The organism is Chelativorans xinjiangensis (genome assembly GCF_009812055.1).
Lineage (GTDB): Bacteria > Pseudomonadota > Alphaproteobacteria > Rhizobiales > Rhizobiaceae > Chelativorans > Chelativorans xinjiangense.
In genome coordinates this window covers 56,686-112,768 of record NZ_WQNH01000004.1, presented here as the reverse complement: position 1 = coordinate 112,768, position 56,083 = coordinate 56,686, and the positions used below count along the sequence as shown (strand labels likewise).

Sequence of the window (56,083 nt, the reverse complement as noted above, 5' to 3'; positions counted from 1 at the left end):
AACAGGCCGGCCTCGGTGCCGAAAGCCACCACTTCCGCCTCCGTCAGTCCCGTCAGTTCGGAGACGATGCGCCGTGCCTCCGATTGGGCGACCGGCTCCAGCCCCTCCACCTCGCCCACCACATGGGTGACGATGTCGGCCTCCTCGGAGACGATCTTCATCGCCGGGCGCAGAACCTGGTCGATATAGGCCTTTATATCGTCCTTCACGAACCCCGCGTCCCCCTCCTGCACCGGCCGCATCTCCCACTCCACCTTGCAATGGCCGGGAATCACGTTGCGCGCCGCGCCGCCCTGCATAAGACCCACCTGCAGCGTCGTCCAGGGCGGGTGAAAGCGGCTTTCCGCCGGCGCCCGCGCCTTCAGCTCCTCGGCGAGCGCCATCAGGCGCGAGACATAGCGCACCGCATACTCGACGGCGTTGACGCCGCGGTCCGGATCGGAACCATGCCCCTCGAGCCCGCGGAACTCGGTCGTGTATTCGTAGCAGCCCTTGTGCCCCTCGATGATGCGCATCGAGGTCGGCTCGCCGATGATGGCCGCGGCGGGGCGGATTGCGGCGCGCTTTAGTTCCTCCATCAGGGCGCGGGCGCCGAAGCAACCCACCTCCTCGTCATAGGTGAAGGCGAAGTGCAACGGCCGCTTCAGGGGCTTTTGGGCGAAGACCGGCACCATGGCGAGGCAGCAGGCGATGAATCCCTTCATGTCGCAGGTGCCGCGACCGTAGAGCCGGCCGTCCACCTCGCGCAGGGTAAACGGGTCGCCGGTCCATTCCTGCCCGTCGACGGGGACGACATCGGTATGGCCAGACAGCACGATGCCGCCGTCGCCTTCGGGCCCGAGCGTGGCGAAGAGGTTGGCCTTGGCGCCCGTCTCGTCATGGTGCATGGAAATGCGGGCGCCGGCATCGCTCAGGATTTCCGCCGCGTAGGCGATGAGCGCGAGGTTGCTGTCGGCGGAGACCGTCGGGAAGGCCACGAGGTCGGCGAGGATTTGCTTGGTGTGTGCGATGTCGGGCATGGGCTGTCTTGATGTTCGCGATGTCCGGCCGGTCGGCGCGAGAAGCCCCCTCTCTTGCGATTTCTAACACTTAGCTTCCGCTGCTCCAGCTAAGATGTTGAAATCGCTTTCTCCCCCACCAAGGGGGAGATAGGTGCGCTGCATAGAGGGGGCCGGCGCGTCCAACCAAAGGATACCTCAATCCTTCACAATCAGTTCCCGCGGCCGCTTGCACAACGCCTCGGCCGGCCCCTCTTCCTTGATCAGGATGCTCTCGGTGATCTCAAGCCCCCAGTCGGCCATCCACAGGCCGGGCATGAAGTGGAAGGTCATGCCCGCCTCGAGGATTGTCTCGTCCTCGCGGCGGAAGGAGATGGTGCGCTCGCCCCAGTCCGGCGGGTAGGAGATGCCGATGGAATAGCCGCAGCGCCCGTCGCGTCCGATGCCGGCTTTTTCCAGTTCGCCGTAGAGGGCCTCGGCCACCTGCCCTGCCCGGTTTCCGGCCCGCGCCACGTCGAGGCCTGCTTCGATGCCGGCGGCCAGCGCCTTTTCCGCGTCGAGCATGTATTGCGGTGGCGTGCCGAGGAAGACCGTGCGGCAGAAGGGCGTGTGATAGCGGCGGTAGCAGCCGGCGATCTCGAAGAAGGTCGCGTGGCCCTGCTCGAAACGCCGTCCGTCCCATGTCAGATGCGGGGCGGCGGCGTCGGAGCCAGTGGGCAGGAGCGGCACGATGGCCGGGTACTCGCCCCAGTCGTCGTCGACGCCGCGGATGGCGTCGCCGTAGATCTCGGCCACCAGGTCGTTCTTCTTCATGCCCGGCTCGATGCGCTCGACGATGCCGTCGATCATCTTTTCCGAGATGCGGGCGGCGCGCCGCATGAAGACCAGCTCCTCGTCCGACTTCACCGCGCGCTGCCAGTTGACCAGCCCGGTGGCATCCACGAACTTGGCGTCCGGCAACTCCTCGTGCAGCACCAGGTAGGCCTTGGCCGAGAAATAGTAGTTCTCCAATTCCACGCCGATGCGCTTATTGGCGTAGCCATGGGCGCGGATGACCTCGGCCAGATGCTGCATGGGGTGCAGCGTGTTGGCCTGCACGTAGTGGTCGGGGTAGCGCAGCACCCGCTCGTCGGACATGTAGCAGGTGCGTACGGCGCCGTTGCCGTCCATGGAGCGGCCCCACCAGATGGGGTCGTCATCCTTGAAGACCAGAACACCCTGATGGACATAGAAGGACCAGCCGTCGTAGCCGGTGAGCCACGCCATGTTGGAGGGGTCCTCGACGAACAGGATATCGATCCCTTTCGCTTCCATCGCCCGGCGGGTCTTGTCCAGCCGGTTCGCGTATTCCTGGATGCTGAAGGGCAAATGGGATGCGGGCATGCTACCTCCGGAACCGTGCCATTCTCGCGGCGCTCCTGGAAGCGCCACACCCGCGACCGCGGCCGAGTTGTGCACAAATGTTACTGTCTGAAATGTTCGGGAACTCTCGTGAGACCTGAAGCCTGACCTAAGGCCGTTGACAACCCCTCGATCCGCATGATGATGTATACATCAGGCACATCCGGCCAGCAATTTCATTTTTCACGAAAAACAAGGGGAAAGATCATGAGACGCTCGGTTCTGAAAGGAATGGTGGCGCTGGGGGCCGTCGCCGCCGTACTCGGCACTGCCGCCACCACGGCAGTCGCGCAGGACGCGCTGGAGCAGGCGCAGGAGTCCGGCTATATCCGCGTCGGATTCGCCAATGAAGCCCCCTATGGATTTGCCACGCCGGACGGCAAGCTGACCGGCGAGGCGCCGGAAGTGGCCAAGGCCATTCTGGCCAAGATGGGCATCAACGAGGTGGACGGCGTGCTGACCGAATTCGGCTCGCTCATCCCCGGCCTCAAGGCGGGGCGCTTCGACATGATCGCCGCCGGCATGTTCATCACGCCCGAGCGCTGTGAGCAGGTGCAGTTCTCCGAACCTTCCTACGGCATCGGCCAGGCCTTCCTGGTAGCCGATGGCAACCCGAAGAACATCGTCGACTATGGCACCATCGCCGAAAGCGGCGACCTGACGCTCGCCGTGATGGCCGGCGCCGTCGAAGCCGATTATGCGGAAAAGGCGGGTGTCCCGCAGGATCAGCTCGTCATCCTGCCGGACCAGTCGAGCCTCGTCAGCGCCGTCCGGGCCGGGCGCGCCGACGCGGCAGCGCTTACCGCCAACTCGATCGCCCGCATGGCCGACAACAACGAGGGTGTGGAATCGACCGAGCCCTTCGGCGAGGTGGCCGGGGAATCGGTGAAGGGCCATGGCGGCTTCGCCTTCCGGCCCGAGGACACGGCCCTCTACGAGGAGTTCAACAAACACTTGAAGGAGTTCATCGGCACCGAGGAGCATATCGAGCTCGTCTCCCAGTTCGGCTTCGGCGAAGGCTATCTGCCGAACAAGACCACCGAGGAACTCTGCGCCGGCGAATGACGCGCCTCCAGCCCAGGGACCGGCGCGCCTCCCCAGGGGCGGCGCGTCGGCAGGCAGATCCGCATAAGGCTCCTGCGGAGGGTGAAATACGGGGCCGGACGGCGGGGGCTATATACGCTTCCGCCAGTGCATCGGCCCGAAAACCGTATCGGTTTTCGGAAAGCACGATGCACAGATTCAATAACTTACAGCGTCCTTTGTGCGTCCTAAGGGACGCACGGCGCTGTAGTGGGGGTTGAGGGGTTCTCGCGATGCAGCTTCGTCCGCTCGCGGTTTGCGCGATCGTCTTCTTCACCGCAGGGTTGGCGGTCTCGAGCTTCGCCGGTTTCCGCGAATTCATTCCAGGCCTTCTGCAAGGCGCCGCGATCACCATTCAGATCACGATCGGCGGCTGCCTTCTCGCCGTCGTCATGGCGCTGATCGCCGCCATGGCCAAGATGTACGGGCCGCTGCCGCTGCGCTGGCTGGCGGTCGCCTATATCGAGGTGTTCCGCGGAACCTCGGCGCTGGTGCAGCTTTTCTGGCTGTTTTTCGTGCTGCCGCATTTCGGCGTCAACCTTGACCCGATGACCGTCGCCATCACGGCGCTGGGCCTCAATGTCGGCGCTTACGGCGCAGAGGTGGTGCGCGGGGCGGTGAACGCGGTGGCGCGCGGCCAGTGGGAAGCTTCCGTTGCACTCAACATGCCGCGGGCCCTGGCGCTCAGGCGCATCATCCTGCCGCAAGCCTTCGTCGCCATGATCCCGCCGTGGGGCAATCTGTTCATCGAACTCTTGAAAGCGACAGCGCTGGTCTCGCTGATCACGATCTCTGATCTGACCTTCAAGGCGCAACAGATGAACCAGACCACCTTCCGCACGATCGAGATATTCACCATCGTGCTCGTCGTGTATCTGGCCCTTTCGGTGCTGATCACCGTCGGCATGCGCACGCTCGAAACCTTCGCCGCACGCGGCATCGCACGGGGGAGGTAGACCATGTTCTGGGACTGGAACTATGTCTGGGAGATCACGCCGACGCTTTTGAGAGCTTCGGTCGTCACCATCCAGGCCACCCTCTTGGGCTTCGTGCTGGCGGCTGTGCTGGGGCTGGTGCTCGCCATCCTGCGCATGTCGAAGACAGGGTGGATCTCCGTGACGGCCGCCGGCTTCGTCGAGTTCATCCGCTCGACGCCGGTTCTCATCCAGATATTCTTCATCTTCTTCGTTTTCCCTGAATTCGGCATCGTGCTGCCGGCCATGGCCGCCGGCGTCATCGCGCTCGGCCTGCACTACGGCTCCTATTGCTCGGAAGTCTACCGCGCCGGGCTGGAGAACGTGCCGAAGGGCCAGTGGGAGGCCTCCACGGCGCTCAACCTGAGCCCCTACATCACCTTCCGCGACATCATCATCCCGCAGGCGATCCCGCCGGTGGTGCCCGCACTCGGCAACTATCTGGTGGCGCTGTTCAAGGAAACGCCGCTTCTTTCCGCCATCGCCGTCCTCGAACTCATGCAGACGGCGAAGATCCTGGGATCCCAGAGCTTCCGCTATGTCGAGCCCATCACGCTGGTCGGCGGCTTCTTCCTGGTCATGAGCCTGGTGGCGGCCGCCTTCATCCGCCAGTTGGAAGCCTATCTCAACCGTACCCTGCGCAACCCCGGAGGCGCACGATGACGACACCCATGGTCAAGTTCGACAATGTGACCAAGAGCTACGGCGCGCTGACGGTGCTCGATTCGCTCGATCTGGAGATCGCGCCCAACGAGAAGGTCGCCATCATCGGCCCGTCCGGCTCCGGCAAGACCACAGTTCTTCGCATGCTGATGACACTGGAGCGCATCAACGACGGCGTCATCTATGTCGACGGCGAACCGCTGACGCACATGCAGAAGAACGGCACGCTGGTGCCCGCCGACGAGCGCTATCTGCGCCGGGTGCGCGGCAACATCGGCATGGTGTTCCAGCACTTCAACCTGTTTCCGCACATGTCGGCGATGAAGAACTGCATGGAAGCGCCGATCCACGTGCTCGGCCTGGCGAAGAAGGAGGCCGCCGACCGGGCGGCGGAACTGCTCGACATGGTGGGCCTCGGCGAGAAGAAGGACCAGTATCCGAGCCAGCTTTCCGGCGGGCAGCAGCAACGCGTGGCGATCGCCCGGGCGCTGGCCATGCGGCCCAAGGTGATGCTGTTCGACGAGGTGACCTCGGCGCTCGACCCCGAGCTCGTCGGCGAGGTGCTGAACGTCATCCGCAAGCTCGGCACGGAGCATAACCTGACCATGCTCATGGTCACGCACCAGATGGGCTTCGCGCGCGAGTTCGCCGACCGCGTGTGCTTCTTCTACGGCGGCAAGATCGCCGAGCAGGGTGCACCGGACAAGATTTTCAGCAACCCGGAAGAGGAGCGTACGCGGCAGTTCCTGAGCGCGGTCCTGGAGGCCGGCTGATGCAGGATGCGCTGTCGCTGGCAGACGTTCTGGCCGCGCGCCGGAGGATGGAGGGTGTCGCCACCCTTAATACGCCGCTCGTCCCCTCCCCCTTCCTGAGCAGGATTGCCGGCAGCGACGTGCTCTTGAAGCTGGAGATCGCGCAGGCGACCGGCGCTTTCAAGCTGCGCGGGGCGGCGAATGCCGTTGCGCTGCTGCCGCCGGAGACGGCGGGCGTGACGTGCTGTTCCACCGGCAATCACGGGCGCGGCGTGGCGTATGCGGCGGCAAGGCGGGGTCTGCGCGCCGTCATCTGCATGTCCAGCCTGGTGCCGCGGTCCAAGGTCGACGGCATCCGCGCGCTCGGTGCCGAGGTGCGCATCGCCGGCAAGAGCCAGGACGAGGCGCAGGCGGAAAGCGACAGGCTGGTGCGCGAGGAAGGCCTGACGGAGATCGCGCCCTTCGATGCGCTCCCCGTTATCGCCGGCCAGGGCACCATCGGGCTGGAACTGATGGAGCAGCGGCCGGACCTTGAAACGGTCCTCATACCGCTGTCGGGCGGCGGGCTTGCCGGCGGCATCGGCTTTGCGCTGAAGCGCATGAAGCCGTCGATCCGCGTCGTCGGCATCACCATGGAGCGGGGCGCGGCCATGCATGCGGCGCTTCAGGCGGGCCGGCCGGTGGAGGTGACGGAGGTGGAGAGCCTGGCCGATTCGCTCGGCGGCGGCATCGGGCATGGCAACCGCCACACCTTGGCGCTTTGCCGCGATTGCCTCGACGACGTGGTGCTCGTGAGCGAGGAAGAGATCTACCGCGCCATGCAGGCGCATTATTTCGAGGATCGCATCGTCTGCGAGGGGGCGAGCGCGGTGGGCGCGGCGGCGCTTATGGCGGGCAAGCTCGGCACGGTGAAAGGCCCGGTCGCCGCCATCGTCACGGGCCGCAATGTCGACATGGCGGTCTTCACCGACATCGTGAACGGCCGCGATGTGAAGCTCGGCGACTATCTTCTCAAGGGCTCCTCTTATGCCGCGTGATATCTTCATCCTCACGGAAAGCGAACTGCGCAAGGCCGTCCGCCTCGACGTGAAGGCCGTCGATGTGGTGGAGGAAGCCTTCGCCGCGCTCGGCACCGGCAAGGTGATCATGCCGCCGATCCTGTCCATGGCCATTCCCGAGGCCAATGGCGAGGTGGACGTGAAGACGGCCTATATCCCCGGTTTTACCGGCTTCGCCATCAAGGTCAGCCCTGGGTTCTTCGACAATCCGAAGCTCGGCCTGCCGAGCCTCAACGGGCTGATGATCCTGTTTTCGGCCAAGACGGGGCTGGTGGAGGCCTTGCTGCTCGACAACGGCTATCTCACCGACGTGCGCACGGCGGCCGCCGGCGCCGTCGCCGCGCGCCATCTGGCGCCGCAGGCGGTGGAGACGGCCGGCGTCATGGGCACGGGCGTGCAGGCGCGGCTGCAGATCGAGGCGGCGCATCTGGTGCGGCCCTTAAAGAGCGTGCTCGTCTGGGGCCGGAACGCGGAAAAGGCGGCGGCCTGCGCGAAGGACATCGCCGACAGGCTCGACATCGAAGCCCGTGTGGAAGAAGACCCCGCCCGCCTGGTGGCCGAAAGCCAGCTCGTCGTGACGACGACGCCGGCGGAGGAGCCGGTGCTCAAGGCCGAATGGCTGCACCCGCGGCTCCATATCACCGCCATGGGATCGGACCAGGAGGGCAAGAACGAGATCGACCCGAGGGCGCTGGTTGCGGCAGACCTCTACGTTGCCGACCGCGCCAGCCAGTGCGAGAAGCTGGGCGAGTTGCGCTCGGCCATCGCCGCGGGGCTGTGGACGGGCGGAAAGCCGGTGGAGTTGGGCGGGATCGTTCAAGGTGAGCAGGGACGCACGGGCGAGGACCAGGTGACGATCTGCGACCTCACCGGCACCGGCGCGCAGGATACGGCGATTGCGACGTTTGCGCTGGGGGAAGCGAAAGAGGTAGGAGCTGGGAGCGTTATTGAGAGTTGAGAATGAAGGGCACCCTCCGCCCGACCGCAGGACCACGCCAAGATGCTCAAACTCGACGACCGCGACCTGAAAATCCTCTCCATCCTGCAAAAGGAAGGCCGCATCTCGAAGGCGGCGCTCGCCGAGCGTGTCAACCTCACACCGGCGCCCTGCTGGGAGCGGCTGAAGCGGCTGGAGAAGGCGGGGGTCATCACCGGCTACCATGCGGACGTGGCGCTCGCCCGCCTCGCCCCGCATGTCGTCGTCTTCATGGCCGCCGAGTTGGAGGGGCACCGGGCGGAGAATTTCCAGCTTTTCGAACGCTGGGTGCAGAAGGTCGACGAGATCGTCGGCTGCTGGGCCGTCGGCGGCGGCTTCGACTATATCCTGCAGGTCGTCGCCCGGGACATCGATGCCTATCAGCGCCTTGTGGATGGGCTCTTGGAGGCGCGCGTGGGGCTCGTGCGCTACTTCACCTATATCGTCACGAAGCCGGTGAAACAGCCGAAGGCCATGCCCCTTTCCTCACTTCTTGCCCCTGCATCCGGGCGCCAGAAGGATTGATCGGCAAGCGCCCGTAAATTCAGAAGAATCATCGGCGGCGGGCGGCGTTTCCCATGGAAAATTTGCCGCCGGAAACCCCATCTCAAGGGAAGAATAGAATCCGCCAGGGAGTGAGCCGATGTCTGCCCTTGCCGCCCTTGAAAAGACCGCCCTTTCGGACCTGCGCGACCCGCGCCTTTTCCGCGAATACGCCTATGCCAACGGCCGCTGGATCGCCGCTCCCGGCGATGCGGCGATCGACGTCCTGAACCCGGCGGACGGCGCCCGCGTCGGCTGCGTGCCGGCGCTCACCGCGGCGCAGGCGGATGAGGCGATTGACGCCGCGCATCGCGCCTTCGCCGGCTGGGCCGCGCGCCTGCCGCAGGAGCGCGCCAGCCTTCTGCAGCGCTGGCATGCGCTGATCCTCGAGGCGCGCGAGGACCTTGCCCATCTCATGGTGCTGGAGCAGGGCAAGCCCCTCTCCGAGGCGCGCGGCGAGATCGACTATGCCGCCTCCTTCGTCGAGTTCTACGCCGAGGAGGCCAAGCGCCTGAACGTGGAAAGCATCACCCCGCATCTGCCGGATGCGGAGATGCGGGTGTCGCGGGAGCCAGCCGGCGTTGCGGGGCTCGTCACGCCGTGGAATTTTCCCTCCGCCATGCTGACGCGCAAGGCCGCGGCGGCACTTGCCGCCGGCTGCACGGTGGTCGCCCACCCCTCCTCCGAAACCCCCTTCTCCGCCCTGGCGCTCGCCGAGCTTGCCGAGCGCGCCGGCTTTCCGGCGGGCGTCTTCAACATCGTCACCGGCAAGGCGGCGGATGTGGTCGGCGCGATGACGGCCTCGCGGCAGGTCCGCGTCGTCTCCTTCACCGGCTCGACGGAGATCGGCCGTCTGCTCTATGGCCAGTCGGCACCCACCATCAAGAAGCTGGTGATGGAGCTGGGCGGCCATGCACCCTTCCTCGCCTTCGCGGACTGCGACCTCGAACGCGCGGTGGAAAGCGCGATCACCGCGAAATTCGCCACCTCAGGCCAGGACTGCCTGGCCGCCAACCGCTTCTATATCGAGCGCCCCATCTACGAGGCGTTCGTCGAGGCCTTTGCGGAAAAGGCGCGGGCGCTGACGGTCGGGGCGGGCCTCGACGACCCGGACATCGGCCCGCTCATCAACGGGCGCGCCGTGAAGAAGCAGGAGGAACACGTGGCCGACGCGATCAAGAAGGGCGCAAGGCTTGTCGCCGGCGGCAGAAGGGCCGATGCCGGCGAGAATTTCTTTCTCCCGACGGTGCTCGCGGACGTGCCGGAGAACGCGCTTGTCTTCCGCGAGGAAACCTTCGGCCCCCTCGCCGCCTTCGCGCCCTTCGACCGTGAGGACGAGGTGCTTTTCCGCGCCAACGACACGGAGACCGGGCTCGTCGCCTATCTGCACACGAAGGATCCCGGCCGCATCGCCCGGCTTTCGCGCGCGCTCGAATTCGGCATGGTGGCGGTCAACCGCACCAAGATCACCGGCGCGCCCATCCCCTTCGGCGGCATCAAGCAGGCCGGGCTCGGCCGGGAGGGATCGCGCATGGGGATGGAGGAATTCACCAACGTCAAATATGTCTGCGGCGATACCCACTGAGGAGCGGCGGCGATGTTCGCAAATCCCTTCACCGACGAAGAACTGGGCCAAAGGCTGGAGGCCGTGCGCGGCGCCATGGAGACGCGCGGCCTCGACCTGGTGCTGCTCTCGACGCCCGAAAATATCTTTTATCTCACCGGCCTCGACCACTGGGGCTATTTCGCGCCGCACCTTCTCATCGTGCCGCCCGAGGGCGAGATGGTGCTCGTCACGCGGCAGATGGAACGCGTCTCCATCGAGAAGCAGGTGCGCAACGCCCTCTTCCATGGCCACGCCGACAACGAGACGGCCGCCGACCTTGCCGTGCGCTTCCTGAAGGATTCCTTCGCGGCGAAGGAGCGCTCGCGCGCGGTGCTGAAGGCGGTTGTGGAGGAGATCGAGGGGCAGGCGGACGACGGCGCCATGCGCATAGGCGTCGAGACCTGGTCGTCGGGCCATTCCTACGGCTTCGGCCATGCGCTGCGCGAGAGCCTGCCGGACGTCCACTGGGTCGACGTCACCGGCCTGGTCGACAACCTGCGGCTCGTCAAATCGCCCCTGGAGCAGGACCTGATGCGCCGGGCCGCCGCCATATCGGACATCGCGGCCGAGGCGGCCATCGCCGCCATCCGCGACGGGGCGAGCGAGCGCGACGTTGTGGCCGAGTGCCATGCCACGATGATCCGGGCAGGCGGCGAGGTGCCCGGCTTCGGCCCCTTCATCCGCCCGGGAAAAAGACTGGGCGAGGAGCACACGACCTGGGGCGACGGTGTCTACCAGGCCGGCGAGCCGGTGTTCATCGAACTGTCGGGCTGCGTCAGCCGCTATCATTCGCCGCTCGGCCGGCTCGTCCATGTCGGCTCCATCCGCGACGAGGACGCCAGCATGGCGGAGGTGTCGCGCGGGGCTTTCGAAGCAGTGCTCAGCGCGCTGCGCCCCGGCGTGCTTGCGCGCGACGTCTATGCGGCCTGGCAGGCCGTCGTCGACGAGGCCGGGCTTTCCCACTACCGCCGCCACCATTGCGGCTATTGCGTCGGCATCGGCTTCCCGCCGTCATGGACCGGCGGCAACCGCGTCACCGGCCTGCGGCACGATTCGGACCTCGAAATCCGCGAGGGCATGACCTTCCACATCCTCTCCTGGCTTATGGGCACGGGCAAGGGCGATTTCTTCGTCTCCAACGCCGTGCTGCTCGGGCCGGACGGGACGGAAGTGCTTACCAAGACGCCTCTTGGGCCCACCATCAGATAGGAGACGACCATGCTCTTGAAGAACGACCAGCTCGACCAGTGGGACCGGGAGACCTTTTTCCACCCCTCCACGCACCTTGCCCAGCACGCACGGGGGGAAAGCCCGAACCGCATCGTCACCGGCGGCAGCGGCATCTATATCGAGGACCGTGACGGAAAACGCCTGCTCGACGCCTTCGCCGGGCTCTACTGCGTCAACGTGGGCTACGGGCGCACGGAGATCGCCGAGGCCATCGCCCATCAGGCCAAGGAGCTTGCCTACTACCACGCCTATGTCGGCCACGGCACGGAGGCTTCGATCACGCTGGCGAAGATGATCCTCGACCGGGCGCCCGAGAACATGTCCAAGGTCTATTTCGGCCTCGGCGGGTCGGATGCCAACGAGACCAACGTCAAGCTCGTCTGGTATTACAACAACATCCTCGGCCGGCCGGAGAAGAAGAAGATCGTCTCGCGCTGGCGCGGCTATCACGGCTCGGGCCTGATGACGGGCTCGCTGACGGGGCTGGAACTCTTCCACAAGAAGTTCGACCTACCGCTTGCGCAGGTCCTCCACACGGAAGCGCCCTACTATTACCGCCGCCCCGACCTCGCCATGAGCGAGGAAGACTTCACGGCGCACTGCGTGGCCCAACTCGAGGCCCTCATCGAGCGCGAGGGTGCGGACACCATCGCCGCCTTCATCGGCGAGCCGGTGCTGGGCACCGGCGGCATCGTGCCGCCGCCGGCGGGCTACTGGCAAGCGGTCCAGAAGGTCCTGAGGAAGCACGACATCCTCCTGATCGCCGACGAGGTCGTCACCGGCTTCGGGCGGCTCGGCTCCATGTTCGGCTCGCACCATTACGGCATCGAGCCGGATCTGATCACCATCGCCAAGGGGCTGACCTCGGCCTACGCGCCGCTGTCGGGCTCCATCGTCGGCAAGAAGATGTGGGCAGTGCTGGAGAGGGGCACGGACGAGAATGGGCCGATCGGCCATGGCTGGACCTATTCCGCCCATCCCATCGGGGCGGCCGCCGGCATCGCCAACCTGAATCTGGTCGACAGCCTTGGCCTGGTGAAGAATGCCGGCGAGACGGGTGCCTATCTCGTCGAGACCATGAAGGACGCGCTCGGCGCCCACCCCCATGTCGGCGACGTGCGCGGCGAAGGCATGCTGTGCGCCGTCGAATTCGTGGAAGACCGGGACAGCCGCCGCTTCTTCGATCCGGCGCGAAAGATCGGCCCGCAGGTCGCCGCCGCCCTCCTCAGCGAAGGCGTTATCGGCCGCGCCATGCCGCAGGGCGACATCCTCGGCTTCGCCCCGCCGCTATGCCTGACACGGGCCGAGGCGGACAAGGTGGTGGATGCGACGGCGAAGGCGGTGAAGGCGGTGCTTTAGCGCCCCTTCCCTCCCCCTTGCGGGGAGGGTGGGCCCGCCGGCTTGCCGGCGGGGTCGGGTGGGGGTCGCGCGGCCGCGTGCCAGAGTTTCAATATCGAGGTAGTGATAAGCCGAATTTCAGAAGTTGGCGCGCGGCGCGGCCACCCCCCTCCGCCTCGCTTCGCTCGGCACCTCCCCCGCAAGGGGGGAGAAAAGCGCTACCGTACCGGAAGCGCGCCGGCGGCAAGCGCCGGCAGGTAGGCTGCAGACAATTCGGCATCGCTGAGCGCGGCCGGTTCGAGGCCGATGTGCCCCACCGTCTCGCCCTCCTCGAAGCTTATCCGGGCGTTGAACTTGCGCGCCAAGGCCCGCATCGCATCGTTGTGCGGATGGGTGGTGACACGTAGCTGGGTGTAGCCGAGGGCGCGCGCATGGGCGATGAGGCGCTGGAAAAGCTTGCTGCCGAGGCCGCGATGCTGCAGCGCCTTCTCGACGCTGAAGGCGATCTCGGCCGTGGGCGGATCGCTTTCCGGCCGCTCGTGCAGCTCCGCCGCCCCCAGGACGCGCCCGTCCTCGACATAGCCGACCACTGTCGCGCCCTGGCTGAAGCTGCGCGCGGCATAGTCTTCGAGAAAGGCGTCGCTGGCGACGCCATTGAAACGGTCGCGGCGGCTGTCGCCGTCAAGCCGCATCAGATGATCGCGGAAAAGGGTGAGCTCGGACGGCCTCAGGCGGCGCACCACGCCGAGCGGTCCTGATTCCTGTCTTGCCATACGTGCCATAAGTCGCACTCCTCGCGGGTTCCTCCCCGAGCCGTTCGACTCGGCGCGAATATGTGCAGTGCAACAAGGATGCGCAAGGGCCCCGCACCGCGCGCATTGCCGCATTGCGCGATCCGCATGGCTCGCATTTCGAGCTTTTTCCTGATAAAAAAACTCATGTTTTTTGTCATTCATCTCTGGAATTATTCTAAACTATGAGCCATATTAGGGTTCGCACGTGACGAAAGGGATTCCATGCGCCTGACCCGGCAAACCAACTACGCGATCCGCATTCTGATGTATTGCGCCGCCAACGAGGGGCGTTTGAGCCGGATTCCGGACATCGCGCAGGCCTATACGCTCTCCGATCTCTTCCTGTTCAAGATCCTGCAGCCGCTGGTGGAGAACGGGCTGGTGCAGACCGTGCGCGGGCGCAACGGCGGCGTGCGGCTTGCCAAGCCGGCCGAGGAGATCACGCTGTTCGACGTGGTGCGCGTGACGGAGGAGAACTTCACCATGGCCGAGTGCTTCGAGAACGACGGCACGGACTGCCCGCTGGTCGACGGCTGCGGCCTCAACGAGGCGCTGCGCAAGGCTCTCGGCGCCTTCTTCGAAGTGCTTTCCTCCTACACCATCCGCGACCTGGTCGAGGCCCGGCCCAACATGCGCGGCCTGCTCGGCATCGAGGAACGGCCAGCGCAGGCGGCGGCGGGTTAGGCGCAGAGTTGTAGGTCGGAGAGGCTGGCGCCCTGTCGCGCCCCCTCTGTCCTGAGCTTTGTCGAAGGGCCGGACATCTCCCCCACACGGGGGGAGATCAGCCTTCACGACGGCTTTCGCCAATCGCCAGCGTTGCAGAAGAAGTGTCGGAGCGAGCGGCCGACCAATCTCCCCCCTCGCGGGGGAGATGTCCGGCCCTTCGACAAAGCTCAGGACAGAGGGGGGCGCGACAGGGTGCCCACCTCCCCAGCCAACCCTCAAATCGCCGCCGCCATATCCCGCAGCGCCAGCACCGAGCGCCAGTTGCGCGCCGACATCGCCACCTTCAGTGTCGGCTCGATCTTCGGCGCGAAGAGGGATCTGCCCATGCCGTCCGGCGTGTGCAGGTAAAGCGCCCTGCCCCGGATGGCGAAGGTCTCCGTGCCCGTCGCCTTCTCCTGAAGTGCCGCCACCCTTTCGGCCTCCGGCACACGCTCCATCAGGAAGGCGTGCAGTTTCGTCGGTTCCTCGACGGCCTGCGGGTAAGGGTTCTGGGCGATGATTTCCTCCCACTCTTTAAGGCCGGCCACCAGGACGCTCTTGTGGAAATCCATCTTCTCGCGCACGAGTGCGGCGACCTTCGCGGCCACTTCCTCTCCCGTCATCGGTGAGGACAGTACGGCATTGCCGCTGTTGATGTAGGTCGCCACATTGGCGAACCCCGCCTCCGACAGCACGGCGCGGAGTGTCTTCACCGGGAGCTGCGTCGCACCGCCGACGCCGCGGAACAGGACTATATAGGCAGTTTGCTTGCTCATATCGTTGGGGTCATATCAAAAGGCTGGCGATCGTGTCGTTGTCGGTGATGTCCTGGTAGGCCCAGCCGGCCTCGTCGAAGCGCTTGGTCAGGACGGCGAAATTGCGCCGCTCCTTGGTCTCCAGGCCGATCAGCACGGAGCCGAAATTGCGCGCCGACTTCTTCAGGTATTCGAACCGTGTGATGTCGTCGTCCGGCCCCAGGAGGTCGAGAAAGTCGCGCAGCGCGCCCGGCCGCTGGGGAAAGCGGAAGATGAAGTACTTTTTCAAGCCCTCGAAGCGCAGTGCCCGCTCCTTGACGTCCGGCAGGCGCTCGAAATCGAAATTGCCGCCGGAGACGACGGCGACGACCGTGCGCCCCTTCAGTTCCTTGCGCGAAAAGTCCTTCAGCGCGTCGATGGCGAGCGCGCCGGCCGGCTCCAGCACCACGCCCTCGATGTTCAGCATCTCGATCATGGTGGCGCAGAGGCGATTTTCGGGAATCAATCGAACGGTTTGCGCCGGGAAGCTCTTCAATCGCTTGAAGGGCTCGCGGCCGATCTCGGCCACCGCCGCCCCGTCGACGAAATTGTCCACCTGGGCGAGCTTCACGCGCTTGCCCGCCGCCAGGCTCCTCTCAAGGCTCGGCGCGCCTTTCGGCTCGGCGAAGACGAAACCGGCATTAGCGCCCGTATCATGAAGAAAGCCGGTCACGCCCGCCGCGAGCCCGCCCCCGCCAACCGGCAGAAGCACGAGCGCACCGTCGAGCCCGCCGCCAAGCTGGCCGGCAAGCTCGTGCGCCACCGATGCCTGCCCCTCGATGATGTCGGGGTGGTCGAAGGGCGGCACCATGAGGGCGGCACTTGCGGCGGCGAAGCCGGCGGCCGCCTGGTAGCACTCGTCGAAATAATCGCCGACGAGGCGCACCTCGATGAACTCGCCGCCGAACAGCTTCGTCTTGTCGATCTTCTGCTGCGGCGTCGTCACCGGCATGAAGACCACACCCCTGCGGCCGAAATGACGGCACACGAAGGCAAAGCCCTGGGCGTGATTGCCGGCGGACGCGCAGACGAAACCGTCCGGTCCGACGCCGGCGGCGATGGCCTTGCGCATGAAGTTGAAGGCGCCACGGATCTTGTAGGAGCGCACCGGCGTCAGGTCTTCCCGCTTCAGGAACACGCGCGCGCCGGTCTTCTTCGACAGATAATCGTTCTCCTGCAGCGGCGTTTCGGGGAAAAGCTCCCGCAAGGCACCGGCCGCCTGCCCCACCCGCTCGACAAATGCGCTCATCTCGTCTCCCTTGCCTGATTTTCTTGCGCGCGTCTTCTTACGGCAAAAACAGATCGACCTTGCGGAAGGCCGTGACGTCGATGATGCCGATGTCGGAAATGCGTAATTCGGGGATGACGACGAGGGCGAGCAGCGAGTGCTGCATATAGGCGTTGTTGAGCGTGCAGCCCATGTCGCGCATGGCGGCGGCGAGCTTCGCCGCCTTCCCGGCCACCACCTCGGCCCGCTCGTCCGACATCAGGCCGGCGATCGGCATCTCCACCAGCGCCAGCTCCTTGCCCCTGGAGATCATCACCACGCCGCCGCCCACCTGGCCAAGCCGGTTCGCCGCCCTCGCCATATCCTCCTTGTTGGTGCCAACGACGATCATGTGGTGCGAATCGTGCGCTACCGTGGAGGCCATGGCGCAGTCCTGCGTGTAGCCGAAGCCGGAGACGAAGCCGTTGGTGACCGCACCGGTGCCGCGATGGCGCTCCACCAGCGCGATCTGGCAGACGTCGTTGCGCCGGTCCATCGCCACAACGCCGCCGGCGACGGGAAGCTCCGCGGAAAGCGCACGCGTCGGCGCCTGGTTTTCGATGACGCCGATGACGCGCGCCTTGACGCTGCGCGCGCCTTTCGGCGCCGGGATGTCGAAATCGTCGGCTACAAGGCGCTTGCCGAGCCGCACCGTCTTCTTGGCCGTCGCCGGATAGGCGTAGGCGGGGATTTCCGCCTCCAGCTTGCCGTCGCGGGCAAGGCGTACGCCGCGCGCGTAAACCTCGTCGATGACGAGCGCGGCCAGATCCGAGACGACGAGGAGATCGGCGCGCCTGCCCGGTGTGATCGAGCCCAGCTCGCGCTCCAGCTTGAAGTGCTCGGCCGTGTTGACGGTCGCCATCTGGATCGCCGTCACCGGCTTCAGCCCTTGCGCGATGGCGTGGCGCACGACGCGGTCCATATGCCCTTCCTGCACAAGAGTGCCGGAGTGGCTGTCGTCGGTGCACAGGATGAAATTGCGCGGGTCGAGCCCCTGCTCCGTCACCGCCTTGATCTGGCTTGCCACGTCGTACCAGGCCGAGCCGAGCCTCAGCATCGCCTTCATGCCCTGGCGCACACGGGCGATGGCATCCTCCATGCGCGTGCCTTCGTGGTCGTCCTCCGGCCCGCCGGCGACGTAACCGTGGAAGGCGCGGCCGAGCTCCGGCGAGGCGAAGTGCCCGCCGACTGTCTTGCCGGCCTCGACCGTGGCGGCGATCTCGCCCGCCATCACCGGGTCGTTGGCAGCCACGCCCGGGAAATTCATCACCTCGCCGAGGCCGATGATGTTGTCCCAGCCCATCGCCTCGGCGACGTCCTCGGCGCCGAGTTGAGCGCCCGCATTCTCCAGCCCCGGGGCGGACGGCACGCAGGAGGGCATCTGCACATAGACGTTGATCGCCTGCGCCGCCGCCTCGTCGTGCATCAGCCGCACGCCTTGAAGCCCCAGGACATTGGCGATCTCGTGCGGGTCGATGAACATCGACGTGGTGCCGTGCGGGATGACGGCGCGGCAGAACTCCGTCACCGTCACCATGCCGCTTTCCACATGCATGTGCGCGTCGCATAAGCCCGGCACCAGATAGCGGCCCCTGGCATCCACCACCTTGGTCCTGTCGCCGATGGCATGGCTGGCATCCGGCCCGCAATAGGCGAAGCGGCCGGCGGCGATGGCAAGGTCGGTGCCGGGGATAACCTCCCCCGAGTGAACGTTGACCCAGCGCCCGTTGCGCACCACCAGATCGGCGGGCTTGCGCCCCATGGCCACGTCGACGAGCAGGCGCGCGACGGCACTCCAGGGTTTCGGTTTCTTGGACAGGTCCGCGGCGGAAGCTGGCATGGTGGTCTCCTTCGGCCGCACTTTCGCAAACCTCCCGGCGCGATGCCACATAATTCAGGAGGCCGCATCAGGGCCGCATAATTCAGGGGGTTGTCAGCATCGTGCTTGCATCACGGCCGATGCAGCCCCACATCAACCGCTTCTAAAGCTAAATCCGGAGGGACACGGATGAACGTCGCCACGCAGACGATCAACCTCGCGGCCTACCTGCGCCGTGTAAAATACGAGGGCCCGCTGGAGCCGACGCTGGAGACGCTTGCCGCCCTCCACTTTCACCATCCCCTGGCCATCGCCTTCGAGAATCTCGACCCGCTTCTGCAGCGCCCGGTAAATCTCGACCTGGCTTCGCTTCAGGAGAAGCTCATCTTCGGTGGCCGCGGCGGCTATTGCTTCGAGCACAACCTGCTTTTCATGCATGTGCTTTCGACCCTCGGCTTCCAGGTCTCGGGACTGGCCGCGCGCGTTCTATGGGGCCGCCAGGAGGATGCCGTCACGCCGCGCGGCCACATGCTCTTGCGCGTCGAACTTCCCGAGGGCACCTATCTCGCCGACGTCGGCTTCGGCGGGTTGACGCTGACCGCGCCGCTGCGCCTTGAGGCGGGGCGTGAGCAGGAAACCCCGCATGAGCGCTTCCGCCTCGACCGCAACGGCGACACCTGGCGCATGCGCGCCGATATCGGCGGCGAATGGCGCTGCCTCTACCGCTTCAGCCTGGAAGAGCAGTTCCCGGTCGACTACGAAGTGACCAACTATTTCCTGTCGACCAGCCCGGCCTCCCACTTTCGGCATTCCCTGATCGCCGCGCGCCCCACGCCCGAGGGCCGCTATGCGCTCCTCAACAACCGCCTGAACGTCCATGGCGGCAACGGCTCGCGGCGCGAACTGACGGAAGCGGAAGAGATCGAGGCGGTGCTGTGGGACATCTTCGGCATCGACGTGCCGGAGGGACTGCCGGAGGCGCTGAAGCGCGAGGCGATCGCGTGAGAACCGGCCGCTGAACGCCGACGGTCCTCGTGGTCTGACCCAAACGGATGGTACCCATCCGTTTGAAAAAGCCAGCCCACAAGTTGTTGGTCTGGTGGGGCGATTTGCCCTGACAGATGGGTACCATCTGTCAGGATCGCAGCACTACGGACGGTCCCACTCCGGCGAAAAGCCGTAGTCGCAGAGGCGCCGCCCGGCGCTTCTCAGGCGGCTGATCGCCGCCATCTCGCCGGCGTCGAGCGAGAAGCCGAAGATGTCGGCATTCTCGGCCAGGCGCTCCTTGCGGCTGGTGCGCGGGATGACGGCGACATCCTCCTGCTCGAGGTGCCAGCGAAGCACGATTTGCGCCGGCGTCCTGCCGTGGCGCGCCGCCGCCTCGGCCACCGCCGGCTCATCGAGAAGCGCGCCGCCGCGATAGATGGGGCAGTAGGAGACCATGGCCATGCCGTTCTTGCGGCAGGCGGCGTGCACCTTGTCCTGGTTGAGATAGGGATGGTACTCGACCTGATTGGCCACCAGGGGCGCCTCGGACAGGCGCACCGCCTCCGCTAGAAGCCGCGATGGGAAGTTGGAGACGCCGATGTGGCGCGCAAGGCCCTCTTCGCGCACGCGGTTGAGCGCGTCCATGGTCTCGGCCAGCGGAATGGCCGGGTTCGGCCAATGAACGAGCAAGAGGTCGACATGGTCGAGGCTAAGGCGCTCCAGGCTTGTCGCCGCCGAGCGCTTCAGGTCGGCGGCCGCCAGATCCGTCCACCACACCTTGGTGGTGAGGAAGATGTCGCTGCGGGGAACGCCGGAGCGCCGGATGCCCTCGCCCACCGCGCGCTCGTTGCCGTAGATCGCCGCCGTATCGACATGGCGGTAGCCGATGCCGAGCGCATGGCTGACGAGATCGGTGCAGGTGCCGCCATCGAGGGTCCAGGTCCCCAGCCCGATCGCCGGTATTTCGGCGCCGTTCACAGATAGCTTCTTCACGGCTTCTCTTCTCCTTGCGCTGTTATCCGCCTGCGGAAAAGGCGCTTTCACGCCCGTGTGCATTGAACGACGGCCAAGAATATGCGTTCCTGCGCCGGCATTCACGACGCTGCCGGGGACGCTGAAGGTGCAACTGACGCCGACGGATCATCGACGAATCGAACTCATCGACATCGCCCGCGGCACCGCCCTGGTCGCCATGGCCATATACCATTTTACATGGGACCTCGACTTTTTCGGCTATATCGAGCCCGGCACGTCGGTGACCGGCGGATGGAAGATTTTTGCCCGTTCCATCGCCAGTTCCTTTCTGTTCCTGGTGGGCGTCGGCCTTTACCTGGCGCATGGGCGGGCTATCCGCTTGCGCTCCTTCGCCAGGAGGTTGGCGATGATCGCAATTGCGGCGGCGGCGATCACGGCGGTCACCTATTTCGCCACGCCGGATGCCTTCATCTTCTTCGGCATCCTGCACAACATCACGCTCTCGAGCGTGCTCGGCCTCCTTCTCCTGAGGCTGCCGGTTGCCGCGCTCCTGGCGCTCGCGGCAGCGGTCATCGCCGCGCCGCATTTCGTGCATGCGCCCTTTCTCGACCAGCCGGTCTTCTGGTGGACGGGGCTGTCGCGCAACGTCCCCGGCTCCAACGACTATATCCCCATCTTTCCCTGGTTCGGCGCCGTGCTCCTGGGCATCGCAGCCGCCAAAGCGGCGGCGCGCGCGGGCCTCTTCGCCCGCATGGCGGGGTTTGCGCCGGCAAGCCGTGTGCCGCTTCTGGGCGCGGCCGGGCGCCACAGCCTCGCCTTCTACCTGCTGCACCAGCCGGTGCTGTTCTCCAGCGTCTGGCTTTTCGCCCAGCTCATGCCGCCGGCCGCGCCCGACCGGGGGCAGTTCTTCCTTGAAGCGTGCAGCAGCCAATGTGCGGTCGAGCGCAAGGAAAACTTCTGCCGCGCCTATTGCGCCTGCGTGATGGAGGCAGCGACGACCGAGAACCGGCTTGGCGAACTCTACAACCCACGGCGCAGCGAGGCGATCCAATCCTGGCTGGAGGATGTTGCCTTTCGCTGCAGCGTGGAGAACAATGGATAAGGCTTGCGGAAATCCGCGGAGCGGTGACGCAGGACGGGAGGAGACAAAGTCATGAGCGATTCGGCCGAAGAGGCTCCAAGCCGCATTCCCTGGCCGCCGATCCTCTATCTCATCGCCGTCGCGGTCAGCGCGGCACTAAGCTATGCCGTGCCCCTACCCTGGCTCGGCCCGCCCCTTTCCGACCTGCTTTTCGCCGTTGGTTGGCTTCTGGTCGTGGCGACCATCCTCATGGACATCGCCGCCATACGGGCGCTACGGCGCGCCAACACGACCATCAATCCAACCAAGGTCGCCGACCATCTGGTGACGGGTGGCCCCTATGCCTTCAGCCGTAATCCCCTTTATTTGGGCAATACGGCGCTGATGTTCGCCATCGGCATGATAGCCGGTGCGCTCTGGTTCTTCGTCTTCGGCATCCTCGCAGCCTACCTCACGCAGAAGCTCGCCATCGAACCGGAGGAGCGGCATCTGGCGCTGCGCTTCGGCAAGCGCTACCGCGATTATCAGAAGAAGGTGCGGCGCTGGTTCTGAAGCAAGCTCAGGTCTTTACACCAAGCTCGGCCAACCGCTCCACGCAGGCTTCCTCCGCCTGGTCCAGCTCCTGCAGCGTGTCTTCCAGATCGCGGCGCTTCTGGCGCAGGTTCTGCCGCTTCTCCTCGATCTTCTGGATCATCAGGTGCAGCTGCGCCACCTCGCCGGGCGGCGTTCTGTAGACCTGGATGATCTCGCGGATCTCGTTGATGGAGAACCCCAGCCGGCGGCCGCGCAGGATCTGGCGCACCAGGTGCCGGTCGGAAGGGCGGTAGAGGCGCGTGCGCCCGCGGCGAACGGGGTGGATGAGCCCTTCGTCCTCGTAAAAGCGCAGCGTGCGTGTCGAGATGCCGAATTCGCGGGTGAGTTCCGTGATCGTGTAGTATTCCCGCATGCGCTCGCCAGACTCGCTTTCCCAAGAGGGGCGACACTGCCATCTGATTTACGTAAAAGTCAATTCATACCGCGCACTTTCCCGCTATTGGTCTGACCCAAACAGATGGTACCCATCTGTTTGGAAAAGTCAGCCCACAAGCTATTAATCCGGTGGGGCGATTTGTCCTGACAGATGGGTGCCATCTGTCAGGATCGCACCACCAGGACAACCGATACCGCCCCCTGGCCCTACCGGCCCCACCGCCAGCAAGGCTACGGCTCACCCGCGAACGCCCGGAGACCTGCCATGCTTCAGCCCTTGCCGGCCGCCGAGGAGCGCCGGCCAGACGACATCCATTCCTGGCTGCGGCTGACCCTGTGCCTGCTGCTCGGCACGATCGGCAGCGTGGGCATGTGGGCGGTGGTAGTGGTGCTGCCCGGCGTGCAGGCGGACTTTGCCGTGGAACGGGCCGACGCCTCCCTGCCCTATACCGCCGCCATGATCGGCTTTGCCGCCGGCAACGTGCTGATCGGGCGCTATGTCGACCGCATGGGCGTGGCACTGCCTGTGGCACTGGCGGGCGTGGCACTGGGGAGCGGCTTCATCCTGTCGTGCTTCGCGCAGTCGGTCTGGCAGTTCGCCCTCCTGCAGGCTCTGGTGGGTTTCGGCGCCTCGTCCACCTTCGGCCCGCTGATCGCCGACATCTCGCACTGGTTCGAGCGCCGGCGCGGCATAGCGGTGGCGGCTGCGGCCAGCGGAAACTATCTGGCGGGCGTCGTCTGGCCGACGGTCATCAAGCTCATGCTCGCCGGCACGGGCTGGCGCGTGACGTTTCTATACATCGGCATCTTCTGCATCGTGACGATCGTGCCGCTGGCGCTGCTCCTGCGCCCGCGCCCGCCCGCCGCCTCGCCGCTCGGCAGCGACGGGATGCCCACGGGCCTGCGCCGGCGGGCCGGGCCCAGCCCATTCTCGCCGCCCGTCCTGCAGGGGCTTCTGATCGTCGCCGGCGTGGCCTGCTGCGTGGCGATGTCGATGCCGCAGGTGCACATCGTCGCCTATTGCGTCGACCTCGGCTATGGCGTGGCGCGCGGCGCGGAGATGCTATCGCTGATGCTGGCCGGCGGCATTGTCAGCCGGCTCGCCTCCGGCTTCATCGCCGACTATATCGGCGGCGCGCGCACCGTGCTCATCGGCTCGGTGCTGCAGTGCCTGGCACTGATCCTCTATATCCCCTGGGACGGGCTGGCCTCGCTTTACATCGTGTCGCTGGTCTTCGGGCTGTCGCAGGGCGGCATCGTGCCTTCCTACGCCATCATCGTGCGCGAGTACCTGCCGGCGCGCGAGGCGGGGCAGCGGGTCGGCATCGTCATCATGGCGACGATCGCCGGCATGGCGCTGGGCGGATGGATGTCGGGTTTCATCTACGACCTCACCGGCTCCTACCAGGCCGCCTTCCTCAACGGCATCGCCTGGAACCTTCTCAACATCGCGGTGATCCTTTTGATCCTCCTGCGCCGGCCAAGCACGGCGCCGGCGGCGGCTTAGTTTTACGATTTACCGCCGGTATCCGCTTTTCGGGATCAAACAAGCCCGAACCACCAGGTGGCCAGGCCGAGGAAGGCGAAGAAGCCGAAGACGTCGGTCACCATTGTGACGAAGACGGACGAAGAGATGGCGGGGTCGGCGCCTGCCTTGTTGAGAAGCAGCGGGATGAGATTGCCCGCGACCGCAGCGGCGAGCATGTTGAAGATCATCGCCGCGCCGATGATGCCGCCGAGCTGGACGTTGTGAAACCAGATGGCCGCCACCGTGCCGACGATGAGAGCCAGGGTTACCCCGTTCAACAGGCCGACCAGGATCTCGCGCCGGATGATGCGGCCTGAATTGTAGATGTCGAGGTCGCGGGTGGCGAGCGCGCGCACGGTCACCGTCATGGTCTGCGTGCCGGCATTGCCGCCCGAGGACGCCACGATCGGCATCAGCACGGCGAGCGCCACCATCTGCTCGATCGAGGCATCGAAAAGGCCGATCACGGAGGCGGACATCAAGGCCGTGACCAGGTTGACCATGAGCCACGGCACGCGCGAGCGCGAGATGGCGAGCACGGTATCCGACAATTCCTCGTCGCCGACGCCGCCCATGCGCATCAGGTCCTCCTCGGCTTCTTGCGTGATGACGTCGACCACGTCGTCGATGGTCAAGACGCCGACCAGCCGCTCGTTCTCGTCGACGACGGCGGCCGATAGGAGATCGTACTGCTCGAAGATCTTCGCCGCCTCCTCCTGGTCCATGGTGGCCGGGATGGCATGGCGCGTCTCGCGCATCACGTCCTCGATCTTGACCGAGCGCCGGGTGCGCAGGATGCGGTCGAGATCGACGGCGCCGACGAGGCGGAAGGTCGGGTCGATGACGAATATCTGCGAGAAGGAATCCGGCAGGTTCTGCTCGTCGCGCATGTAGTCGATGGTCTGACCGACCGTCCAGAAAGGGGGGACGGCGACGAACTCCGTCTGCATGCGCCGGCCGGCCGTCTCCTCGGGATAGCCGAGCGAGCGGCGCAGGCGCACGCGCTCGGTGAAGGGGAGCTGCGCCAGGATCTCGTCCTGGTCTTCCTGCTCGATGTCCTCGAGGATGTAGACGGCATCGTCGGAATCGAGGTGCTGGAGAGCCTTGGCGATCTGGACGTTGGGCAGGCTGCCGACGATGTCGAGGCGGATCGCCTCATCGACCTCCGTCAGGGCGGTGAAGTCGAACTCCTCGCCCATGAGCTGGACCAGCGCCCGGCGCTGCTCCGGCATCAGGGCCTCGAGCAGGTCGCCGACCTCGGATTGGTGCAGGGTGCCGACATCCTTCTTCAGCGTCAGCGTGTCGCGGTCGGCGATAGCGGCGCCGATATGCGCAAGGAAGGGAGCGGCGATGACCCCGTCCTCGCCATAGATGCCGCGCTCCGGCGCGTCGGCCGGGGTGCCATCAATCCCTTGCGTTTCCGGCTCGCTCAACGGCGCTCTCCTCGGTTTTGACCCTGAAGCCGGTCCGGTTCACGATGCGGCACCTGTAGCGCGCGTCCGGCGCGAATACAAAGCCTGTCGCAGGCAATGCCGCAATAAGATTCGCAAAGAGCGTCCCAGGGGAAAGGAGCAGCATGCCCAACGCCGTCCACAGACAATCGCATGAGGCGGAAACGGCGGTGCCGCCGCTTGCAATCGGGTGGTACCGGACGACGGTCTTTTTACGCCGATTTGGCATATCTCAGGCTTGTTTCGCGGGAGGCGATTTGCTACATGCGCCGTGGCCGGTGGCAACCGGCCTTTCGTTGCGTGCGGTCGTGGCGGAATTGGTAGACGCGCAGCGTTGAGGTCGCTGTGGGGCAACCCGTGGAAGTTCGAGTCTTCTCGACCGCACCAATTTTTCTCCCTGCCTCATATAGCGCCGCCCGTTGAGAGCCTCGTGCTTAACGGGTGAGTTGCCATGACCGCTGCCGCATCGCCGGTCGTTGCTGGACCTTTTTGCTCTTTCGAGGTCATATGTCGGCATGGAGAAAAGACGATGAATGAGACGGCCGCACCACCCGCTCAGGCCTTTCACCCGCGCGCGGCGGCCCCGCCGGTGGAGTGGCGCGTCGAACCCGGGCTGACCCCTTATGAGACGGCGCTTGCCTTCATGGAGGCGCGCGCCGACGCCATCCGCGCCGGCCAGGCGGGCGAGATGGTGTGGCTGGTCGAGCACCCTCCCCTTTATACGGCGGGCACGAGCGCGGCACCCGGGGACCTGCTCGATGCGGGGCGCTTTCCGGTGCATAAGGCGGGGCGCGGGGGCGAATACACCTATCACGGGCCGGGTCAGCGCGTGGCCTATGTGATGCTCGATCTGAAGCAGCGGCGCGAGGACGTGCGCGCCTTCGTCACCGCGCTCGAAGAATGGATCATCGCCAGCCTTGCCCGCTTCAACGTCAAGGGCGAGCGACGGGCGGGCCGCGTCGGCGTGTGGGTCGTGCGGCCGGACAAGCCGCCGCTGCCGGACGGCACGCCGATGGAGGACAAGATCGCCGCCATCGGCATCCGCCTGCGCCGCTGGGTGAGCTTTCACGGTATCGCCGTCAATATCGAGCCGGACCTTTCGCACTACTCGGGCATCGTGCCCTGCGGGATTCCCGGCTTCGGCATCACCAGCCTGGTCGATCTCGGGTTGCCGGTGGCGCTGGCCGATTTCGACGTGGCGCTGAAACAGGCCTTCGAGGAGGTCTTCGGGCCGGCAGAAGCCGGGCGGGACGGGGCATTGGCAAGGAGTGCGTGACATGCAGGAGAAGGGATTGACCGTCGGCGCGCTGGCGCTGGGTGTGGGGCTGGCGCTCGGCCTGCCCGCCGCGGCCCAGCAGGCAGCCGATACGCTGGCGCCGGAGATCGCCAGCGGCAGCGAGGAAAGGACGGTCGTCCCGGCGCGCCGGCAGATGGTGGCGGCGGCCAACCCGCTTGCCGCGGAGGCCGGGCTCGAGGTGCTGCGGCAGGGCGGAAGCGCGGCGGACGCGCTGGTGGCCGTGCAGACCGTGCTCGGCCTCGTCGAGCCGCAATCCTCCGGCCTCGGCGGCGGTGCGTTCCTCGTCTGGTACGATGGGGAAAGCGGCGAGATCACCACCTTCGACGGCCGCGAGACCGCACCCATGGCCGCCTCGCCCGACCTTTTCCTCGACGAGGAGGGCGAGCCGCTCGCCTTCTTCGACGCCGTCATCGGCGGCCGCTCGGTGGGAACGCCGGGTACGGTGCGGCTGATGGAGACAGTGCACGAGCGCTATGGGAAGCTCGACTGGGCGAACCTCCTGACGCCGGCCATCGAAGTGGCCGAGGAGGGCTTCGCCGTTTCGTCGCGGCTTCACACGCTGATCGCCAACGACCGGGGCAAGCTCGACCAGGAGGAAGCGGCGCGGGCTTATTTCTATGACGCGGACGGCGAACCGCTCGCCGAGGGCACGCAGCTCAAGAACCCGGAATATGCGGAGACGCTGCGGGCGATCGCGGAGGGCGGCTCCGAGGCCTTCTATACCGGCGAGATCGCCGAGAAGATCGTCGCCGCAGTGCAGGACCACCCGACCAATCCGGGTCTCCTCAGCCTCGAAGACCTGGCGGCCTACGAGGTGAAGGAGCGGCCGGCCGTCTGCGCGCCCTATCGCGGCTACGAGGTCTGCGGCATGGGACCGCCCTCCTCCGGCGCTCTGACCGTGGGGCAGATCCTCGGCATGGTCTCGCATTTCGACCTTGCGGCGCTCGGGCCGGACGACCCGGAAAGCTGGCGCATCATCGGCGATGCCACGCGCCTCGCCTTTGCCGACCGCGGGCTCTACATGGCCGACAGCGACTTCGTCTCCATGCCGAAGGGGCTTTTGAACCAGGACTATCTGGAGAGCCGCGCCGCACTTCTGCGCCGGCCGACGGCGCTTGCCGAAGACGAGGTCGAGGCCGGCTCGCCGCCCTGGGACAAGGCCGAACTCAGGCTTCCCGGCCTCGAGCCCGAGCGCCCGTCCACCTCGCATTTCGTCATCGTCGACGAAGACGGCAACATCGCCTCCATCACCACCACCATCGAGAACGGCTTCGGCTCGCGGCAGATGGCGGCGGGATTCCTGCTCAACAACGAACTCACCGACTTCTCCTTCGCGCCCGACAGCGACGGCGAGGCGGTGGCCAACCGGGTGGAACCGGGCAAGCGCCCACGCTCCTCCATGGCACCGACGATCATCCTCGAAGACGGAGAACCCGCCTTTGCGCTCGGATCGCCCGGAGGCTCGAACATCATTCCTTATGTCGCCAACGCGATCATCGCGCTCATCGACTGGGACATGGACATGCAGCAGGCGATCTCCCTGCCGCACCTGACCAACCGCTTCGGCACCTACGCCGTGGAAGCCGGCACGCCTGCCGAAACCTTCGCCGACGAGCTTGAAGCGCTCGGCTTCGAGGTCGACATCACGGACCTCACCTCCGGCCTCCACGGCGTCGCATTCACGCCCGAAGGACTGGAAGGCGGCGCCGACCCACGGCGCGAAGGCGTGGCTATAGGCGACTGAGGCCAGGGCCGGTCCTTAGCACTCCGAAAGGGCCGCCTCCGCGGCCCTTTCCTTTCTGCATCTACAGCGCACCGATCCAGGTGGCGACGACGACGATGAAGGAGCTGACGGCAACCAGCGAAGCAACATCCTGAATGAGATCGGCCATGGGACTCTCCTGTGGATAAGCGCCAAATGATCTTGATATGATCCTTATATGTTCTAGTTATGTTCATGTCAACGAGGTTGCCGATATCTGCGGCGGAGCCGGCCGGGAGCGTTAACGGCGGGTAAAAAGGGCGTCCCGTGGCCGGGGACGGAGGGTCTGGAGTATAAGGGAGCGGGACGCTCGGGATGAACCGGGCGCCCGAAGACAGGCACGGAGCGGCAAAGACGCGGGCGCGGAGGTCGAACGGGTGAAGGTCAAACGGATTGTCGCCAACATCGGCACCGAGGACGTCGCGGCAGCGCAGCGCTTCTATGGAGACGTGCTGGGCCTCGACGTGCTCATGGATCATGGCTGGATCGTCACCTACGGTACGCGCGAAGAGGCGCGTACCCAGGTCAGCTTCGCCGTCGAGGGCGGCTCGGGAACGCCCGTGCCCGACCTTTCCATCGAGGTGGACGATCTGGAGGCGGCGCTGGAGCGCGTGAGGAAGGCGGGATTTGCGGTGGAATACGGGCCGGCGGACGAGCCCTGGGGCGTGCGGCGGTTTTTCGTGCGCGACCCGTTCGGCAGGCTCGTCAACATCCTCATCCATGCCTGAGGCGGGACGCTGTGGATTGTTGAAGCTGCGCATCGTGCCTTCCGAAAGCCGATTCCGGTTTTCGGGCCTATGCGCTAGCGGACACCGGCGCCTAGATCATTTCACCGTTTCACGGAAACGATGAAATGATCTAACCTTTTGATTTTACGCAATTCCGAACGGAAACCCGGTTTCCACTTTTCCTGGAATTGCTCTATGCCGGCATGTCCACCACCTTGCCTTCCGAAAGCGTCACGCGGCGGTCCATGCGGGCGGCGAGGCCTTCGTTGTGCGTGGCGATCAGGGCGGCGAGGCCGGACTGGCGCACCAGCGCCTCCAGCGCCTCGAACACGTAGCCCGCCGTCGTCGGATCGAGGTTCCCCGTCGGTTCGTCGGCCAGAAGAACGAGCGGCGCGTTGGCGACGGCGCGGGCGATGGCCACGCGCTGCTGCTCACCGCCGGAAAGCTCGGCCGGCCGGTGGGTGGCGCGATCGCCGATCTTCATATAGGCGAGAAGCTGGTCCGCCCGTTCCATCGCTTCGGCCGGTTGGAGGCCGGCGATGAGCTGCGGCATCATCACGTTTTCCCGAGCGGAAAATTCCGGCAGGAGGTGGTGGAACTGGTAGACGAAGCCGATCTCGCTGCGGCGGATCGCCGTGCGCCTGTCGTCCGAAAGGCCGGCGCAGGACTGGCCGTTGACGACGACGTCGCCGCCGTCGGGATGCTCCAAGAGGCCGGCGATATGCAGGAGCGTCGACTTCCCCGTGCCGGACGGCGCCACCAGCGCCACCATCTCGCCGGGCGTCAGCGTGAAATCGGCGCCGCTGAGGATGGTCAGTTCCTTCGGCCCCTGCACATATCGGTGTTCGACTGCTTTGAGTTCCAGCACGCTGTCGGCCATCTATTCCTATCTCGAACTATTCGTATCTCAGGGCTTCGACGGGATCGAGGCGCGAGGCGCGCCAGGCGGGAAAGAGCGTGGCGAGGAAGGACAGCAATAGCGCCATCAGCACCACGGAAAACGTCTCGCCCGTCTCCATGTCGGCCGGCAGTTGGCTGAGGAAATAGACTTCCGGATCGAAAATCGTCGTGCCGGACAGCCAGGAGAAGAACAGGCGGATCGATTCCACGTTGAGGCAAAGCAACGTGCCGAGGATGAAGCCGGCGATCGTGCCGGCGACACCGATCGCCGCCCCCGCCATCAGGAAGATGCGCATGATGGCACCGCTGGTCGCCCCCATGGTGCGCAGGATGGCGATGTCGTGCCCCTTGTCCTTCACCAGCATGATCATGCCGGAAATGATGTTCAAGGCCGCCACCAGCACGATCATCGTCAGGATCATGAACATGACGTTGCGCTCCACCTCGAGCGCGGAGAAGAAGGTTTGGTTGCGCTGGCGCCAATCGCTGATGGAGACCGGGCGCTGGGCCGCTTCCTCGACCAGCGGCCGCAGCGCGTCCACGTTGTCGGGGTCGTCGACGAAGACTTCGATGATCCGCGCCAGGCCCTCCACGTTCAGGTAGAGCTGTGCTTCCTCGATGGGCATATAAACGAGGGAGGCATCGTATTCCGACATGCCGATCTCGAAGATCGCCGTCACCGGATAGGACTTGACGCGCGGCGTCGTGCCGAAGGGCGTGACGTCGCCTTCCGGCGAGACCAGCGTAATGGGATCGCCAAGCGCAATGCCCAGCGTCTGGGCGAGGCGCGAGCCGACCGCCACCCCCTCCCCGGCGGCGAAATCGATCAGCGAGCCGTGGCGGATGTGCTCTGACACGAGGTCCATCTCGGTGAGGTCCTCGGCGCGCACGCCGCGGATGAGGGCGCCGGTGCCCTGGCCGCTGCGCCCGCTCGCCAACACCTGCCCCTCCACCAACGGGACGGCGAGCTTGACGCCCGGCACTTCAGCAATGCGCCCGGCAACGGCTTCGTAATCGTCGAGCGGCAAATCGACCGGCTGCACGATCAGGTGGCCGTTGACGCCGAGGATGCGGGTGAGCAGCTCGGCGCGGAAACCGTTCATCACCGCCATGACGACAATCAGGGTGGCCACGCCCAGCATGATGCCGATGAAGGAGATGGAGGCGATGACGGAAACCACCGCCTCCTTGCGCCGCGAACGCAGATAGCGCCAGGCGACGAGACGTTCGAACCGCGAGAAGGGCCCGGCCTCTGCGTTGGCGTTGACGCTGGCTTCCGCGGTCGCGCTCATGCGCTGGCGCCGAACCTGTCAGCCACCGATGCAACCGGCATCGCCTCGCGTTCACCGGTGGCGCGGTTTTTCACTTCCACCTCGCCGCCAGCCACGCCGCGCGGGCCGACGACGATCTGCCAGGGCAGGCCGATCAGATCGGCGGTGGCGAATTTGGCGCCGGCGCGCTGGTCGGTGTCGTCGTAGAGCACATCCCGGCCAGCCGCCGTCAGCCCGGCATAGAGTTCCTCGCAAACGCGGTCGCACGCCGTATCGCCCACCTTCATGTTGACGAGCGCCATGTCGAAGGGCGCGACACTTTCCGGCCAGATGATGCCGTTGTCGTCGTGGCTCGCCTCGATGATGGCGGCCGCGAGCCGGCTCGGCCCGATGCCGTAGGAGCCCATGGAGACGAAATGCTCCTGCCCGTCCGGCCCCGTAACGCTGGCCTTCATGGGTTTGGAATATTTGGTGCCGAAGTGGAAGATATGGCCCACCTCGATGCCGCGCGCGGAAAGCCGCTTGTCCTCCGGCACGTCGGCCCAGGCCGCCTCGTCGTGCATGTCGTCCGTCGCCGCATAGGGCGCGGTCCATTCGGAGACGATGCCGGCGATCTCGGCGTCGTCGGCGAAATCCACATTCTCCCCCGGCACGGAAAGGCCGAGGAAGTCCTTGTGGCAGAACACCTCGCTCTCACCCGTTGTGGCGAGGATGATGAATTCGTGGCTCAAGTCGCCGCCGATGGGGCCCGTCTCCGCGCGCATGGGAATGGCCTGCAGCCCGAGGCGCGCGAACGTTCTCAGGTAGGCGACGAACATGCGGTTGTAAGCCGCCTTGGCGCCTTCAAAATCCAGGTCGAAGGTGTAGGCGTCCTTCATCAGGAACTCGCGCGAGCGCATGACGCCGAAGCGCGGGCGCACCTCGTCTCGGAACTTCCACTGGATGTGGTAGAGGTTCAGCGGCAGGTCCTTGTAGGACTTCACGTAGGCGCGGAAGATGTCCGTCACCATCTCTTCGTTGGTGGGGCCGTAGAGCATCTTGCGCTCGTGCCGGTCGGTGATGCGCAGCATCTCCTTGCCGTAGTCGTCGTAGCGGCCGCTCTCCATCCAAAGGTCCGCCGACTGGATGGTGGGCATCAGGATTTCGTGCGCGCCGGCACGGTCCTGCTCCTCGCGGACGACCCGGCACACCTTGTCGAGGACGCGCTTGCCCAAGGGCAGCCAGGAGAAGCTGCCGGCGGCCTGCTGGCGGATCATGCCGGCGCGCAGCATCAGCCGGTGCGAGACGATTTCCGCCTCGCGGGGATTCTCCTTCAGGATGGGCAGGAAGTAGCGCGACAGTCGCATGAACCGGTCCGTGAGCATGAGGGGGCGGAATCATCCCCGCCAGAGATATCGTCAGGCTTCTTAGCTATTTCATGACGGGTTGAAAACCCGGCGCTTACCCCACCTCCCCCGCCCTCTGCGTGACCAGCCGGCGAACGAGAAGGCTAAAGTGGTAACTGGGCTGTGGTAACGCAAAATTTTTCGTGACATTGCGTCGAAACTTAGTCTAATGTACCCATCACAAAATAAGAGAGCGGAAGCTTAATCCGCATCTCATTACGCGGTCAAAAGTCTTGGGAGGATACGGTCCTGGCGCGGGCAATCGCAGCCGCCGTTTAACGAAACGGAAACGGATCGGACGCGTTTAGTTGCAAGGCCTGGTGCCTTGCATTTTTTTTGGGGGCATACGCCCGCTTCCCTCCCCAGAAGTCCTGGCCTCCCCAGAAATCCTGGCCTCCCCAGAAGTCCGATGCTCCTTAGAAGTCCGGCACGATGCGCGGGATATCGTCGAAGGAATAGCCCAGCACGCGCGTGACGACGTAGAAGACTGCGACGACGGCTGCCGTCAAAAGGGTCGCGCGGACGACCGCCCGCAGCATATGGGGGCCGCGCGGGGCACTCGAGGTCGTGCCGAGAACGACATTGTTCTCGTCGTCCTGGGTGCGCAGGCCGACCGGCAGCGAGACGAACAGCATCACCCACCAGACGATGAAGAAAACGGCGGCGAGCGATATCCAGGTCATTCGGGTGTCTCCGTTGCGGGCACGGCGCGGATGCCGGGCGCTTCCAGCCCGGCCTGCCAGCAGACCGAAAATAGCCGTTCGGGCGGCGATTTTAAAATGCCGGCGGCGCGGCGTGCCGTCACACCTCTTCGAGTTCGACCAGCGTGCCGAAAAAATCCTTCGGGTGGAGGAACAGCACCGGCTTGCCGTGGGCGCCGATCTTCGGCTCGCCGTCGCCCAGGACGCGCGCGCCCTCCGCCAACAGGCGGTCGCGGGCGGCGAGGATGTCGTCCACCTCGTAGCAGATGTGGTGCATGCCGCCGGCCGGGTTCCTTTCCAGGAAGCCGGCAATGGGAGAATTCTCGCCGAGCGGCTCCAAAAGCTCCACCTTGGTGTTGCCGAGATCGATGAAGACCACCGTCACGCCATGCTCGGGCAAGGGTTGCGGCGCGGAGACCCGCGCGCCCAGCGTATCCCGGTAGACCGCCGCGGCGGCGGTCAGGTCGGGCACTGCGATCGCCACGTGGTTGAGCCTGCCGAGCACCCGCCTCCTCCTCTACTGGGTCACGAAGACGGTCACGATCGGCTTCTTGCCCCAGGCGTCGTTGGCGGCGGCGCGGACGGCCCGGCGCACAGATTCGGCCACCAGGTCGAGGTCCTTGCGGCGCTGGCGCGGGATGCTGGAGACGGCGCCGACGGTAGCCTCCAGCATGATCTCCTCCAGCGGCTCGCCGCGCGCATCCACTTCCGCCACGCCGAGGGCGACCAGATCCGGATCGCCCGCGAGATCGTAACGATCGTCGAGCACGACGTTGACGGCGACATGGCCGGCGAAGGAGAGCTTGCGCCTTTCGCGGACGCCCACCTCCTCATCGGTGCCGATAATCTTGCCTTCCTTGAAGATGCGGCCGAAGGGCACCTGGTCGATTATCTCCGCGGCACCCGGCGCCAGCCGCAGCATGTCGCCGTTCCTCACCTGCGCCACCTCGGGGATACCGGACATGGCGCCCAACGCGCCGTGGGCGACGAGATGCGCCGCCTCGCCGTGGACCGGCACGAGGATCCGCGGCTTCACCCAATCGTACATTTGCTTGAGCTCGCTGCGGCGCGGATGCCCGGAGACGTGGACGAGCGCATCCTTGTCCTCGATCACCTTGACCCCCTGCTCGATGAGCTGGTTCTTGATCGCCAGGATCGCCTTCTCGTTGCCGGGGATGGTGCGCGAGGAAAAGACCACCGTGTCGCCCGGCGACAGCGCCACGTTGCGCATCTCGTCACGCGCCAGCTTGGCAAGCGCGGCGCGCGGCTCGCCCTGGCTTCCTGTGCACAGGATAACGGCGTTCTCGCGCGGGATATAGCCGAAATCCTCTTCAGGAAGGAACGGCGGCAGGCCTTCGAGGTAGCCGAGCTCGTCCGCCACCTCGATAACGCGCTGCAGCGAGCGGCCGAGCACGAGCACCTGCCGTCCGGTGTCCCGCGCGGCCTCGGCGACGGAGCGGATGCGCCCGACATTGGAGGAGAAGGTGGTGACGGCGACACGGCCGCTCGCCTTCTCGATCACCTCCCTGATCCCCTCGCCCACCGCCTCCTCGGACGGGGATTCACCCTCGCGCATGGCGTTGGTGGAATCGCAGATGAGCGCCAGGACGCCGGCCTTGCCGAGCGCGCGGAAGCGGGCTTCGTCCGTCTTGGGCCCGAGCGCGGGCGCGGGGTCGAGCTTCCAGTCGCCGGTGTGAATGACGGTGCCCGCGGGGCTGGTGATGGCGAGCGACACGGGCTCGGGAATGGAATGGGTGACCTCGACCGCCTCGATGGAAAAGGGGCCGACGGTAAAGGTCTCGCCGGCCTTGAAGATCGTCACGGGGATGTCCGGCGCGTTCTGCTCACCGGCGCGCTTGGCCTCCAGCAGGCCGGCGGTGAACGGCGTCATATACACATCGACCTTGAGGCGCGGCCAGAGATCGAGAAGCGCACCGTAGTGGTCCTCGTGGGCATGGGTGATGACGATACCGGCAAGGTTCTCCACCTCACCTTCGATGAAGCGGATATCGGGTAAAACGAGGTCGACGCCCGGCAGATCCGGCCCCGGAAAGGTGACGCCGCAATCGACGATGATCCACGTGCGCTTCTGGCGCGGGCCATAGCCGTAGAGCGCGAAATTCATGCCGATTTCGCCAACCCCGCCGAGCGGGCAAAACACCAGTTCTGCTTTTTCCGATGCCACGTCTACTTCCTTGTTCTTTCGTTACGCGCGCGCTGACGCCACCGCGCCGAAATGGACATCGCCGGCGGCGATCCGCAGGCGCGAACCGTCGTCCTCGCGGATAACGAACCGGCATGCTTCGTCGATTGTTTCGAAGATACCCCGCACGACCCGCCCGTCGACGCGCACGGAGACCGCGCCGCCGAGGCCCGCAGCGCGCTTCAGCCACCGCTCGCGGATAGCCGCCAGGCCACGCCCGCCGTTCCACAGGCGCATATTGTCGACCCAGGCATCGGAAAGCGCCAGGAATAATTCTCCCGCATCCGCCCTGGCACCGAGCCTCAAAAGCGATGTCGCGGGATAGGGAACGTCCTCGGGGTATGAGACCACGTTGACGCCGATGCCGATGGCCAGCGCCAGGCGATCGCCTTCGATCATCGAGGACTCCAGGAGAATCCCCGCCAGCTTCGCCCCGTCCGCCAGAACGTCGTTCGGCCATTTCAGCTCGAAGCGGTCGCGGCCGGCGTGTCCACCGTCCACACCGAGGTTCACCTTCGCGGTGGGCACCACGGCGGCAAGCGCATCGCCCAGCGCCAGCCCGGCAACGAAGCCGAGGGTGGCGGCGGTTGCCGCGTCCCGCGCTTCGGTGATCATGAGGGTGGCGGCGAGGTTTCCCGGCGGCGTCGCCCACGGGCGCCCTCGCCTGCCGCGGCCGCCCGTCTGCTGTGTCGCTACGACCCAGAGCTTGTTCTGCTCGCCCTCGCGCGCCCGTTCGAGCGCCAGCGCATTGGTGGAACCGACGCTTTCATGCGCTTCCAGCCGATAGCCGGCAGCAAGGGCCGAAGGCGCGAGCGCGAACATCGATCAGAAGAACGTCAACGCCGCGGCTTCCGCCAGACGCCCGACGGGGCCGCCGAAAAACACGTAGAACAGCACGAAGGCGCCGGAGAGCCCGAGCACGAAGCGCAGTTCGCCCGCCATCGGCTGGAAGGCGCCGACGGGCTCGTCGAACCACATCACCTTGATGATGCGCAGGTAATAGTAGGCGCCCACCACCGAAGCCAGCACGCCGATGACGGCGAGCCAGTAGAGCTCGGCATTGATGGCGGCCAGGAACACGTACCACTTGGCCCAGAAACCGGCGAGCGGCGGGATGCCGGCCAGCGAGAACATGAGGATGGTCATGATGGTGGCCATCATCGGGTTGGTGGCCGAAAGACCCGCCAGATCGTCGATCTGCTCGACATTGGTCTCGTTGCGCCGCATGGCCAGGATGAAGGCGAAGGTGCCGAGCGTCATCGCCAGATAGATCAGCATGTAGATGACGACGCCGCGCACGCCCTCCGGCGAGTTCGCCGAAAGGCCCACCAGCGCGTAGCCCATATGGCCGATCGAGGAATAGGCCATCAGCCGCTTGATGTTGCGCTGGCCGATGGCGGCGAAGGCGCCAAGCAGCATCGAGGCGATGGAGATGAAGACGATGATCTGCTGCCAGTCGAAGGCGATCGGCTCGAAGGCGCCCATCACCACGCGCACGAGAAGCGCCATGGCCGCCATCTTGGGGGCGGCGGCGAAGAAGGCGGTGACGGGCGTGGGGGCGCCCTCATAGACGTCCGGCGTCCACATGTGGAAGGGCACCGCCGAGATCTTGAAGGCAAGACCCGCCAGCACGAAGACGAGGCCGAAGACCAGCCCGAGCTGGCGCTCGCCGCCCGAAAGGGCCGCAGCGATCGCCTCGAAGCCGGTGTTGCCCGTGAAGCCGTAGATCAGCGTGATGCCGTAGAGCAGCATGCCGGAGGAGAGCGCGCCAAGGACGAAATATTTCAGCCCCGCCTCCGTCGCCCGCACGCTGTCGCGGTTGATGGCAGCGACGACGTAGAGAGCCAGCGACTGCAGTTCCAGCCCGAGATAGAGCGAGAGCATATCGTTGGCCGAGATCATCAGCATCATGCCCAGCGTGGAGAGCATGATGAGGACCGGGTATTCGAACTTGTCGAACTTCTCGGCTTTGGCGAAGCCCACGGACATGATGAGCGTCACCGCCGCTCCCACCAGCGTCAGGAGCTTCATGAAGCGGGCGAAGGGATCGTTGACGAAGGCGCCCTCGAAGGCCTCGCCATAGGCCGGGAAGACGATGATCCAGGCGATCGCCGCCAGCAGCAGCGCGACGGAAAGGCCGGTGACGGTGGTATTTGCCCGCTCGCCGGAGAAGACGCCGACCATCAGGAGCGCCATGGCGCCCAGCGCCAGCGCCAGTTCGGGAACGGAAAGGATCAGGCTCGAGGTCAGATCAAACGTCATGCGAGGTGTTCCCGTTCAATTGGATGCAGCGCCGGACTGGGCCATGTCGAAGGACACGCTCACCTGGTTGAGCAGCGCTTCCACCGATGTCGCCGTGGCATCGAGCAGCGGCGCCGGATAGACGCCGAAGAAGATGACGAGGGCAACGAGAGGATAAAGGATCGTCTTTTCACGCAGCGACAGGTCGGCAAGGCCCTTCAGACTCTCCTTGGTCAGCGCGCCGAAGATGACGCGGCGATAGAGCCACAGCGCATAGGCCGCCGACAGGACGACGCCGGTGGTGGCGAAGAAGGCGACCCAGGTGTTGACCTGGAAAGCCGCAAGCAGGGTGAGGAACTCGCCGACAAAGCCGCTGGTGCCCGGCAGCCCCACATTGGCCATGGTGAAGACCATGAAGGCGACCGCGTATTTCGGCATGTTGTTGACGAGCCCGCCATAGGCGGCGATCTCGCGCGTGTGCATGCGGTCGTAGATGACGCCGACGCACAGGAACAGCGCCCCGGAGACCAGGCCATGGCTGATCATCTGGAAGATGGCACCCTGCACGCCCTGCTGATTGAGCGCGAAGATGCCCATGGTGACGAAGCCCATATGGGCAACGGAGGAATAGGCGATCAGCTTCTTCATGTCGGCCTGCATCATCGCCACCAGCGAGGTGTAGATGATGGCGATGATGGAGAGCGCGAAGATGAAGGGCGCAAGGTCCATGGAGGCGACGGGAAACATGGGCACCGAGAAGCGCAGGAAGCCATAGCCGCCCATCTTCAGGAGAATGCCGGCCAGGATGACCGAGCCCGCCGTCGGCGCTTCCACATGGGCGTCCGGCAGCCACGTGTGCACCGGCCACATGGGCATCTTCACCGCAAAGGAGGCGAAGAAGGCGACCCATAGCCAATACTGCATATTGGCCGGGAAGACGTGGGTGAGCAGCGTCGGGATGTCGCTCGTGCCCGACTGCCAGAACATGGCCATGATGGCGAGCAGCATGAGCACCGAGCCCAGAAGCGTGTAGAGGAAGAACTTGAAGCTCGCATAGACGCGGCGCTTGCCGCCCCACACGCCGATGATGATGAACATCGGGATGAGGCCGCCCTCGAAGAAGACGTAGAACAAGACGATGTCGAGGGCGCAGAAAACGCCGATCATCAGCGTTTCCAGGATCAGAAACGCGATCATGTATTCCTTGACGCGGGTATCGATCGATTCCCAGCTCGCCAGGATGCAGAACGGCATCAGGAAGGTCGTCAGAATGACGAAGAGCACCGAGATGCCGTCGACGCCCATGTGGTAGGAGATGCCGGCATCCAGCCACTCCCGCTTCTCCACCATCTGGAAGCCCGGCACCGAGGGATCGAAGCCGATCCACACGAACAGCGACAGGATGAAGGTGAAGACGGTCGTCAGCAGCGCAACGTTGCGGATGTTGCGGCGCGCGCCCGCCCCGTCATCCCGGATCATCAGGATGAGGAAGGCGCCGACGAGCGGCAGGAAGGTGACCGTGGAAAGAATAGGCCAGTCGGTCATTTAGAAGGAACTCCCGAGCATCATCCAGGTCACGAGGGCGGCGACGCCGATCAGCATCGCAAAGGCATAGTGGTATAGGTACCCGGTCTGCATCTTGACCACGCGGTTGGTGACGTCGATGACGCGGGCGGAGATGCCGTCGGGGCCGAAGCCGTCGATCAGCCAGCCGTCGCCCCTCTTCCACAGGAAGGTGCCGAGGCGCTTCGCCGGGTTCACGAAGAGGAAGTCGTAGATCTCGTCGAAGTACCACTTGTTGAGCAGGAAGGCGTAGAGCACGCGCTGCCGCTTGGCGAGCTCCTTGGGGCTTCCCGGCGAGCGGATGTAGAACTGCCAGGCGACGAAGAGGCCGAGCAGCATGGCGGCGAACGGCGACAGCTTCACCCACAGCGGCACGTGGTGGAACTCCTCCAGGATCTCATTCCCGGGCAGCGTGAAGAGCGCGCCTTTCCAGAAGTGGTCGTATTCGTCGCCGACGAAGAAGCCTTCGAAGACGACGCCGGCGAAGACCGCGCCGGCGGCCAGCAGGAACAGCGGCACCAGCATGACCAGGGGCGATTCATGCACGTGGTGCATGACGTCGGCGGAAGCGCGCGGCTTGCCGTGGAAGGTCATGAAAATGAGACGCCAGGAATAGAAGCTGGTGAAGATCGCGGCGACGACCAGAAGCCCGAAAGCGATGGGCGCCACCGCGTTGTGCGCAACGAAGGAGCCCTCGATGATGGCGTCCTTGGAGAAGAAGCCGGCAGTACCGATGATGGTGCCGGGGATGCCGACGCCCGTCAGCGCCAGCGTGCCGGCGATCATCATCCAGTAGGTCTGCGGGATCAGCCTGCGCAGCCCACCCATCTTGCGCATGTCCTGCTCGTCGGAAACGGCGTGAATGACGGAGCCGGCGCCCAGGAACAGAAGCGCCTTGAAGAAGGCGTGGGTGAACAGGTGGAAGATGGCGGCGCTATAGAAGCCGGTGCCGAGCGCCACGAACATGTAGCCGAGCTGCGAGCAGGTGGAATAGGCGATGACGCGCTTGATGTCGTTCTGCACCAGGCCGACGGTGGCGGCGAAGAAGGCGGTGAAGGCGCCAACCGCCGTCACCACCGCGAGCGCCGTCGAGGACAATTCGAAAAGCGGCGAAAGCCTGGCCACCATGAAGACGCCGGCCGTCACCATGGTTGCGGCATGGATGAGGGCGGAGACGGGCGTCGGACCCTCCATGGCGTCGGGCAGCCAGGTGTGCAGCGGCACCTGCGCGGACTTGCCCATGGCGCCAAGGAACAGAAGCAGGCAGACGACGGTCAACGCGGCCTGGTTGGTGAGTGCGTAGCCGAGGAAATTGAGCACCGGCTCGCCGGCCTCGCCCTCGGCGGGCAGGAAGGTGGCGGCGTTGGCGAAGATGGTGTCGAGATTGATCGAGCCGAACAGCACGAAGACGCCGAAGATGCCGAGCGCGAAGCCGAAGTCGCCGACACGGTTGACGATGAAGGCCTTTATTGCCGCGGCGTTGGCCGAGGGCTTCTTGTACCAGAAGCCGATCAGGAGATAGGAGGCGAGACCGACGCCCTCCCAGCCGAAGAACATCTGCACCAAATTGTCCGCCGTCACCAGCGCCAGCATGGCGAAGGTGAAAAGCGACAGATAGGCGAAGAAACGCGGCCGGTGCGGGTCGTGGTGCATGTAGCCGATGGAATAGATGTGCACCAGCGAGGAGACCGTGTTGACGACGACCAGCATCACCACCGTCAGCGTATCGATCCTCAGCGCCCAGTCGACGTCGAGCGCGCCCGAGGAGATGAAGCGCAGCATGGGAACGGTGAAAGCCTCGCCATCGCCAAGGGCGAAGGTGAAGAAGGCGATCCAGGAAAGGAGCGCGGAGATCACCAAGAGGCCGGAAGTGATATATTCCGCCCCCTTGGCGCCGATCGAGCGGCCGAAGAGCCCAGCAATCAGGAAGCCCGCAAGCGGAAGGAAAACGATCGCTTGATACATGAAGGTCCCCTCTTCAGCCCTTCATCATGTTGATATCTTCCACCGCGATGGAGCCGCGGTTACGGAAGAAGACCACCAAGATGGCAAGGCCGATCGCGGCCTCGGCCGCGGCGACTGTGAGAACGAAGAGCGCGAAGACCTGGCCGACCAGATCCCCCAGCACCGCCGAGAAGGCGATGAAGTTGAGGTTGACGGCAAGCAGGATGAGCTCGACGGACATCAGGATGATGATGACGTTCTTGCGGTTCAGGAAGATGCCGAACACGCCGAGCGTGAACAGGATGGCCGAAACCGTCAGATAGTGCGCGATGCCGACTTCCATCGTCAGATCCCTTCGCCCGTTTCCACGTTGCGGATTTCGATGGCCGTCGCCGGATCCCGCGCGACCTGGGCGGGAATGCTCTGGCGCTTCACATTCTCCTTGTGACGCAGCGTCAAGACGATGGCGCCGATCATGGCGACCAGAAGCACGAGGCCGGCGATCTGGAAGAAGAAGATGTAGTCCGTGTAGAGAATGTCGCCCAAGGCCGCCGTGTTCTGCCGCTCGGCGATTGCCGGGGCCGGCTTGGCGATCTCGGCCGCGATCTCCGGCGTGAAGACGTAGCCGCCGAGCACCACCACCAGTTCGACGGCGAGGATGATGCCCACCGTGGCGCCGATAGGCGCGTATTGCAGGGCGCCCTGCTTCAATTCCGCGAAATCGACGTCGAGCATCATGACGACGAACAGGAAGAGCACGGCGACCGCGCCGACATAGACGATGAGCATGATCATCGCCAGGAACTCGGCGCCCGTCAGCAGGAAGAGCGCCGCCGCGTTGAAGAAGGTGACGATCAGGTAGAGAACCGAGTGAACGGGGTTGCGCGCGGAAATGACCATGAAGGCCGCCGCGACCGCGATGAAGGCGAACAGGTAGAAGAATATCGCCCCGAGTCCTGTCAGCATCGATTCCCTCGATATTTGCCTTGGCCGAGACTGCCGCCCCGGCTGGTTTTCGCCCGCCGGGTTGCCGACAAGCCGTTTGCTCTTAGACGAGTTCATCGTTTCATGGAATCGATGAACTGGTCTAACTCGTTGTTTGTTGCAATTCCGGACGGAAAACCGGTTCCCACTTTTCCTGGAATTGCTCTAGACGAGCGCCCCGCCCTCGTCCACTCTTCGACCCCTCACCGGTACGGCGCGTCCAACGCGATGTTGCGCGCCAGTTCGCGCTCCCACCGGTCGCCGTTGGCCAGGAGCTTCTCCTTGTCGTAGTAGAGTTCCTCGCGCGTCTCCGTCGCGAACTCGAAATTCGGCCCCTCGACGATGGCGTCGACAGGGCATGCCTCCTGGCAGAAGCCGCAGTAGATGCACTTCACCATGTCGATGTCGTAGCGCACGGCGCGCCGCGTGCCGTCGTTGCGGCGCGGGCCCGCCTCGATGGTGATCGCCTGCGCCGGGCAGATGGCCTCGCACAGCTTGCAGGCAATGCAGCGCTCCTCGCCGTTGGGGTAGCGGCGCAACGCGTGCTCGCCGCGGAAGCGCGGGGAGATCGGCCCCTTCTCGTGCGGATAATTGATCGTGTATTTCGGCGCGAAGAACTGGCGCATCGACAGGATGACGGCGCCGACGAATTCCTTCAACAGGAGGCTTTTTGCGGCTTGAGTGAGAAGTGACATCGTCATTCTCCGGCAAGGGTGGACTGGACCGTCATGAAGCGTCTCATGCCAGGCCCGTGAATTTGAGGAACGCCGCCGTCGCCGCCACCATGAAGAGCGAGATCGGCAGGAACACCTTCCAGCCGAGCCGCATGAGCTGGTCGTAGCGGTAACGCGGCACGAAGGATTTTACGAGGGCGAACATGAAGAAAACCATCGCCACCTTGAGCACGAACCAGAAGACGCCCGGCACCCAGGTGAACGGTGCGAAGTCGAAGGGCGGCAGCCATCCGCCGAGGAAGAGGATGGTGGTGAGCGCGCACATCAGGACGATGGCGACATATTCGCCGAGGAAGAACAGCAGGAACGGTGTCGAGGAGTACTCGATCATGTGGCCGGCGACGAGCTCGGATTCGGCCTCCACAAGGTCGAAAGGCGGGCGGTTCGTCTCGGCCAGCGCCGAGATGAAGAAGACGATGAACATCGGGAACAGCGCCAGCCAGTGCCAGTCCAGGAAGGTGTTCGGCAGGCCCACCATGGTGCCGATCCCGTCACGCTGAGACAGGACGATGTCCGTGAGGTTGAGCGAGCCGACGGCCAAAAGCACGGTGACGATGACGAAGCCGATGGAGACCTCGTAGGAAACCATCTGCGCGGCCGAGCGCAGGGCGCCCAGGAACGGGTATTTCGAGTTCGAGGCCCAGCCGCCCATGATGACGCCGTAGACCTCCAGCGAGGCGATGGCGAAGACGAAGAGGATACCGACATTGATGTCGGCGATCGCCCAGCCCTCGTTGATCGGGATCACCGCCCATGCGGCAATCGCCAACACGGCAGCCACCACCGGCGCCAGGAGGAAGACGCCCTTGTTGGCGCCGGACGGGATGACCGGCTCCTTGAAGACGAATTTGAACAGATCCGCGAAGGCCTGGAAGAGGCCCCAGGGGCCGACCACGTTCGGGCCGCGGCGAAGCTGCACTGCGGCCCATATCTTGCGGTCCGCGTAGAGAATGTAGGCCACGAAGATCAGCAGCGCGACGATCAGGACGACCGACTGCAGGAGGATCACGAGACCCGGAAGCACATAGATTGTGAAGAAGGTTTCCATGGTCTCGTCTCTACTCGGCCGCCTGTTTCAGTTCGCCGCGCGCAAGCGCGGAGCACTCGGCCATGACGGCCGAAGAGCGCGCGATGGGGTTGGTCAGGTAGAAGTCCTTCACCGCAGAGGCGAACGGTGCCTTCGTAAGCCGGCCACCCAGCTTGGCAAGGGCGGCGACCTCGGCCGGCCTGCCGGCCTCGATACCGTCGATTGCCGCCATATGCGGATGCTCCTCATAGAGCCTGGCGCGCAGCGCGGCCAGCGAATCGAAGGGCAGCTTGTGGCCGAGCACGTCCGACAGCGCCCGCAGAATGGCCCAATCCTCCTTCGCATCGCCCGGCGCGAAGCCGGCGCGGTTGGTCATTTGCACGCGGCCTTCCGTGTTCACGTAGGTGGCCGACTTCTCCGCATAGGTGGCGCCCGGCAGGATGACGTCGGCGCGGTGCGCGCCGGCGTCGCCGTGGGTGCCGATATAAACGGTGAAGGCGTCGCCGATTTGTCCCATATCGATCTCGTCGGCGCCCAGGAGGAAAAGCACGTCCATGGCGCCCATCATGCCGGCGACGTCCTTGCCGCCCTCGCCCGGCACGAAGCCGACATCGAGCCCGCCGACGCGGGCAGCCGCCGTGTGCAGCACGGCAAAGCCGTTCCAGTCGGCCTTGACCGCGCCCACGGCCTCGGCGAGCTTCGCCGCCTGGCCGAGCACGGCGCGACCATCCGAGCGGGCGAGCGCGCCCTGGCCGACGATGATCATCGGGCGCTTGGCTTTCTTCAGAACCGACAGGAATTTGCCCTTGCCGCCGGCAAGCTCGGCCAGCGTCTCGGGTCCGGCGCCAAGGTGCTCATAGTCGTAGCGCAGGTCGCCGCCTTCGCCGATCACGCCGATCGGGAAGGCGCCCATGCGCCAGCGCTTGCGGATACGGGCGTTCAGGACCGCCGCCTCGAAGCGCGGGTTGGCGCCGACGATCAGGAGCGCATCGGCCTCCTCGATGCCCTCGATGGTCGGGTTGAAGATGTAGCCGGCGCGGCCGAGCGCCGGATCGAGCGCTGCGCCGTCCTGGCGGCAGTCGTGGTTGGACGAGCCCAGCGACTGCACGAGCTTCTTCAGCGCGTACATCTCCTCGACGCCCGCCAGATCGCCGGCGATGGCGCCGATCTTCTCCGGCGCGGCCTTGCCGACCGCCCTGGCAACGGCCTCGAAGGCCTCGCTCCAGGTGGCGGGCTCGAGGCGCTTGCCCTTGCGCACATAGGGCCGGTCGAGGCGCTGCGTGCGCAGACCGTCCCAGACGAAGCGGGTCTTGTCGGAGATCCACTCCTCGTTCACCGCGTCATTGTTAAGCGGCAGGATGCGCATGACCTCGCGGCCGCGCGCATCGACGCGGATGGCCGAGCCGACGGCGTCCATCACGTCGATGGACTGGGTCTTGGAAAGCTCCCAGGGCCGCGCCTGGAAGGCATAGGGCTTCGAGGTCAGCGCGCCCACCGGGCACAGGTCGATGACATTGCCCTGAAGCTCCGACGTCATCGCCTGTTCGAGATAGGTGGTGATCTCCATGTCCTCGCCGCGGCCCGTGGCGCCGAGCTCGGAGATGCCGGCGACCTCCGTGGTGAAGCGGACGCAGCGCGTGCAGTGGATGCAGCGCGTCATGATCGTCTTGACCAGCGGGCCGATATACTTGTCTTCCACCGCACGCTTGTTCTCGTGGTAGCGCGAGGAATCGACACCGAAGGCCATTGCCTGGTCCTGCAGGTCGCACTCGCCGCCCTGGTCGCAGATCGGGCAGTCGAGCGGGTGGTTGATGAGCAGGAACTCCATCACGCCCTCGCGTGCCTTCTTCACCATCGGCGTGTTGGTGAAGATCTCCGGCGCCTCCCCGTTGGGGCCGGGGCGTAGGTCGCGCACGCCCATCGCGCAGGAGGCGGCCGGCTTGGGCGGCCCGCCCTTCACCTCGATCAGGCACATGCGGCAGTTGCCGGCGACCGACAGCCGCTCATGGAAGCAGAAGCGCGGGATCTCGGCGCCCGCCTCCTCGGCGGCCTGCAGCAGCGTGTAGTAATCGGGAACCTCGATCTCCGTGCCGTCGACTTTCAACTTCGCCATTATCGCCGTCCGCTAACTGTTTGCTCTTTCAAGCAAAATCTTTTCCTACTCCGCCGCCACCAGCGCCGGCTCGGCGCGGTGGGCATTGCGGGTGAATTCGTCTATGCGCCGCTCGATCTCCGGGCGGAAATGCCTGATCAGGCCCTGGATCGGCCAGGCGGCGGCATCCCCAAGCGCGCAGATCGTGTGGCCTTCCACCTGCTTCGTCACATCGAGCAGCATGTCGATCTCGTGCTTCTTCGCCTCGCCGCGCACCAGCCGCTCCATGACGCGCCACATCCAGCCCGTGCCCTCGCGGCACGGCGTGCACTGGCCGCAGCTCTCGTGCTTGTAGAAATAGGCGAGCCGGGCGATGGCCTTCACGATATCGGTGGACTTGTCCATGACGATGACGGCCGCCGTGCCGAGGCCGGACTTCAGGTCGCGCAGCGAATCGAAGTCCATCGGCGCGTCGATGATCTGGTTGGCCGGCACCAGCGGCACAGAGGAGCCGCCGGGGATGACGGCCAGCAGATTGTCCCAGCCGCCGCGCACGCCGCCGCAATGGCGCTCGATCAGCTCGCGGAAGGGGATCGACATCTCCTCTTCCACCGTGCACGGGTTCTCGACGTGCCCGGAGATGCAGAAGAGCTTCGTGCCCTTGTTGTTGTCGCGTCCGAAGGAGGAGAACCATGCCGCCCCGCGGCGCAGGATGGTCGGTGCCACGGCGATGGATTCGACGTTGTTGACGGTGGTCGGGCAGCCATAGAGACCGACATTGGCCGGGAAAGGCGGCTTCAGGCGCGGCTGCCCCTTCTTGCCCTCCAGGCTTTCCAGGAGCGCCGTCTCCTCGCCGCAGATATAGGCGCCGGCGCCGTGATGGACGATGATGTCGAAGTCCCAGCCGTTCTTGTTGTTCTTGCCGAGGAGGCCCGCCTCGTAAGCCTCGTCGATCGCCGTCTGCAGGGCCTCGCGCTCGCGGATGAACTCGCCGCGCACGTAGATATAGGCCGTATGCGCGCCCATGGCGAAGCCGGCGACCAGGCAACCCTCGACCAGCGTGTGCGGGTCATGGCGCATGATGTCGCGGTCCTTGCAGGTGCCGGGCTCGGATTCGTCGGCGTTGACGACGAGATAATGCGGCCGGTCGCCCTCTTCCTTCGGCATGAAGGACCATTTGAGCCCGGTCGGGAAGCCGGCGCCGCCGCGTCCGCGCAGGCCGGAGGCCTTCATCTCGTTGACGATCCAGTCGCGGCCCTTCTCTAGGAGGGCCTTGGTGCCGTCCCAGTGGCCGCGCGCCTGGGCGCCCTTCAACGAGCGGTCGAAGTGGCCGTAGATATTGGTGAAGATGCGGTCCTTGTCTTGAAGCATCACACTCTCCTCACCGCGGCTTCTTGCCGAAGACGCGCTCATATTCGGCGACACCGCCCTTGGCCAGCGCCTTGGCCTGCTTCACCCAGTCCTCGCGCTCGATGCGGCCCTTGAAGCGCAGATAACCGTCCACCCACGCGCGCTCGGCCTTCTTCCACGCGGCGACCTGTTCGTAGGTGTAGATGCCGAGATCGTTGAGAATTCCTTCGATCTTCGGCCCCACGCCGGAGATCATCTTCAGGTCGTCGGGCTTGGCGGGGCGGCGGATGCCTTGCGGCCTGTTCTTTTCGTCGGCAGCGCGCTTCGGCGGCGATTCGGGCCCGGGCTCGGTCCCGCCCGCGGCCTTCGCCTTCCTCAGCGCCGGCGAGCGCAGCGCCGGCGCCTCGGTCTTCCGTTGCTCGCTGTGGCGGCGGGTGCGCGAGGAAAGCTCCACCTCCTCGGCCACATGGTTGGCTTGAACCGCATCGGGCTTTGGCGCCTTAACGCTCGTCGCCTTCTCGTCTTTGCCCCGCACCTTCACGGGCGACGGCGATTCGACGGCGGCCGAAGTCTCCCAGGCCTCGGTCTGCGGCTTGGCGGCGCGCGACGGCGGCAGATGCGCCGTCTCCGGGCCGGGGTTCTGCCGCTTCGTCCCCCGCCGGCCCCGCTGCGGGAACTTGATGATCGCGCTCTCGTCGGTGAGGCTGGTGAAGCCGGAGGCCGGCGCCGAGGTGAAGCGGTCGACCTGCGGTCCCGGCGTGACGGTATCCCCTTTGCCCGCCTCGAAGGCGTCGATGATCTCCTCCAGCCGCTCCGGCGTCAGGTCCTCGTAGGTGTCCTTGAAGATCATGATCATGGGCGCGTTCACGCAGGCGCCCTGGCACTCCACCTCTTCCCAGGAAAGCGTGCCTGCCTCATTCGTGTGCAAGGGCTCGGGGTGGATCTTCTTCTTGCAGGTCTCGATCAGCTCGCCCGCACCCCTCAGCATGCAGGGCGTGGTACCGCACACCTGCACATGCGCCCGCGTGCCGACCGGCGCCAGCTGGAACTGGGTATAGAAGGTCGCCACCTCCAGGACACGGATCAAGGGCATGTCGAGCATCCGGGCGACATATTCGACCGCCGCCCGCGTAACCCAGCCGTCCTGCTCCTGGGCGCGCATCAGCAGCGGGATCACCGCCGAGTGCTCACGCCCCTTCGGATACTTCTTGATCGTCTGCTTCGCCCAGGCCTCGTTCGCCCTGGTAAAGGCGAAGCCCTGCGGTTGGACGGCTTCGTCTGCGAGACGGCGCACTGACATTATCTGTCTACCTCACCAAACACGATGTCGAGGGAGCCGAGCACGGCGGCGATATCGGCAAGAAGGTGGCCGCGACACATGAAGTCCATCGCCTGGAGGTGGGCGAAACCGGGCGCCCTGAGCTTGCAGCGATAGGGCATGTTGGTGCCGTCGGAGACCAGATAGACGCCGAACTCGCCCTTGGGAGCCTCCACCGCCGCATACACCTCGCCGGCCGGCACGTGATAGCCTTCCGTGTAGAGCTTGAAGTGGTGGATGAGGGCTTCCATGGAGCGCTTCATGGCGCCGCGCTTGGGCGGCACGACCTTGCCGTCCTCGTTCGACACCGGCCCGGCGCGCTCTGTGCCAAGCAGCCGCTCCACGCATTGCCGCATGATGCGGGCCGACTGGCGCATCTCCTCCATGCGCAGGAGATAGCGGTCGTAATTGTCGCCGTTCTTGCCCACCGGGATGTCGAACTCCATCTCGGGATAGCACTCGTAGGGCTGGCTCTTGCGCAGGTCCCAGGCAGCGCCCGAACCGCGCACCATGACGCCGGAGAAACCCCACGCCCACGCATCTTCGAGGCTGACGACGCCGATATCGACATTGCGCTGCTTGAAGATGCGGTTGTTGGTCAGAAGCTCGTCGAGGTCGGCGACCGTCTTCAGGAACGGATCGATCCACTTGCCGATGTCTTCCACCAGCTTTTCCGGCAAGTCCTGGTGCACGCCGCCGGGGCGGAAATAGGCCGCGTGCATGCGCGAGCCGGAGGCGCGCTCGTAGAACACCATCAGCTTCTCGCGCTCCTCGAACCCCCACAGAGGAGGCGTGAGCGCGCCGACGTCCATGGCCTGCGTGGTGACGTTCAGAAGGTGGTTCAGGATGCGGCCGATCTCGGAGTAGAGCACGCGGATCAACTGCCCGCGGATCGGCACGTCGATGCCCAAAAGCCGCTCCACGGCAAGCGCGAAGGCGTGCTCCTGGTTCATCGGCGCCACATAGTCGAGCCGGTCGAAATAAGGCACGGCCTGCAGGTAGGTCTTGTGCTCGATCAGCTTCTCGGTGCCGCGGTGCAAGAGCCCGATATGCGGATCGACACGCTCGACCACCTCGCCATCCAGCTCCAGCACAAGACGCAAGACGCCATGCGCAGCCGGATGTTGCGGGCCGAAGTTGATGTTGAAGTTGCGGACCGAGGTCTCAGGCACGCGACACCTTCCTAACCAGCTTGATCACTGTTTCGCCTTCTCGTCCCCTGGCAGGACGTAGTCCGTCCCTTCCCACGGCGACAGGAAATCGAAGTTGCGGAACTCCTGGCGCAGGTCGACGGGCTCGTAGATCACGCGCTTGGCATCGCCGTCGTAACGCACCTGCACGAAGCCGGTCAGCGGGAAGTCCTTCCTGAGCGGATGCCCCTCGAAGCCATAGTCGGTGAGGATGCGGCGCAGGTCCGGGTGATCGGTGAAGAGAACGCCGTAAAGGTCGTAGATCTCGCGCTCGTACCAGTCGGCGGCCGGAAACACCTCGACCACCGAGGGCACCGGCGTGTCCTCGTCCGTCGACACCTTCACACGGATGCGCTGGTTCTGGCGCGGCGAAAGCAAGTGATAGACGATCTCGAAGCGCTTCTCGCGCGCCGGGTAGTCGACGCCGGAGATGTCGATGAAGGCGAAGAACTGGCACTGGACGTCCGTCTTCAGGAAATTCAGGACATCGATGATGTCGCCCGCCTCCACGAACAGGGTGAGTTCGCCATAGGCGACCATGGCGTCCTGGATCTGCGCGTCGAGCTTCTCGGTGATGTAGGCCGCAAGGTCCTTCAGGGCTTCGCTCATTTGGCCCTCCTACCGCTCGATGGTGCCGGTGCGGCGGATCTTCTTCTGCAACAGAAGAATGCCGTAGAGCAGCGCCTCGGCGGTCGGCGGGCAGCCCGGCACATAGATGTCGACCGGCACGATGCGGTCGCAGCCGCGCACCACCGAATAGGAATAGTGATAATAGCCGCCGCCGTTTGCGCAGGAGCCCATGGAGATGACGTAGCGCGGCTCCGGCATCTGGTCGTAGACCTTCCTGAGCGCCGGCGCCATCTTGTTGGTCAAGGTGCCGGCGACGATCATCACGTCGGACTGGCGCGGCGAGGCGCGAGGCGCGATCCCGAATCGCTCCGCGTCGTAGCGCGGCATGGAGACGTGCATCATCTCCACCGCGCAGCAGGCAAGCCCGAAGGTCATCCACATGAGCGAGCCGGTGCGCGCCCAGGTGATCAGCGCCTCCGACGAGGTGACGAGAAAGCCCTTGTCGGAAAGCTCTTGGTTGACGTCGCCGAAGAAGGCGTCATTCTCTCCAACCGGATTGCCTGTCCTAGGATCGATGATGCCCCGAGGGTTCGGCGCGACGAGCGTGTCGTTCAATCCCATTCCAGCGCTCCCTTCTTCCACTCATAGATAAAGCCGATGGTCAGCACGCCCAGGAACACCATCATCGACCAGAAACCAAGCCAGCCGATGGCGCCGAAGGAGACCGCCCAGGGAAACAGGAATGCCACCTCGAGATCGAAGATGATGAAGAGGATGGAGACCAGATAAAAGCGCACGTCGAACTTCATGCGCGCATCGTCGAAAGCGTTGAAGCCGCACTCGTAGGCCGACAGCTTCTCCGGATCCGGGTTGCGGTAGGCGATCAGGAAGGGCGCGATGATCAGCGCCGCGCAGATGCCTAGCGCCACGGCCAGGAAGATGACGATGGGTAGATATGAACTCAAGAGACCGTTCATTGTCCGACTTTCCGTTGCCCGCGTGATGCGAGGCTCCGTACTGGGGCGTGTTGCACAGCCGCCGGCATGACCGACCCGCAGCGCGGCAAAGCCCATGTTGCAACGCGGCGAGGGTTAGCGCAGGCGGTCAGGGGACGCAAGTCAAACCTTGGCGAAAATGGGGCGTCAGATGCCCTTCACCGGCAAAGCCCCTAGCCGCCTGCCCACCCCGCGACGCCAGCGACACAGACGGATTTAGGTGCATTCGAGCCCCACTTGAACCGTTGCCGCCCCCAAAAGCAGCACTTTTTGTCAGGAGCGTTTGCCGCGACGCGGCAAAACGGGTGGCCTGCCGCGCCGCAAGCCATTAGCTTTGCACGAAAATCACGGGGACGGGAAGCGCATGGCGGCGAGAGAAAAGCTGACGCAAAAGCAGGTGCGGCGAATTGCCCTTGCGGCACAGGGCTTCAGCGACCGGCCGCCGGGCGGAGCGGTCGAGCGGCGGCACATGGCGCGTGTGCTCGGGCACACGGGCCTCTTTCAGATCGACTCGGTCAACGTCGTCACGCGCGCCCACTACATGCCGCTCTTCTCGCGACTCGGGCCCTACCCTACCGGAATTCTCGAGCGGGCCTCCTCGCGCCGGCCGCGCGCCCTCTTCGAATACTGGGCGCACGAAGCCTCGCTCCTGCCTGTGGAAACGCAGCCGCTCTTGCGCTGGCGCATGGCGCGGGCGGAAGCGGGCCAGGGCATTTACGGCCGGCTCGCCCAGTTTGGGCGCGAGCGGCGCGATTTCGTCGACCAGGTTCTGGCCGATGTGACGGCGCGCGGGCCGCTCACCGCCTCCGATATCGACGGGCACACGGGCACCAGCGGCTGGTGGGGGTGGAGCGAGGTCAAGCATGCCCTTGAATGGCTGTTCTGGGCCGGCCGCATCACCACCCACTCGCGCAAGCCCAGCTTCGAACGGCTCTACGATCTGCCCGAGCGGGTTCTGCCTGCGGCCGTCCTGGCCACGCCGACGCCCGCCCCGGAAGACGCGCAGCGCGCCCTTATCGAGATCGCCGCCCGCGCGCTGGGCGTCGCCACGGCAAGCGACCTGCGCGACTATTTCCGCCTGCCGCCGGCCGACACCTACCCGCGCATCGAAGACCTCGTTGAGGCCGGCACACTCATCCCGGTCGACGTCAAGGGTTGGACGCGGCAGGCCTATATGCACCGCGAGGCGCGCCTGCCGCGCAAGGTGCGGGCGCGCGCCCTGCTCGCTCCTTTCGATCCGCTGGTGTGGGAGCGGTCGCGGGCCGAGCGCCTGTTCGATTTCCGCTACCGGATCGAGATCTACACGCCGGCGGAAAAGCGGGTCTACGGCTATTACGTCTTCCCCTTCCTTTTGGGCGAGGAGATCGTCGCCCGCGTCGACCTCAAGGCCGACCGCCAGCAAGGGGTGCTGCGGGTGCAGGCGGCCCACGGGGAACCGAACGCTCCGCCCGAGACGGGCCGCGAACTATGGCAGGCGCTTGAGGAAATGGCCTCGTGGCTGGAACTGGGCGAGGTCGAGATATGCCCGGCCGGCGACCTCGCGCCGGCGCTTGCGGATGCGCGGAAGCAGCCCGCGTAGGGCGAACGCCTCCCCTAACCGCCCGTGTAGCGCTCGACGATCTCCACGCGCCGGTTCTTGGCGCGGCCTTCCTCGGTCCTGTTCGAGGCGACCGGCGAGAGCATGCCGGCGCCGGCCGGTATCAGGCGCCCCGGCGCGATCCCATACGAGGCGACGAGCGCGTCCACCACGGCCTGCGCCCGCTGTTGCGACAGGGACAGGTTGTAGTCGAACGCCCCCTGCCCGTCCGTGTGCCCGACAATGATCGCCTGCAAATCCTGGTTCGTCTTCAAGAGTTCTCCCAACTGGTCGATCTGCGGTTGGGATTCCGGCTTGATGTCTGCCTTGTCGAAATCGAAATAGATGCCGTAGATGGCGATCTTCCCGTCCTTAGCGAGCGCCTCTTCCATGGCGCTCGCCTCGACCAGCGTGATCCGGTCGGTCTCCATCGGCTGGCTCTCCACCACCGTGACGGCGACGTGCGGCGTCAAGGGGATGTCGCCTCGCGCCTGTGTCTCGACGCCGAGCATGCCGACCGTCACCAGGCCATCCGCATCGTTGCGCTCGGCCAAGAGGTAGATGGTGGTGTCCCATGTCGTCGGCATGCCGATGCCGCCACGTGCGGCATCCCAGAATGCCGAGACGGACTGCTTGGGCGAACACTCGTCCCGGCCGCGGCAGAAAAAGACGATCTCAAAGCCGTTCGCCTTCAGGGCCGTCTCATAGTTGCGCATGACCTCCAGGATGGAGCGGTCGCCGGGGCCCTTGTAGCGGATCGAGGTGAGCTTTCCGGCAAGCTCTCTCTGCCATTCGCCGCTCTCCAGCGCCTTGAAGGGCAAACGCAGTTCCTCATAGGCCTTGGTCTCAAAGAAATCGATTGCGGAGCCGTCATAGCGGCCGACAAGCGCATGGTCGGCCGCGCCGGGAAGATCGGCCTGCTGCGCGGACGCGGGCAAGGTACCCGCGGAGGAGAAAAACAGACCCGCCGCGACGAGAACGAACAGCTTAAGCATAGTACCCCCCAACCAGTGAGCCTGCCATTATAAAGGCGCCCCACAGCGCCGCAACCGGCGTTGCCCGCAGGGTTGTCGACGGGGAATCATGGCCGGCAGGACGTGGAAACCAATTGATCACCTATATCGGCTAGGCTAGACGCTTCCACCTGTGTGGGGGCACGATTGTCGGTCAGTAAGGAGTAACGATCGATGCTCTCCTTGGCGCTACCCATCCTCGTTCTCACAACGTCGAGCGCGGCAGCGCAGCCTTTCGGCTGCAGCGACGTCATAGGAACCGTCTTCGACGACCAGAACGGCAACGGCTACCAGGATGCGGGAGAGCCGGGACTGCCGGGCGTGCGGCTTGCCACCGTCAGCGGCTGGCTCATCACGACGGATGCTCACGGCCGCTTCCACGTCGCCTGCGCAAACGAGGAGGCAGGGCGCATCGGCTCGGCCTTCATCATGAAGCTCGATGCGCGCACGCTGCCCACAGGCTACCGCCTGACGACGGAGAATCCTCGCGTAGTGCGGCTGACAGCGGCCAAAACGACGAAGCTCAACTTCGGCGCCTCGATCGGCCGTTAGGCCATTTCATCGTTCATGGAATCGATGAACTGGTCTAACATGTTGTTTTGTCGCAATTCCGGACGGAAAACGCTTTCCACTTTTCCTGGAATTGCTCAAAATATATGGCGATGTTTGAGAAATGGCGCGAGTGACGGGGCTCGAACCCGCGACCTCCGGCGTGACAGGCCGGCACTCTAACCAGCTGAGCTACACCCGCGCTTGCGACGTCGCCGTTGCGCGGCGTCTGGGCGGTCACTTAGGCGCTTCGCGGGTGCCTGTCAAGCAGGCTCAAGGCCCTTTGCTGGCTGAATTCGCACGGCTGGAGCAAAGACCGGTCGGCGGGCGATTTCTTCTTGCGATCAGGCGGCGAACCGCCTAAACGGACGGGCTTGAGGGGTCGGCCCGCCAGCCGCCGGCGCCTCACGCACGGGCGATTAGCTCAGCTGGTAGAGCGCTTCGTTTACACCGAAGATGTCGGGAGTTCGAGTCTCTCATCGCCCACCACCCTATCCCTTGAAGTTTCTGCAAGCGTCTGTGGTGGCGCGCCGGGATGCCGTCGCCTAAAGCAGAAAAGGCCGGGCGAGCCCGGCCTTTGTCATGTGACAAGAAACAGCCTTGTCGGCGGCGATCAGTTGATCGCGTCCTTCAGGCCCTTGCCTGCGGAGAATTTCGGCACGTTGCGGGCCGGAATCTGGACGGGGGCGCCGGTCTGCGGGTTGCGGCCCGTGGAGGCCTCGCGCCGCGAAACGCCGAAATTGCCAAAACCCACAAGCCGAACGTCGCCGCCCTTCTTCAGCTCGCTCGTGATGACGGAGAAAACCGCATCGACTGCCGACTGGGCATCACCTTTGGAGATACCGGCCTGATCGGCAACGGCGGAAACCAGTTCGTTCTTGTTCATAAACAACAAACCCCTTCTTCATAATGGCCGGAGAGAGACTCAACCGGCAAGGTCGGCAGTTTATGAAGAAGTGAAGAACCGACCAAGCGGGAAATGAGCCGGAGAAGTGGAAAATCCCCGGTTTTCCGCGCTTTTTCAGCAAAAAGCCGGCCCAATCGGGCCGGCCTTCGCTTCTTGGGGCTTGTCGCGCGCTTACGCGACTCAGTGGGCGACCGTCTGGCTCCCAGCCTTGTCGGCCACTTCCACGTTCTGGGCGGCGACTGGCTCGACCCATTCGATCGGCTCGGGCTTCTTCACCAGCGCGTGCTCCAGCACTTCGCCGACGCGGCTGACCGGCACGATCTCCAGGCCGCTCTTCACGTTCTCCGGGATCTCCGCCAGGTCCTTGGCGTTCTCTTCCGGGATCAGCACCTTCTTCAGGCCGCCGCGAAGAGCTGCGAGCAGCTTCTCCTTCAGGCCGCCGATGGGCAGCACCCGGCCCCGCAGGGTGATCTCGCCGGTCATGGCGATGTCCTTGCGCACGGGGATGCCCGTCATGACGGAGACGATCGCCGTCACCATGGCGACACCGGCCGACGGACCGTCCTTCGGCGTCGCGCCTTCCGGCACGTGCACGTGGATGTCCTTCTTCTCGAAGAGCGGCGGCTCGATGCCGAAATCGATGGCCCTCGAGCGGACATAGGATGCCGCCGCCGAGATCGATTCCTTCATCACGTCGCGCAGGTTGCCGGTCACCGTCATCTTGCCCTTGCCGGGCATCATGACGCCTTCGATCGTCAAGAGCTCGCCGCCGACCTCGGTCCAGGCGAGAC

General features: G+C 65.2%; 53 protein-coding genes and 3 tRNA genes (2 of these 56 running past the window's edge). 22 read left to right on the top strand and 34 right to left on the bottom strand.

All coding sequences use genetic code 11. From position 1 onward, the window contains the following. Both argE and GM910_RS04760 read right to left on the bottom strand, forming a co-directional pair. Positions 1–1,019, bottom strand: the 5' portion of a protein-coding gene (gene argE, locus GM910_RS04765; RefSeq protein ID WP_159586372.1) for an acetylornithine deacetylase. It extends 139 nt beyond the left edge of the window; only the first 1,019 of its 1,158 coding nucleotides appear in the window; it begins with the start codon at positions 1,017–1,019; the stop codon falls past the left edge of the window. A gap of 177 nt (positions 1,020–1,196) precedes the next feature. Further along, entirely contained in the window at positions 1,197–2,381 is a 1,185-nt protein-coding gene (locus tag GM910_RS04760) for a M24 family metallopeptidase (protein WP_159586371.1), read from the bottom strand. Positions 2,382–2,606: 225 nt separating this feature from the next. Between GM910_RS04760 and ehuB the strand changes: the two genes are divergently transcribed. From ehuB to GM910_RS04710, 10 genes are all read left to right on the top strand, one after another. Beyond that, positions 2,607–3,464, top strand: coding sequence for an ectoine/hydroxyectoine ABC transporter substrate-binding protein EhuB (gene ehuB, locus GM910_RS04755; protein ID WP_246225851.1), 858 nt, complete (start codon positions 2,607–2,609; stop codon positions 3,462–3,464). A 251-nt stretch (positions 3,465–3,715) separates the two neighbouring features. Next, positions 3,716–4,438, top strand: coding sequence for an ectoine/hydroxyectoine ABC transporter permease subunit EhuC (gene ehuC / locus GM910_RS04750; RefSeq protein WP_159586370.1), 723 nt, complete (start codon positions 3,716–3,718; stop codon positions 4,436–4,438). 3 nt (positions 4,439–4,441) lie between these two features. Then, the gene (gene ehuD, locus GM910_RS04745; RefSeq protein WP_159586369.1) at positions 4,442–5,119 is read left to right on the top strand and encodes an ectoine/hydroxyectoine ABC transporter permease subunit EhuD; all 678 of its coding nucleotides are present in this window, start codon (positions 4,442–4,444) and stop codon (positions 5,117–5,119) included. Then, on the top strand, positions 5,116–5,892 hold the full coding sequence (gene ehuA, locus GM910_RS04740; RefSeq protein ID WP_159586368.1) for an ectoine/hydroxyectoine ABC transporter ATP-binding protein EhuA: 777 nt from the start codon (positions 5,116–5,118) through the stop codon (positions 5,890–5,892). Before ehuD ends, ehuA begins: the two co-directional genes overlap by 4 nt. Next, positions 5,892–6,908: a hydroxyectoine utilization dehydratase EutB gene (gene eutB / locus GM910_RS04735; RefSeq protein ID WP_159586367.1), complete on the top strand. Its 1,017-nt coding sequence runs from the start codon at positions 5,892–5,894 to the stop codon at positions 6,906–6,908. The genes ehuA and eutB overlap by 1 nt, the downstream gene beginning before the upstream one ends. After that, positions 6,898–7,887, top strand: coding sequence for a cyclodeaminase (locus GM910_RS04730; RefSeq protein WP_159586366.1), 990 nt, complete (start codon positions 6,898–6,900; stop codon positions 7,885–7,887). Before eutB ends, GM910_RS04730 begins: the two co-directional genes overlap by 11 nt. Before the next feature lie 42 nt (positions 7,888–7,929). Further along, a complete protein-coding gene (locus GM910_RS04725; protein ID WP_159586365.1) occupies positions 7,930–8,430 on the top strand; it encodes an Lrp/AsnC family transcriptional regulator in 501 nt (166 codons plus the stop codon). Positions 8,431–8,548: 118 nt separating this feature from the next. Next, the gene (locus tag GM910_RS04720) at positions 8,549–10,033 is read left to right on the top strand and encodes an NAD-dependent succinate-semialdehyde dehydrogenase (protein WP_159586364.1); all 1,485 of its coding nucleotides are present in this window, start codon (positions 8,549–8,551) and stop codon (positions 10,031–10,033) included. A gap of 12 nt (positions 10,034–10,045) precedes the next feature. Next, a complete protein-coding gene (locus GM910_RS04715) occupies positions 10,046–11,263 on the top strand; it encodes a M24 family metallopeptidase (protein ID WP_159586363.1) in 1,218 nt (405 codons plus the stop codon). Positions 11,264–11,272: 9 nt separating this feature from the next. Then, positions 11,273–12,643 carry an aspartate aminotransferase family protein gene (locus GM910_RS04710; RefSeq protein ID WP_159586362.1) on the top strand — a complete coding sequence of 457 codons (1,371 nt, stop codon included), beginning with the start codon at positions 11,273–11,275 and terminating at the stop codon, positions 12,641–12,643. Between the two features lie 197 nt (positions 12,644–12,840). On the opposite strand, the gene GM910_RS04705 is transcribed toward GM910_RS04710, so the two are convergent. Further along, positions 12,841–13,404 (bottom strand): GNAT family N-acetyltransferase, encoded by a 564-nt coding sequence (locus GM910_RS04705; RefSeq protein WP_159586361.1) that lies wholly within the window; start codon positions 13,402–13,404, stop codon positions 12,841–12,843. A gap of 234 nt (positions 13,405–13,638) precedes the next feature. Here GM910_RS04705 and rirA point away from each other — a divergent pair, with 234 nt between their 5' ends. Further along, positions 13,639–14,100, top strand: a complete 462-nt coding sequence (gene rirA, locus GM910_RS04700) for an iron-responsive transcriptional regulator RirA (RefSeq protein WP_159586360.1) — start codon at positions 13,639–13,641, stop codon at positions 14,098–14,100. A 257-nt stretch (positions 14,101–14,357) separates the two neighbouring features. On the opposite strand, the gene GM910_RS04695 is transcribed toward rirA, so the two are convergent. Genes GM910_RS04695 through ade form a run of 3 tightly spaced genes read right to left on the bottom strand, consistent with a single transcriptional unit; the run spans position 14,358 to position 18,022 of the window. Continuing rightward, positions 14,358–14,897: a DUF1697 domain-containing protein gene (locus GM910_RS04695; RefSeq protein WP_159586359.1), complete on the bottom strand. Its 540-nt coding sequence runs from the start codon at positions 14,895–14,897 to the stop codon at positions 14,358–14,360. A gap of 10 nt (positions 14,898–14,907) precedes the next feature. Next, entirely contained in the window at positions 14,908–16,164 is a 1,257-nt protein-coding gene (gene ilvA, locus GM910_RS04690; protein ID WP_159586358.1) for a threonine ammonia-lyase IlvA, read from the bottom strand. 37 nt (positions 16,165–16,201) lie between these two features. After that, positions 16,202–18,022 (bottom strand): adenine deaminase, encoded by a 1,821-nt coding sequence (gene ade / locus GM910_RS04685; RefSeq protein WP_159586357.1) that lies wholly within the window; start codon positions 18,020–18,022, stop codon positions 16,202–16,204. Positions 18,023–18,190: 168 nt separating this feature from the next. On the opposite strand from ade, the gene GM910_RS04680 reads away from it, so the two are divergent. Continuing rightward, entirely contained in the window at positions 18,191–19,006 is an 816-nt protein-coding gene (locus GM910_RS04680; protein ID WP_159586356.1) for an arylamine N-acetyltransferase family protein, read from the top strand. Between the two features lie 144 nt (positions 19,007–19,150). Here GM910_RS04680 and GM910_RS04675 read toward each other — a convergent pair whose 3' ends face one another. Beyond that, complete coding sequence (locus GM910_RS04675; protein ID WP_159586355.1) at positions 19,151–19,981, bottom strand: aldo/keto reductase; 831 nt, start codon at positions 19,979–19,981, stop codon at positions 19,151–19,153. Positions 19,982–20,108: 127 nt separating this feature from the next. Between GM910_RS04675 and GM910_RS04670 the strand changes: the two genes are divergently transcribed. Further along, complete coding sequence (locus GM910_RS04670) at positions 20,109–21,065, top strand: heparan-alpha-glucosaminide N-acetyltransferase (RefSeq protein ID WP_246225850.1); 957 nt, start codon at positions 20,109–20,111, stop codon at positions 21,063–21,065. A gap of 51 nt (positions 21,066–21,116) precedes the next feature. Beyond that, on the top strand, positions 21,117–21,596 hold the full coding sequence (locus GM910_RS04665) for a methyltransferase family protein (protein ID WP_159586353.1): 480 nt from the start codon (positions 21,117–21,119) through the stop codon (positions 21,594–21,596). Positions 21,597–21,603: 7 nt separating this feature from the next. On the opposite strand, the gene GM910_RS04660 is transcribed toward GM910_RS04665, so the two are convergent. After that, positions 21,604–21,990, bottom strand: a complete 387-nt coding sequence (locus GM910_RS04660) for a MerR family transcriptional regulator (protein WP_159586352.1) — start codon at positions 21,988–21,990, stop codon at positions 21,604–21,606. Positions 21,991–22,278: 288 nt separating this feature from the next. Between GM910_RS04660 and GM910_RS04655 the strand changes: the two genes are divergently transcribed. Further along, positions 22,279–23,520 carry an MFS transporter gene (locus tag GM910_RS04655; protein ID WP_159586351.1) on the top strand — a complete coding sequence of 414 codons (1,242 nt, stop codon included), beginning with the start codon at positions 22,279–22,281 and terminating at the stop codon, positions 23,518–23,520. Positions 23,521–23,555: 35 nt separating this feature from the next. On the opposite strand, the gene mgtE is transcribed toward GM910_RS04655, so the two are convergent. Beyond that, the gene (mgtE, locus tag GM910_RS04650) at positions 23,556–24,974 is read right to left on the bottom strand and encodes a magnesium transporter (RefSeq protein WP_159586350.1); all 1,419 of its coding nucleotides are present in this window, start codon (positions 24,972–24,974) and stop codon (positions 23,556–23,558) included. A gap of 320 nt (positions 24,975–25,294) precedes the next feature. On the opposite strand from mgtE, the gene GM910_RS04645 reads away from it, so the two are divergent. The 4 genes from GM910_RS04645 to GM910_RS04630 all read left to right on the top strand — a co-directional run bounded on the left by GM910_RS04645 (position 25,295) and on the right by GM910_RS04630 (position 28,779). After that, positions 25,295–25,379 (top strand) — tRNA-Leu (locus GM910_RS04645). Positions 25,380–25,521: 142 nt separating this feature from the next. Then, on the top strand, positions 25,522–26,268 hold the full coding sequence (lipB, locus tag GM910_RS04640; protein ID WP_159586349.1) for a lipoyl(octanoyl) transferase LipB: 747 nt from the start codon (positions 25,522–25,524) through the stop codon (positions 26,266–26,268). A gap of 1 nt (position 26,269) precedes the next feature. Beyond that, a complete protein-coding gene (ggt, locus tag GM910_RS04635) occupies positions 26,270–28,033 on the top strand; it encodes a gamma-glutamyltransferase (RefSeq protein ID WP_159586348.1) in 1,764 nt (587 codons plus the stop codon). A 395-nt stretch (positions 28,034–28,428) separates the two neighbouring features. Next, positions 28,429–28,779 (top strand): VOC family protein, encoded by a 351-nt coding sequence (locus GM910_RS04630; RefSeq protein WP_159586347.1) that lies wholly within the window; start codon positions 28,429–28,431, stop codon positions 28,777–28,779. Positions 28,780–28,972: 193 nt separating this feature from the next. On the opposite strand, the gene GM910_RS04625 is transcribed toward GM910_RS04630, so the two are convergent. The 21 genes from GM910_RS04625 to GM910_RS04525 form a co-directional block, all read right to left on the bottom strand. Continuing rightward, positions 28,973–29,659 carry an ABC transporter ATP-binding protein gene (locus GM910_RS04625; protein ID WP_159586346.1) on the bottom strand — a complete coding sequence of 229 codons (687 nt, stop codon included), beginning with the start codon at positions 29,657–29,659 and terminating at the stop codon, positions 28,973–28,975. A gap of 16 nt (positions 29,660–29,675) precedes the next feature. Then, entirely contained in the window at positions 29,676–30,971 is a 1,296-nt protein-coding gene (locus tag GM910_RS04620; protein ID WP_159586345.1) for a lipoprotein-releasing ABC transporter permease subunit, read from the bottom strand. Next, a complete protein-coding gene (proS, locus tag GM910_RS04615; RefSeq protein WP_159586464.1) occupies positions 30,968–32,296 on the bottom strand; it encodes a proline--tRNA ligase in 1,329 nt (442 codons plus the stop codon). The genes GM910_RS04620 and proS overlap by 4 nt, the downstream gene beginning before the upstream one ends. A 455-nt stretch (positions 32,297–32,751) precedes the next feature. Continuing rightward, a complete protein-coding gene (locus GM910_RS04610) occupies positions 32,752–33,018 on the bottom strand; it encodes a DUF1467 family protein (RefSeq protein WP_159586344.1) in 267 nt (88 codons plus the stop codon). Between the two features lie 118 nt (positions 33,019–33,136). After that, positions 33,137–33,541 carry a methylmalonyl-CoA epimerase gene (mce, locus tag GM910_RS04605; RefSeq protein WP_159586343.1) on the bottom strand — a complete coding sequence of 135 codons (405 nt, stop codon included), beginning with the start codon at positions 33,539–33,541 and terminating at the stop codon, positions 33,137–33,139. A gap of 12 nt (positions 33,542–33,553) precedes the next feature. Continuing rightward, on the bottom strand, positions 33,554–35,161 hold the full coding sequence (locus GM910_RS04600) for a ribonuclease J (RefSeq protein ID WP_159586463.1): 1,608 nt from the start codon (positions 35,159–35,161) through the stop codon (positions 33,554–33,556). Between the two features lie 81 nt (positions 35,162–35,242). Beyond that, positions 35,243–36,061, bottom strand: a complete 819-nt coding sequence (locus GM910_RS04595) for a biotin--[acetyl-CoA-carboxylase] ligase (RefSeq protein ID WP_159586342.1) — start codon at positions 36,059–36,061, stop codon at positions 35,243–35,245. 3 nt (positions 36,062–36,064) lie between these two features. Beyond that, on the bottom strand, positions 36,065–37,501 hold the full coding sequence (gene nuoN, locus GM910_RS04590) for an NADH-quinone oxidoreductase subunit NuoN (protein WP_159586341.1): 1,437 nt from the start codon (positions 37,499–37,501) through the stop codon (positions 36,065–36,067). 15 nt (positions 37,502–37,516) lie between these two features. Beyond that, positions 37,517–39,025, bottom strand: a complete 1,509-nt coding sequence (locus GM910_RS04585; RefSeq protein WP_159586340.1) for an NADH-quinone oxidoreductase subunit M — start codon at positions 39,023–39,025, stop codon at positions 37,517–37,519. Continuing rightward, positions 39,026–41,008, bottom strand: coding sequence for an NADH-quinone oxidoreductase subunit L (nuoL, locus tag GM910_RS04580; RefSeq protein WP_159586339.1), 1,983 nt, complete (start codon positions 41,006–41,008; stop codon positions 39,026–39,028). Between the two features lie 13 nt (positions 41,009–41,021). Next, positions 41,022–41,330 (bottom strand): NADH-quinone oxidoreductase subunit NuoK, encoded by a 309-nt coding sequence (gene nuoK, locus GM910_RS04575; RefSeq protein WP_159586338.1) that lies wholly within the window; start codon positions 41,328–41,330, stop codon positions 41,022–41,024. A 2-nt stretch (positions 41,331–41,332) separates the two neighbouring features. Then, positions 41,333–41,953 (bottom strand): NADH-quinone oxidoreductase subunit J, encoded by a 621-nt coding sequence (locus tag GM910_RS04570; RefSeq protein ID WP_159586337.1) that lies wholly within the window; start codon positions 41,951–41,953, stop codon positions 41,333–41,335. A gap of 221 nt (positions 41,954–42,174) precedes the next feature. Next, positions 42,175–42,666 carry an NADH-quinone oxidoreductase subunit NuoI gene (gene nuoI / locus GM910_RS04565; protein ID WP_159586336.1) on the bottom strand — a complete coding sequence of 164 codons (492 nt, stop codon included), beginning with the start codon at positions 42,664–42,666 and terminating at the stop codon, positions 42,175–42,177. Between the two features lie 43 nt (positions 42,667–42,709). Next, positions 42,710–43,753, bottom strand: a complete 1,044-nt coding sequence (gene nuoH, locus GM910_RS04560) for an NADH-quinone oxidoreductase subunit NuoH (RefSeq protein WP_159586335.1) — start codon at positions 43,751–43,753, stop codon at positions 42,710–42,712. Positions 43,754–43,763: 10 nt separating this feature from the next. Beyond that, positions 43,764–45,845: an NADH-quinone oxidoreductase subunit NuoG gene (nuoG, locus tag GM910_RS04555; protein WP_159586334.1), complete on the bottom strand. Its 2,082-nt coding sequence runs from the start codon at positions 45,843–45,845 to the stop codon at positions 43,764–43,766. 45 nt (positions 45,846–45,890) lie between these two features. Continuing rightward, positions 45,891–47,195, bottom strand: a complete 1,305-nt coding sequence (nuoF, locus tag GM910_RS04550; RefSeq protein ID WP_159586333.1) for an NADH-quinone oxidoreductase subunit NuoF — start codon at positions 47,193–47,195, stop codon at positions 45,891–45,893. A gap of 10 nt (positions 47,196–47,205) precedes the next feature. After that, entirely contained in the window at positions 47,206–48,474 is a 1,269-nt protein-coding gene (locus GM910_RS04545; protein ID WP_159586332.1) for an NADH-quinone oxidoreductase subunit E, read from the bottom strand. Next, positions 48,474–49,664 carry an NADH-quinone oxidoreductase subunit D gene (locus GM910_RS04540; protein ID WP_159586331.1) on the bottom strand — a complete coding sequence of 397 codons (1,191 nt, stop codon included), beginning with the start codon at positions 49,662–49,664 and terminating at the stop codon, positions 48,474–48,476. Before GM910_RS04540 ends, GM910_RS04545 begins: the two co-directional genes overlap by 1 nt. A gap of 24 nt (positions 49,665–49,688) precedes the next feature. Then, positions 49,689–50,291 carry an NADH-quinone oxidoreductase subunit C gene (locus tag GM910_RS04535; RefSeq protein WP_159586330.1) on the bottom strand — a complete coding sequence of 201 codons (603 nt, stop codon included), beginning with the start codon at positions 50,289–50,291 and terminating at the stop codon, positions 49,689–49,691. Positions 50,292–50,300: 9 nt separating this feature from the next. Then, on the bottom strand, positions 50,301–50,873 hold the full coding sequence (locus GM910_RS04530; protein ID WP_159586329.1) for a NuoB/complex I 20 kDa subunit family protein: 573 nt from the start codon (positions 50,871–50,873) through the stop codon (positions 50,301–50,303). After that, positions 50,864–51,229, bottom strand: a complete 366-nt coding sequence (locus tag GM910_RS04525; RefSeq protein WP_159586328.1) for an NADH-quinone oxidoreductase subunit A — start codon at positions 51,227–51,229, stop codon at positions 50,864–50,866. Before GM910_RS04525 ends, GM910_RS04530 begins: the two co-directional genes overlap by 10 nt. A gap of 382 nt (positions 51,230–51,611) precedes the next feature. Here GM910_RS04525 and GM910_RS04520 point away from each other — a divergent pair, with 382 nt between their 5' ends. Beyond that, a complete protein-coding gene (locus GM910_RS04520; RefSeq protein WP_159586327.1) occupies positions 51,612–52,826 on the top strand; it encodes a winged helix-turn-helix domain-containing protein in 1,215 nt (404 codons plus the stop codon). A gap of 14 nt (positions 52,827–52,840) precedes the next feature. On the opposite strand, the gene GM910_RS04515 is transcribed toward GM910_RS04520, so the two are convergent. Beyond that, on the bottom strand, positions 52,841–53,818 hold the full coding sequence (locus GM910_RS04515) for an OmpA family protein (RefSeq protein ID WP_159586326.1): 978 nt from the start codon (positions 53,816–53,818) through the stop codon (positions 52,841–52,843). A gap of 192 nt (positions 53,819–54,010) precedes the next feature. Here GM910_RS04515 and GM910_RS04510 point away from each other — a divergent pair, with 192 nt between their 5' ends. Beyond that, entirely contained in the window at positions 54,011–54,388 is a 378-nt protein-coding gene (locus GM910_RS04510; protein WP_201285405.1) for a hypothetical protein, read from the top strand. 122 nt (positions 54,389–54,510) lie between these two features. Here the strand turns inward: GM910_RS04510 and GM910_RS04505 are convergent. Beyond that, positions 54,511–54,587 (bottom strand) — tRNA-Asp (locus GM910_RS04505). Between the two features lie 211 nt (positions 54,588–54,798). Between GM910_RS04505 and GM910_RS04500 the strand changes: the two genes are divergently transcribed. Next, a tRNA-Val gene (locus tag GM910_RS04500) sits at positions 54,799–54,874 on the top strand. Between the two features lie 124 nt (positions 54,875–54,998). Here the strand turns inward: GM910_RS04500 and hupB are convergent. Beyond that, positions 54,999–55,271, bottom strand: coding sequence for a DNA-binding protein HupB (gene hupB, locus GM910_RS04495; RefSeq protein ID WP_159586325.1), 273 nt, complete (start codon positions 55,269–55,271; stop codon positions 54,999–55,001). Between the two features lie 201 nt (positions 55,272–55,472). Beyond that, on the bottom strand, positions 55,473–56,083 hold the 3' portion of the coding sequence (lon, locus tag GM910_RS04490) for an endopeptidase La (RefSeq protein ID WP_159586324.1). 1,819 nt of this gene lie beyond the right edge of the window; 611 of the gene's 2,430 nt are visible here — the last part of the coding sequence; the start codon falls outside the window, past its right edge — the gene reads right to left on this strand; its stop codon occupies positions 55,473–55,475.

Excerpts from the sequence above, each read along its gene's own strand:
- GM910_RS04760 (WP_159586371.1), bottom strand. The coding sequence starts at position 2,381 with ATGCCCGCATCCCATTTGCCCTTCAGCATCCAGGAATACGCGAACCGG.
- ehuB (WP_246225851.1), top strand. The coding sequence starts at position 2,607 with ATGAGACGCTCGGTTCTGAAAGGAATGGTGGCGCTGGGGGCCGTCGCC.
- ehuC (WP_159586370.1), top strand. The coding sequence starts at position 3,716 with ATGCAGCTTCGTCCGCTCGCGGTTTGCGCGATCGTCTTCTTCACCGCA.
- ehuD (WP_159586369.1), top strand. The coding sequence starts at position 4,442 with ATGTTCTGGGACTGGAACTATGTCTGGGAGATCACGCCGACGCTTTTG.
- ehuA (WP_159586368.1), top strand. The coding sequence starts at position 5,116 with ATGACGACACCCATGGTCAAGTTCGACAATGTGACCAAGAGCTACGGC.
- eutB (WP_159586367.1), top strand. The coding sequence starts at position 5,892 with ATGCAGGATGCGCTGTCGCTGGCAGACGTTCTGGCCGCGCGCCGGAGG.
- GM910_RS04730 (WP_159586366.1), top strand. The coding sequence starts at position 6,898 with ATGCCGCGTGATATCTTCATCCTCACGGAAAGCGAACTGCGCAAGGCC.
- GM910_RS04725 (WP_159586365.1), top strand. The coding sequence starts at position 7,930 with ATGCTCAAACTCGACGACCGCGACCTGAAAATCCTCTCCATCCTGCAA.
- GM910_RS04720 (WP_159586364.1), top strand. The coding sequence starts at position 8,549 with ATGTCTGCCCTTGCCGCCCTTGAAAAGACCGCCCTTTCGGACCTGCGC.
- GM910_RS04715 (WP_159586363.1), top strand. The coding sequence starts at position 10,046 with ATGTTCGCAAATCCCTTCACCGACGAAGAACTGGGCCAAAGGCTGGAG.
- GM910_RS04710 (WP_159586362.1), top strand. The coding sequence starts at position 11,273 with ATGCTCTTGAAGAACGACCAGCTCGACCAGTGGGACCGGGAGACCTTT.
- GM910_RS04705 (WP_159586361.1), bottom strand. The coding sequence starts at position 13,404 with ATGGCACGTATGGCAAGACAGGAATCAGGACCGCTCGGCGTGGTGCGC.
- rirA (WP_159586360.1), top strand. The coding sequence starts at position 13,639 with ATGCGCCTGACCCGGCAAACCAACTACGCGATCCGCATTCTGATGTAT.
- GM910_RS04695 (WP_159586359.1), bottom strand. The coding sequence starts at position 14,897 with ATGAGCAAGCAAACTGCCTATATAGTCCTGTTCCGCGGCGTCGGCGGT.
- ilvA (WP_159586358.1), bottom strand. The coding sequence starts at position 16,164 with ATGAGCGCATTTGTCGAGCGGGTGGGGCAGGCGGCCGGTGCCTTGCGG.
- ade (WP_159586357.1), bottom strand. The coding sequence starts at position 18,022 with ATGCCAGCTTCCGCCGCGGACCTGTCCAAGAAACCGAAACCCTGGAGT.
- GM910_RS04680 (WP_159586356.1), top strand. The coding sequence starts at position 18,191 with ATGAACGTCGCCACGCAGACGATCAACCTCGCGGCCTACCTGCGCCGT.
- GM910_RS04665 (WP_159586353.1), top strand. The coding sequence starts at position 21,117 with ATGAGCGATTCGGCCGAAGAGGCTCCAAGCCGCATTCCCTGGCCGCCG.
- GM910_RS04660 (WP_159586352.1), bottom strand. The coding sequence starts at position 21,990 with ATGCGGGAATACTACACGATCACGGAACTCACCCGCGAATTCGGCATC.
- GM910_RS04655 (WP_159586351.1), top strand. The coding sequence starts at position 22,279 with ATGCTTCAGCCCTTGCCGGCCGCCGAGGAGCGCCGGCCAGACGACATC.
- lipB (WP_159586349.1), top strand. The coding sequence starts at position 25,522 with ATGAATGAGACGGCCGCACCACCCGCTCAGGCCTTTCACCCGCGCGCG.
- ggt (WP_159586348.1), top strand. The coding sequence starts at position 26,270 with ATGCAGGAGAAGGGATTGACCGTCGGCGCGCTGGCGCTGGGTGTGGGG.
- GM910_RS04625 (WP_159586346.1), bottom strand. The coding sequence starts at position 29,659 with ATGGCCGACAGCGTGCTGGAACTCAAAGCAGTCGAACACCGATATGTG.
- GM910_RS04620 (WP_159586345.1), bottom strand. The coding sequence starts at position 30,971 with ATGAGCGCGACCGCGGAAGCCAGCGTCAACGCCAACGCAGAGGCCGGG.
- proS (WP_159586464.1), bottom strand. The coding sequence starts at position 32,296 with ATGCGACTGTCGCGCTACTTCCTGCCCATCCTGAAGGAGAATCCCCGC.
- GM910_RS04610 (WP_159586344.1), bottom strand. The coding sequence starts at position 33,018 with ATGACCTGGATATCGCTCGCCGCCGTTTTCTTCATCGTCTGGTGGGTG.
- GM910_RS04600 (WP_159586463.1), bottom strand. The coding sequence starts at position 35,161 with ATGAATTTCGCGCTCTACGGCTATGGCCCGCGCCAGAAGCGCACGTGG.
- GM910_RS04595 (WP_159586342.1), bottom strand. The coding sequence starts at position 36,061 with ATGTTCGCGCTCGCGCCTTCGGCCCTTGCTGCCGGCTATCGGCTGGAA.
- nuoN (WP_159586341.1), bottom strand. The coding sequence starts at position 37,501 with ATGACGTTTGATCTGACCTCGAGCCTGATCCTTTCCGTTCCCGAACTG.
- GM910_RS04585 (WP_159586340.1), bottom strand. The coding sequence starts at position 39,025 with ATGACCGACTGGCCTATTCTTTCCACGGTCACCTTCCTGCCGCTCGTC.
- nuoL (WP_159586339.1), bottom strand. The coding sequence starts at position 41,008 with ATGTATCAAGCGATCGTTTTCCTTCCGCTTGCGGGCTTCCTGATTGCT.
- nuoK (WP_159586338.1), bottom strand. The coding sequence starts at position 41,330 with ATGGAAGTCGGCATCGCGCACTATCTGACGGTTTCGGCCATCCTGTTC.
- GM910_RS04570 (WP_159586337.1), bottom strand. The coding sequence starts at position 41,953 with ATGCTGACAGGACTCGGGGCGATATTCTTCTACCTGTTCGCCTTCATC.
- nuoI (WP_159586336.1), bottom strand. The coding sequence starts at position 42,666 with ATGTCACTTCTCACTCAAGCCGCAAAAAGCCTCCTGTTGAAGGAATTC.
- nuoH (WP_159586335.1), bottom strand. The coding sequence starts at position 43,753 with ATGGAAACCTTCTTCACAATCTATGTGCTTCCGGGTCTCGTGATCCTC.
- nuoG (WP_159586334.1), bottom strand. The coding sequence starts at position 45,845 with ATGGCGAAGTTGAAAGTCGACGGCACGGAGATCGAGGTTCCCGATTAC.
- nuoF (WP_159586333.1), bottom strand. The coding sequence starts at position 47,195 with ATGCTTCAAGACAAGGACCGCATCTTCACCAATATCTACGGCCACTTC.
- GM910_RS04545 (WP_159586332.1), bottom strand. The coding sequence starts at position 48,474 with ATGTCAGTGCGCCGTCTCGCAGACGAAGCCGTCCAACCGCAGGGCTTC.
- GM910_RS04535 (WP_159586330.1), bottom strand. The coding sequence starts at position 50,291 with ATGAGCGAAGCCCTGAAGGACCTTGCGGCCTACATCACCGAGAAGCTC.
- GM910_RS04530 (WP_159586329.1), bottom strand. The coding sequence starts at position 50,873 with ATGGGATTGAACGACACGCTCGTCGCGCCGAACCCTCGGGGCATCATC.
- GM910_RS04525 (WP_159586328.1), bottom strand. The coding sequence starts at position 51,229 with ATGAACGGTCTCTTGAGTTCATATCTACCCATCGTCATCTTCCTGGCC.
- GM910_RS04520 (WP_159586327.1), top strand. The coding sequence starts at position 51,612 with ATGGCGGCGAGAGAAAAGCTGACGCAAAAGCAGGTGCGGCGAATTGCC.
- GM910_RS04515 (WP_159586326.1), bottom strand. The coding sequence starts at position 53,818 with ATGCTTAAGCTGTTCGTTCTCGTCGCGGCGGGTCTGTTTTTCTCCTCC.
- GM910_RS04510 (WP_201285405.1), top strand. The coding sequence starts at position 54,011 with ATGCTCTCCTTGGCGCTACCCATCCTCGTTCTCACAACGTCGAGCGCG.
- hupB (WP_159586325.1), bottom strand. The coding sequence starts at position 55,271 with ATGAACAAGAACGAACTGGTTTCCGCCGTTGCCGATCAGGCCGGTATC.